General features: G+C 44.4%; 50 protein-coding genes (2 of these 50 only partly in view). 17 read left to right on the top strand and 33 right to left on the bottom strand.

Translation table 11 applies throughout. The features are described from left to right. Together galU and MKY16_RS01775 are read left to right on the top strand one after the other, a co-directional pair. Positions 1-615, top strand: partial view of a UTP--glucose-1-phosphate uridylyltransferase GalU gene (galU, locus tag MKY16_RS01780; protein ID WP_340953866.1) — the 3' portion only. The gene continues 267 nt to the left of window position 1, outside the view; only the last 615 of its 882 coding nucleotides appear in the window; its start codon lies off the left edge, out of view; its stop codon occupies positions 613-615. Between the two features lie 141 nt (positions 616-756). Continuing rightward, a complete protein-coding gene (locus MKY16_RS01775; protein ID WP_340957536.1) occupies positions 757-1,584 on the top strand; it encodes a class I SAM-dependent methyltransferase in 828 nt (275 codons plus the stop codon). 164 nt (positions 1,585-1,748) lie between these two features. On the opposite strand, the gene MKY16_RS01770 is transcribed toward MKY16_RS01775, so the two are convergent. The 13 genes from MKY16_RS01770 to MKY16_RS01710 all read right to left on the bottom strand — a co-directional run bounded on the left by MKY16_RS01770 (position 1,749) and on the right by MKY16_RS01710 (position 18,796). Beyond that, entirely contained in the window at positions 1,749-2,498 is a 750-nt protein-coding gene (locus MKY16_RS01770) for a glycerophosphodiester phosphodiesterase (RefSeq protein WP_209949951.1), read from the bottom strand. An 87-nt stretch (positions 2,499-2,585) separates the two neighbouring features. Beyond that, complete coding sequence (locus MKY16_RS01765; RefSeq protein WP_165149178.1) at positions 2,586-3,647, bottom strand: hypothetical protein; 1,062 nt, start codon at positions 3,645-3,647, stop codon at positions 2,586-2,588. A gap of 24 nt (positions 3,648-3,671) precedes the next feature. Beyond that, positions 3,672-5,567 (bottom strand): HSP90 family protein, encoded by a 1,896-nt coding sequence (locus MKY16_RS01760; RefSeq protein WP_069010094.1) that lies wholly within the window; start codon positions 5,565-5,567, stop codon positions 3,672-3,674. Between the two features lie 420 nt (positions 5,568-5,987). Beyond that, positions 5,988-7,502, bottom strand: a complete 1,515-nt coding sequence (gene arfA / locus MKY16_RS01755) for an arabinosylfuranosidase ArfA (RefSeq protein ID WP_029516837.1) — start codon at positions 7,500-7,502, stop codon at positions 5,988-5,990. Between the two features lie 349 nt (positions 7,503-7,851). After that, positions 7,852-8,739: a muscle M-line assembly protein unc-89 Uncoordinated protein 89 gene (locus MKY16_RS01750; protein WP_340953862.1), complete on the bottom strand. Its 888-nt coding sequence runs from the start codon at positions 8,737-8,739 to the stop codon at positions 7,852-7,854. Positions 8,740-9,085: 346 nt separating this feature from the next. Then, complete coding sequence (locus MKY16_RS01745) at positions 9,086-10,933, bottom strand: ABC transporter ATP-binding protein (RefSeq protein WP_340953861.1); 1,848 nt, start codon at positions 10,931-10,933, stop codon at positions 9,086-9,088. A gap of 58 nt (positions 10,934-10,991) precedes the next feature. Next, positions 10,992-12,143: a hypothetical protein gene (locus MKY16_RS01740; RefSeq protein ID WP_322252979.1), complete on the bottom strand. Its 1,152-nt coding sequence runs from the start codon at positions 12,141-12,143 to the stop codon at positions 10,992-10,994. Beyond that, a complete protein-coding gene (locus MKY16_RS01735; RefSeq protein ID WP_029516841.1) occupies positions 12,140-12,829 on the bottom strand; it encodes a hypothetical protein in 690 nt (229 codons plus the stop codon). The genes MKY16_RS01740 and MKY16_RS01735 overlap by 4 nt, the downstream gene beginning before the upstream one ends. Before the next feature lie 4 nt (positions 12,830-12,833). Next, positions 12,834-13,721, bottom strand: a complete 888-nt coding sequence (locus MKY16_RS01730; RefSeq protein WP_340953858.1) for an ABC transporter ATP-binding protein — start codon at positions 13,719-13,721, stop codon at positions 12,834-12,836. Next, positions 13,702-15,123, bottom strand: coding sequence for a PapB family radical SAM/SPASM ranthipeptide maturase (papB, locus tag MKY16_RS01725; protein WP_340953856.1), 1,422 nt, complete (start codon positions 15,121-15,123; stop codon positions 13,702-13,704). The genes MKY16_RS01730 and papB overlap by 20 nt, the downstream gene beginning before the upstream one ends. Positions 15,124-15,748: 625 nt before the next feature. Further along, positions 15,749-16,609 (bottom strand): carbohydrate ABC transporter permease, encoded by an 861-nt coding sequence (locus tag MKY16_RS01720; RefSeq protein WP_370682672.1) that lies wholly within the window; start codon positions 16,607-16,609, stop codon positions 15,749-15,751. 12 nt (positions 16,610-16,621) lie between these two features. Next, complete coding sequence (locus MKY16_RS01715; RefSeq protein WP_013308374.1) at positions 16,622-17,506, bottom strand: carbohydrate ABC transporter permease; 885 nt, start codon at positions 17,504-17,506, stop codon at positions 16,622-16,624. 36 nt (positions 17,507-17,542) lie between these two features. Continuing rightward, positions 17,543-18,796, bottom strand: coding sequence for a sugar ABC transporter substrate-binding protein (locus tag MKY16_RS01710; RefSeq protein ID WP_029516846.1), 1,254 nt, complete (start codon positions 18,794-18,796; stop codon positions 17,543-17,545). 601 nt (positions 18,797-19,397) lie between these two features. Between MKY16_RS01710 and MKY16_RS01705 the strand changes: the two genes are divergently transcribed. The 3 genes from MKY16_RS01705 (at position 19,398) to MKY16_RS01695 (ending at position 26,192) form a co-directional block, all read left to right on the top strand. Then, positions 19,398-21,560: a glycoside hydrolase family 3 N-terminal domain-containing protein gene (locus tag MKY16_RS01705; RefSeq protein ID WP_340953854.1), complete on the top strand. Its 2,163-nt coding sequence runs from the start codon at positions 19,398-19,400 to the stop codon at positions 21,558-21,560. Between the two features lie 25 nt (positions 21,561-21,585). Continuing rightward, positions 21,586-25,026, top strand: coding sequence for a GH36-type glycosyl hydrolase domain-containing protein (locus MKY16_RS01700; RefSeq protein ID WP_340953851.1), 3,441 nt, complete (start codon positions 21,586-21,588; stop codon positions 25,024-25,026). 161 nt (positions 25,027-25,187) lie between these two features. Continuing rightward, positions 25,188-26,192 carry a LacI family DNA-binding transcriptional regulator gene (locus MKY16_RS01695; protein WP_029516849.1) on the top strand — a complete coding sequence of 335 codons (1,005 nt, stop codon included), beginning with the start codon at positions 25,188-25,190 and terminating at the stop codon, positions 26,190-26,192. Between the two features lie 93 nt (positions 26,193-26,285). Here the strand turns inward: MKY16_RS01695 and MKY16_RS01690 are convergent, their stop codons facing one another. The 6 genes from MKY16_RS01690 to MKY16_RS01665 form a co-directional block, all read right to left on the bottom strand. Next, a complete protein-coding gene (locus tag MKY16_RS01690; RefSeq protein WP_340953849.1) occupies positions 26,286-26,963 on the bottom strand; it encodes a hypothetical protein in 678 nt (225 codons plus the stop codon). A 93-nt stretch (positions 26,964-27,056) separates the two neighbouring features. Further along, a complete protein-coding gene (locus MKY16_RS01685) occupies positions 27,057-28,277 on the bottom strand; it encodes a stalk domain-containing protein (protein ID WP_340953847.1) in 1,221 nt (406 codons plus the stop codon). A 333-nt stretch (positions 28,278-28,610) separates the two neighbouring features. Beyond that, complete coding sequence (locus tag MKY16_RS01680; RefSeq protein WP_061830717.1) at positions 28,611-29,096, bottom strand: CcdC protein domain-containing protein; 486 nt, start codon at positions 29,094-29,096, stop codon at positions 28,611-28,613. A gap of 43 nt (positions 29,097-29,139) precedes the next feature. Then, positions 29,140-29,907, bottom strand: coding sequence for an ABC-2 transporter permease (locus tag MKY16_RS01675; protein ID WP_209949939.1), 768 nt, complete (start codon positions 29,905-29,907; stop codon positions 29,140-29,142). Next, complete coding sequence (locus tag MKY16_RS01670) at positions 29,904-30,617, bottom strand: ABC transporter ATP-binding protein (RefSeq protein ID WP_209949938.1); 714 nt, start codon at positions 30,615-30,617, stop codon at positions 29,904-29,906. The genes MKY16_RS01675 and MKY16_RS01670 overlap by 4 nt, the downstream gene beginning before the upstream one ends. Next, positions 30,614-31,027, bottom strand: coding sequence for a GntR family transcriptional regulator (locus tag MKY16_RS01665; protein ID WP_103048456.1), 414 nt, complete (start codon positions 31,025-31,027; stop codon positions 30,614-30,616). Before MKY16_RS01665 ends, MKY16_RS01670 begins: the two co-directional genes overlap by 4 nt. Before the next feature lie 213 nt (positions 31,028-31,240). Between MKY16_RS01665 and MKY16_RS01660 the strand changes: the two genes are divergently transcribed. Both MKY16_RS01660 and MKY16_RS01655 read left to right on the top strand, forming a co-directional pair. Next, positions 31,241-31,810 carry a hypothetical protein gene (locus MKY16_RS01660; protein WP_340953840.1) on the top strand — a complete coding sequence of 190 codons (570 nt, stop codon included), beginning with the start codon at positions 31,241-31,243 and terminating at the stop codon, positions 31,808-31,810. A 205-nt stretch (positions 31,811-32,015) separates the two neighbouring features. Beyond that, entirely contained in the window at positions 32,016-32,561 is a 546-nt protein-coding gene (locus MKY16_RS01655) for a GNAT family N-acetyltransferase (RefSeq protein WP_340953837.1), read from the top strand. Between the two features lie 50 nt (positions 32,562-32,611). On the opposite strand, the gene MKY16_RS01650 is transcribed toward MKY16_RS01655, so the two are convergent. Then, positions 32,612-32,944, bottom strand: coding sequence for a hypothetical protein (locus MKY16_RS01650; RefSeq protein WP_029516858.1), 333 nt, complete (start codon positions 32,942-32,944; stop codon positions 32,612-32,614). A 187-nt stretch (positions 32,945-33,131) separates the two neighbouring features. On the opposite strand from MKY16_RS01650, the gene MKY16_RS01645 reads away from it, so the two are divergent. Further along, the gene (locus tag MKY16_RS01645) at positions 33,132-33,953 is read left to right on the top strand and encodes an alpha/beta fold hydrolase (RefSeq protein ID WP_340953835.1); all 822 of its coding nucleotides are present in this window, start codon (positions 33,132-33,134) and stop codon (positions 33,951-33,953) included. Positions 33,954-34,058: 105 nt separating this feature from the next. Here the strand turns inward: MKY16_RS01645 and MKY16_RS01640 are convergent, their stop codons facing one another. The 3 genes from MKY16_RS01640 to MKY16_RS01630 all read right to left on the bottom strand — a co-directional run bounded on the left by MKY16_RS01640 (position 34,059) and on the right by MKY16_RS01630 (position 37,428). Next, positions 34,059-34,274 (bottom strand): cold-shock protein, encoded by a 216-nt coding sequence (locus MKY16_RS01640; RefSeq protein WP_013308357.1) that lies wholly within the window; start codon positions 34,272-34,274, stop codon positions 34,059-34,061. Positions 34,275-34,405: 131 nt separating this feature from the next. Further along, complete coding sequence (locus MKY16_RS01635; RefSeq protein ID WP_007428290.1) at positions 34,406-34,606, bottom strand: cold-shock protein; 201 nt, start codon at positions 34,604-34,606, stop codon at positions 34,406-34,408. Positions 34,607-34,992: 386 nt separating this feature from the next. Then, entirely contained in the window at positions 34,993-37,428 is a 2,436-nt protein-coding gene (locus tag MKY16_RS01630) for a LamG-like jellyroll fold domain-containing protein (protein WP_340953832.1), read from the bottom strand. 430 nt (positions 37,429-37,858) lie between these two features. On the opposite strand from MKY16_RS01630, the gene MKY16_RS01625 reads away from it, so the two are divergent. Together MKY16_RS01625 and MKY16_RS01620 are read left to right on the top strand one after the other, a co-directional pair. Then, positions 37,859-38,203: a DUF805 domain-containing protein gene (locus MKY16_RS01625; RefSeq protein ID WP_318628183.1), complete on the top strand. Its 345-nt coding sequence runs from the start codon at positions 37,859-37,861 to the stop codon at positions 38,201-38,203. 319 nt (positions 38,204-38,522) lie between these two features. Further along, positions 38,523-38,921, top strand: coding sequence for a hypothetical protein (locus MKY16_RS01620; protein WP_029516862.1), 399 nt, complete (start codon positions 38,523-38,525; stop codon positions 38,919-38,921). A 128-nt stretch (positions 38,922-39,049) separates the two neighbouring features. On the opposite strand, the gene pyk is transcribed toward MKY16_RS01620, so the two are convergent. Further along, entirely contained in the window at positions 39,050-40,465 is a 1,416-nt protein-coding gene (gene pyk, locus MKY16_RS01615) for a pyruvate kinase (protein WP_029516863.1), read from the bottom strand. A gap of 179 nt (positions 40,466-40,644) precedes the next feature. Between pyk and MKY16_RS01610 the strand changes: the two genes are divergently transcribed. Continuing rightward, the gene (locus MKY16_RS01610) at positions 40,645-41,433 is read left to right on the top strand and encodes a helix-turn-helix domain-containing protein (protein ID WP_028541943.1); all 789 of its coding nucleotides are present in this window, start codon (positions 40,645-40,647) and stop codon (positions 41,431-41,433) included. Positions 41,434-41,530: 97 nt separating this feature from the next. Here the strand turns inward: MKY16_RS01610 and MKY16_RS01605 are convergent, their stop codons facing one another. From MKY16_RS01605 to MKY16_RS01575, 7 genes are all read right to left on the bottom strand, one after another. Continuing rightward, positions 41,531-41,935, bottom strand: a complete 405-nt coding sequence (locus MKY16_RS01605) for a hypothetical protein (RefSeq protein WP_069010127.1) — start codon at positions 41,933-41,935, stop codon at positions 41,531-41,533. Next, positions 41,932-42,567 (bottom strand): hypothetical protein, encoded by a 636-nt coding sequence (locus MKY16_RS01600; protein WP_340953829.1) that lies wholly within the window; start codon positions 42,565-42,567, stop codon positions 41,932-41,934. The genes MKY16_RS01605 and MKY16_RS01600 overlap by 4 nt, the downstream gene beginning before the upstream one ends. Positions 42,568-42,998: 431 nt before the next feature. After that, positions 42,999-44,417 (bottom strand): sucrose-specific PTS transporter subunit IIBC, encoded by a 1,419-nt coding sequence (locus tag MKY16_RS01595; RefSeq protein ID WP_029516869.1) that lies wholly within the window; start codon positions 44,415-44,417, stop codon positions 42,999-43,001. Between the two features lie 67 nt (positions 44,418-44,484). After that, positions 44,485-45,960, bottom strand: a complete 1,476-nt coding sequence (locus tag MKY16_RS01590; protein WP_340953827.1) for a glycoside hydrolase family 32 protein — start codon at positions 45,958-45,960, stop codon at positions 44,485-44,487. Between the two features lie 181 nt (positions 45,961-46,141). Continuing rightward, positions 46,142-47,164: a LacI family DNA-binding transcriptional regulator gene (locus MKY16_RS01585; RefSeq protein ID WP_165149230.1), complete on the bottom strand. Its 1,023-nt coding sequence runs from the start codon at positions 47,162-47,164 to the stop codon at positions 46,142-46,144. Between the two features lie 168 nt (positions 47,165-47,332). Continuing rightward, positions 47,333-48,175, bottom strand: coding sequence for an aldo/keto reductase (locus MKY16_RS01580; RefSeq protein WP_039274230.1), 843 nt, complete (start codon positions 48,173-48,175; stop codon positions 47,333-47,335). 31 nt (positions 48,176-48,206) lie between these two features. Then, positions 48,207-49,403 (bottom strand): MFS transporter, encoded by a 1,197-nt coding sequence (locus MKY16_RS01575; RefSeq protein WP_340953823.1) that lies wholly within the window; start codon positions 49,401-49,403, stop codon positions 48,207-48,209. 188 nt (positions 49,404-49,591) lie between these two features. Between MKY16_RS01575 and MKY16_RS01570 the strand changes: the two genes are divergently transcribed. Continuing rightward, the gene (locus MKY16_RS01570) at positions 49,592-49,957 is read left to right on the top strand and encodes a winged helix-turn-helix transcriptional regulator (RefSeq protein ID WP_013368959.1); all 366 of its coding nucleotides are present in this window, start codon (positions 49,592-49,594) and stop codon (positions 49,955-49,957) included. A 78-nt stretch (positions 49,958-50,035) separates the two neighbouring features. On the opposite strand, the gene adhP is transcribed toward MKY16_RS01570, so the two are convergent. Then, complete coding sequence (adhP, locus tag MKY16_RS01565; RefSeq protein WP_029516874.1) at positions 50,036-51,052, bottom strand: alcohol dehydrogenase AdhP; 1,017 nt, start codon at positions 51,050-51,052, stop codon at positions 50,036-50,038. Between the two features lie 217 nt (positions 51,053-51,269). Here adhP and MKY16_RS01560 point away from each other — a divergent pair, with 217 nt between their 5' ends. Further along, positions 51,270-52,106 (top strand): carbonic anhydrase, encoded by an 837-nt coding sequence (locus MKY16_RS01560; protein WP_340953819.1) that lies wholly within the window; start codon positions 51,270-51,272, stop codon positions 52,104-52,106. Positions 52,107-52,217: 111 nt separating this feature from the next. On the opposite strand, the gene MKY16_RS01555 is transcribed toward MKY16_RS01560, so the two are convergent. Continuing rightward, positions 52,218-53,504 carry a Gfo/Idh/MocA family protein gene (locus tag MKY16_RS01555; protein ID WP_340953816.1) on the bottom strand — a complete coding sequence of 429 codons (1,287 nt, stop codon included), beginning with the start codon at positions 53,502-53,504 and terminating at the stop codon, positions 52,218-52,220. 138 nt (positions 53,505-53,642) lie between these two features. Between MKY16_RS01555 and MKY16_RS01550 the strand changes: the two genes are divergently transcribed. The 4 genes from MKY16_RS01550 to MKY16_RS01535 form a co-directional block, all read left to right on the top strand. After that, positions 53,643-54,479, top strand: coding sequence for a helix-turn-helix transcriptional regulator (locus MKY16_RS01550; protein ID WP_340953814.1), 837 nt, complete (start codon positions 53,643-53,645; stop codon positions 54,477-54,479). 491 nt (positions 54,480-54,970) lie between these two features. After that, the gene (locus tag MKY16_RS01545) at positions 54,971-55,666 is read left to right on the top strand and encodes a response regulator transcription factor (RefSeq protein ID WP_322252986.1); all 696 of its coding nucleotides are present in this window, start codon (positions 54,971-54,973) and stop codon (positions 55,664-55,666) included. A 1-nt stretch (position 55,667) separates the two neighbouring features. Next, a complete protein-coding gene (locus MKY16_RS01540; protein WP_340953812.1) occupies positions 55,668-56,723 on the top strand; it encodes a HAMP domain-containing sensor histidine kinase in 1,056 nt (351 codons plus the stop codon). Between the two features lie 222 nt (positions 56,724-56,945). Then, a protein-coding gene (locus tag MKY16_RS01535; RefSeq protein WP_340953810.1) for an alpha/beta hydrolase crosses the window boundary here: on the top strand, positions 56,946-57,671 show its 5' portion. Its footprint extends 435 nt past the window's final position; the window shows 726 of its 1,161 coding nt (coding positions 1-726); it begins with the start codon at positions 56,946-56,948; its stop codon lies beyond the right edge, outside the window.

Below are 57,671 nucleotides of genomic sequence, written 5' to 3'. Positions count from 1 at the left end.
GTTCAAAGCATCGGGGGTAAAGCAGTCATTCACTATATCCGTCAAAAAGAACCTCTCGGCTTGGGACACGCGGTAAGCTGCGCTCGTCAGTTCATCGGCGATGAACCATTTTCCGTGTTGCTGGGCGATGATATTATGAATTCCTCCACCCCGGCGATCCGTCAAATGATGGATGTCTACGAGGCGACTGGCAAGCAAGTGGTCGGCGTGCGCACGGTGGAAGAACAAGATGTGAGTAAATACGGCATTATTGACTCTACTCACCAGAACGGTCTCATCCACGAAGTCGGCGGGCTTGTTGAAAAACCTTCTCCGGCAGATGCCCCTTCACGGCAGGCAGTCATTGGTCGGTATGTATTGGAGCCTTCCATTTTCTCTATATTGGAAAACCTGTCCACTGGGGCAGGCGGTGAATATCAATTGACAGACGCACTCCATCAGGTAGCATTGCAGAACCAACTGCTCGCATTGGAACTGGAAGGCACACGTTATGATATTGGAGATAAAGCTGGATATCTGGAAGCCGTGCTCCACATGGGTATGCAACGCGAAGATTTGCGTCCAATGCTTGACTCCATGATGCGCGAGTGGGCGCTTGCTTCAATGATAAAATAGGGAATTTCCCCTCCGAAATCCGACGGGTGCTGTGAAATCACGAGAGTAGATGGATGAACATGTAAACCTGTACAATGTAGGAGTACAGCAGCATTTGAATCTGCTCGGCCGCCCGGTCGAAACTAAGGAGGAAGAGGACCTATAATACCTGAGGGAAATCTGCAAAGCAACGTAGATCGTTTTAGCGGTTTTGCCGACAACTACGATCAGCACCGCCCGGAAGCACCGTCACTCGTCGTGGAAATCGTCAGCCGCTATCTGGAGCGAAACGTAGAGCTCGTTGCCGATATTGGCTGCGGTACAGGACTTTCAACTTTCATATGGGAAAACGCCGCTCGGCAAGTCGTCGGTATCGAGCCTAACTCGGACATGAGAGGAAAAGCGCAGCACAAGCTGGAGACAGCAGGAACGACAAAGGCAGGAACCATTTCCTTCAAAAGCGGGTTCTCCAACAACCTGCCCTTTGAGGACGGAACTGTAGACGTCATCACCTGCTCTCAATCCTTTCACTGGATGGACCCCGAGAGCACGCTTCAGGAAGCGGGCAGGGTCTTGGCTCAGGGCGGCGTGTTCGCAGCCTTTGACTGTGACTGGCCTCCGGTGCTGCAATGGCAGATAGAGCAAGCTTATACAGAGCTTATCACCAAAGCGGATACCCTTTTGGAACAGGAAGCCCCAGTAGAGCAGCAAGCTCATAAATGGAGCAAGGATCAGCATTTAGCTAATCTGCACCGCAGCGGGCAATTCCGATATACCCGGGAGATTGTTTTCCACAACCGTGAGCAGTGTGACGCAGCTCATTATACAGGGCTCGCTCTCAGCCAAGGGGGTATTCAAAGTCTCTTCAAACTTGGCAATAGAACGCTTGACGGCGATGTAGCCCGCTTCGTGAACCTGGTAGAGAGTCATTTTCAGGGCAGAACACTAGACATCCTGTTCAGCTATCGTATGCGGCTCGGCATCAAGTAGAAAGGAATCAAGGCCATCGTGGATGATACGCTCTTCGGCTTAGGGCAAAAAAGACTCTCCCTCGCCTCGTAAAAACGAGTGCGTACAGGAGAGTCTTTTTCTTCAATAAATAGCCACGCTCATATCCCTGCAAACCTTAGTTGCAGTTCCACTGTGTCTTCAACCTAGGAAGAGCGGACAGCCAATAAGTGCGCCAACCGATCAGGATAGTCCGTGATAATGCCGTTTACCCCGGCCTCTAGCAGACGCTTCATTTCTTCTGGCTCATTCACCGTCCATGGGTGGTAGACGACGCCTAATGCCAAAGCCTCTGATACAGCTTCTGGTGTAACCACTTGTTTGTAGGCATGAAGTGCGGTAACCCCGAATTGGGTGGCATACTCGGATGGGCGGACCATAATTTCGATATACAGCGCCCCCGTCTTGATTTCAGGAGCAAGCTGCGCACAGAGCGCCAGCGATTCGTGATTAAAGCTGGATATGATTACCCGCTGTTCTAATCCAAAACGCTTCACGGTAGCAATGACCTCTTCCTCCATTCCCGGATAGAGATAAATGCTGTTTTTCAACTCTAAATTAATTATTGTATTCGAGGAGGACTGGGCTAGTTCCAGTAGCTCATCCAGCATTGGGACCCGCTCACCTCGGAATTTCTCACCAAACCAGCCGCCCGCATCCAATTTATTTAATTCTTCCAGCGTAATATCCCTTACATCCAGTGAGCAACCTGTCGTACGCTTCAGCGACTCATCGTGAATCAGCACCAGATGCCCATCTTGGGTACGCTGCACATCCGTTTCTATACCTGTTGCTCCCAGTTCCAAGGCGTGGCGGAATGCCGCCATCGTATTCTCAGGACATACACCTGAAGCTCCGCGGTGTGCGAAATTAATCACCTTTCCGGTTACAGTCACCACATAACCCCTCCTGTCATTTCACAGGAACATTATACCTGCTCATTGTTTGGGCAGTATAAAATATTCGTCACAGCTACACTTCTTCTATGCCGTTCGAACAATTTTCCCGATCCACTCGGAATAAAACGTATTCCCGTTCCGTCGATCAAAATCAGCCGCCGCTGACTCTGCCAGTGGCCTAAAATACGCAATGATTTCCGTCAATGTGCGCTCCTCTTTCCCCCATTCCAAGGAAGCCGGCAACCGGATCAACCGTTTTTCTCCCGAAGTATCCAACTTTTGCAGCAGACTCACCATCGTCGCGTAAAAATACATCTGCTCCAGCCCGCTCTCATAGTCTAGCGCCATATGTAGATGACGCTCTACCACTTCGATCCCTTGAACCGGATCAGCAATCGTCAAATATTCGATATGCTCTGCTATCGTTTTCAGAAAGTCACGGTCATCCCGGACTAGGCGATAGCCTTTACGATGCTGCTCCTTTGCCTGATCAACCTCGCCTTGACGATAAAGCGGCAATAGCACCTGCGAGAGCGTCACATGCGGCACTTCTGCACATCTCATACGCCCCGACAAAATCGGTTTTGCCACGGCAAGCGCCTGCTCATCCTCTCCGGCCAAGTAGTAGAACCGCACCATCTGGCTCTGCTCGCAGGCTTCACAATCACTCATACTGTCCCGTTCGATCAAGCGGAAGGTATCCAGATATCGCCGTGCTTCTTCCAGATTTCCCATGTCCATCGCGATGCGGAACTTATAATAGTAATATGGACGCTCATTATACCCGTATTCGGCATAACGTCGGCGCATATCCTCCGCCAGATCTTCTATTTGAGTCTTCGATATATTGGAAAAGCTGCACACCTTCCCAAGTATCCATTTGTAATTCCACAACAGCTCATCTGCGTCGTATTCCTCTGGATTTTGATCAAATTGGCCCAACTGCCACGAAAAAGCAATCAGCGACTTCAATGGATATCCGTTAAAAATAGCGCAGTCTACAATCTCTCCCCGAATTTCATAAGCGAGTTCCTTCAATCCGGAAGTGTCTGCCAAGCGAACAGCCTCTTCCAGAATCGCCAGCTTTGCCGCCCCTCCGGGCATATCCTGCGCCTGCTCCATCAATTCATATATTGTCTCTTCCATTTGAATCCTCCCTTAATTACGCAATTACGTATTCTGTCCGTTCCCTAATCCCCAATTGATAAAATGCAGTACACTGCGATTCATCAGTCCCAATTCACTGCGGTTCATCGGGTAGTGCCCCATCATAAGCGCATTCACATACATCATTTCTGTAGCAGCCGTAACCATCTGCGTATCGGTAGCTTCAAGAATCCGCGCCACCACCGGGTTGTTCAGATTAAAGTATAAGGTAGAATAGCCCGAATTTTGCTGGACTCCTGCTTTCAGACTATCAAGCACATTGGAAAAAAGTGAGGTTGTCTCCTCAACCGTGTTTTCCATGGAGCGCAAGGTCAGTGCATCCTGAGAAATGGTATACAATACTGGCAAACTCGCAGGCTCAAAACGCTTCAACTCAGCGCGACAACGCATCGGCTGTAAAGCAGCATCCATGACACGTAGCACACCGTAATAATTCTCGCGCTCTTCCTGTGTTAGCCCGGTAAATGAAAGAGATACTTCCTCAGGACTAAGACGCTCTGTTTGCAGGTTAGGGTCAATCCAATGCAGCTTTTCCAAAATGTCTGAATCATAAATATAGCCGCCATTGATCACCAACATGGATTGCGCCGCCGCCACATGCGTAATCTGACGATACTCATCTACTGTCGATGTGTAATGCAACGGACGTCCGCCCGCCTCTCGGATCAGTTCACTCAGTTCACGCCGCCCAAATGTACTTTCGAAGGAAAACCAGCGATGCATAATCCGCAGAAATTCATCATCCTCGACCGCGAGCGCCTTCATGGACAGCTCGTGCAAACGAATCCAGTGTTGCAAACGGTCTGGTTCATATTCCGCCATGCGTAGCAGTTCTTCCCGAATACAGGTCCCCAATTCAGAACGAACCGCATCAAGCTGCTCATTTTCATAAAAATATTCACGTGATGCCGTTGGTTGCAATTCATCTGTCCAAATCAGGCTTTTAATGAAGAATGCCCATTCTGGCAATACATTTTCCGCCTTATCGGACACCAACATATGCTTCAAGTACACCCGGTGCAGCCGCTTGCTGTTCAGATTAACACTACGAGGCAAAATGAATGCAATCCCGCCTGTTCTGCCCGATGCCGTCCGCAACGGTATAAAATCACTGAAGCGCTCGCCCATCAGGCGATAGCCTAAATCTAGCACCTCACTACGGCGGCTCCGTAATTGTTCTGGGTCCTGCATCCAGCTCGTCGATGGAAGATTGACGCGCTTGGTCTCCCCGTCTACAGACAGCATGACCGGATACGGCAGCAACGCACCATAATAGAATAAAGACTCCTCTACATGCGCCGGCTCATAATAAAACTCACTTCCCGGCTTGCAGCGCAAATAAATTTGCGTTCCTACAGGCAGTTCGGTCTCCAATCGACGAATCGTATACGTCCCATCCGGCTTCCCTCTCCATTCCATGGAGACGCCTTCCTTCACCGAGCGGGTCAGCACCACAATTTCATCGCTCACCATAAAGCAGGATAGCAACCCAATCCCAAATCGTCCGATAAACGAAGTCTCAGAAGCCAGCAAATCGGCTCCCTTCTTGGAAGACTGACCGATAATCGATAAAAAACGGTGAATGTCTTCTTCTGACAACCCAATGCCGTTATCCTGAATCATCAATACCTGTTGCTCCCCGGCACCAGATAACTCTACGATGACTTTGCCTTCATAGTTGTTACTCTCAGAAGCTGTAGCTTCAAGGGTCTTGTCTTCTTTCAATACTTTACTTTCAGCAGCAACCTTCCGCAGCTCCTTGCGAGCCGTGATCGCATCTGTTGCATTTTGCAGAACCTCACGTATAAACACTCGTGGACTGCTATATAAATGATTGGCCAAAATATCAATCATACCGCCCAAGTTCACTTGAAAACGATATTGGTCTGTTTGACTCATAGAGATCATTCCTTTCTCGAAATGCTACTGCCATCATCTGGTTTAAATAGACTGTCTTTTAAAGTATAACGTGGATTTAAGTCGGATTGCACACCCTGCATTTCAGGTATCAGTACGTTGATAACGATATAACAGGGCCTTTTTTCACCCGGGAAGTCTGGCACTGGGTCTAATTAACTTCACAAAAATGTACGGAGTACGATCACTTAGTGAATAAGGATCATCTTTGTCTAGTTAAATTTAGTAATAAATATAATATTTATTTAAAATCCACCCTTCTCTCAGAACCCTATATCTATGGAGGGACAAATGGCTCATTTTACGCAAAAAGCTCGCATTGCCGCTCTTGTAATACTCTTACAAGAGAGAATGCGAGCTTATTTAGGTACAGTCGAAGCTGTACTCTTTTACAGAAGAGAATTAATGAGACTTAGCGAGACGGATAACGTTCCACGATGCTTTGCCCAAATGAGCTTTTACAATTCCGTCATCAAGCTTGGCGTTACCGCCGTTGTGAGGCGTAACTTTTTCACCGGCTGGACTGTTGGTCGCTTTAAGATCATCATGCTCCAATACAGTATGCTCGACAATGCGGTAGCCTTCAAAACTGCGTACATCTACTGTCAGCTCCAGCGATTCAGACAAATGACGGTTCACTGCAAAGACAGTCAGCGCGTCTCCCTCTTCATCATAAACTACAGCGCTGTCCAGATAAGGGATGTCTGTGAAGTCCTTGGAGTCGTATTTTTCCGAATCCACGACAGGCATCAGCGATATCCCACGACCATAACGGGAGGCATGCAGATACGGATAGAAGATCGTTTGTTTCCACGCCTTTCCACTATTCTCGGTCATGATTGGCGCAATAACGTTGACCAGTTGGGCGAGACAAGCCATTTTCACACGATCCGCGTGGCGCAGGAACGTGATCAACATGCTGCCTACCAACAATGCATCCTCAAAGTTATAGATATCCTCAAGCTGCGGTGGTGCCACAGACCACGGATCAATTTTTTTGTCCGCATCATTGGAGTGGTACCATACGTTCCATTCGTCAAAGCTGAGCATCATTTTCTTCTTGCTGCGTTTCTTTGCTTTGATATAGTCACAAGTCGAAATGACCGTATGGATAAAATGATCCATATCCATAGAGCGTGCCAGATAATTAGCCGTATCATTGTCATGATTGCCGTAGTATTGATGCAAGGAAATATAGTCGGCTACCTCATAGGTATGATCCAATGTGGTTGCTTCCCATTCCGGGAACGTTGGCATCGTGGAACTGGAGCTGCCACAGGATACAAGCTCAATGTCAGGATCAATCAGCTTCATAGCTTTTGCAGATTCAACAGCCAGACGGCCATATTCTTCTGCTGTCTTGTGACCAATCTGCCATGGGCCATCCATCTCGTTACCAAGACACCAAGTTTTAATCTTATGTGGTTGCTCAACCCCGTGACTACGACGTAGATCACTCCAATAGGAGCCGCCTGTGTGGTTGCAATATTCCACCAGATTACGCGCAGCATCAATTCCGCGTGTACCCAGATTAACCGCCATCATGACTTCGGAACCTACATCCTTGGCCCACTTGAAAAATTCATTCGTACCCACTTCATTCGGCTCGACTGTTCTCCACGCCAGCTCCAACTGTCTAGGTCTGGACGCAACAGGACCGACACCGTCCTCCCAATTGTAACCGGATACAAAATTGCCTCCCGGATAGCGTATAATAGGAACATCAAGCTGTTTTACCAACTCTTTAACATCATTACGGAAACCGCTTTCATCACTAGTTGAATGAGTAGGCTCGTAAATGCCACCATATACGGCACGCCCGAGATGCTCTACAAAAGAGCCATAAATGCGTTTATCGACTTCAGCAATACGAAAAGATTTGTCTACAATCATCTTTGCTTTTACAGCTGCTGCCACCTAAACCATCCTCTCTGAATGCGAAAATAAAATCCGTTGTACCACCAAGACTAAGATGCCGTTTTATTTACGGTTTTAATATAACACACCCTATTTATTATAGTCAATATTATCGTTAAATACTTAATATAATTATTAATGTTTATAATAAACGATAAGCAATTGGTTACGTATTTCTAAATATTTCGTTTTATAAACAAACTTATTGAGTGAATAACCACTTTACTAAATAATAATAGTTGTCCTGCTGTTCATATTTCCATTAGAGTAAACGGAGGTGCTTCTTTGAACGATAGCGTTCGTCTGAAAGCACCCTCCTAATTTCCGTACTATACACATAATATCCCGATCAGACAGCAATGTTCACCTTCACACCTGCAGTCTTAGCTTTGTCTTTAGCTGAGTCCATATAGGCATGGAGCTCTTGTTCAGTCCACCTCCTACCAACCTCTATACTTGCTTCCTTCTCATCCTTTGGTTCATCTCGATCTGTTATCGTAGGTTCCTTATTCACTGCTTCACTAATGCGCTCGTTGATGTTCAAGGCAATCTCCATAATTTTACCATCAAGGCCTTCTGCCTTCTCACGTAAAGTAGCTGATCTTGCAGGATTAGTATTTTCCCAACCTTTAGCTTCGCTTTTCAACGTAATTTGTGCCATTTTATTGATTTTCGAATTCTTTAACTCGTTGTTTGCTGACACAATACTATGCATCGTATATGTGATTAGACTTTGCTTTTGCTCCTCTGCAGTCTTGTGCGTATATTGTTCCTTTTTACCTTCCTGAGCTTCTCTTTGACTTTCCTCATCCATGCTAAAAGCTTTTTTTTGTTCTTCCATTAACTGTTTCTGAATGTTCTCGTCAATTTGTTGAATCTGCATATCTATCTTTTCCATTTCAGCTTTTACAGCCTCCAGACCGAGGCCACGTTTTAGAGCATTACTTATATAGTCCGAACGCCTCTCCATCAAATTTTGCTTTTGCTCTGTCAATTGTTGAATAACCTTATTTTGCGGTTTACCTATACTCTTCCTTTCTGTCTGACTGGAAAGGGGATGCCGTGATTCAAGTGGGTTGTTATCTGCGATGCGGAACGGCGATTGCTGAGATGATGTAAATGATACATTCATCCTAAAACCTCCAATTCTTTTCTGATAAGTGATTCTAGAAATATATCGGTTTATTCTGTATGTTTTTTCATTATTTTCACAAATCTTTATTCTTTCTTGTTCCACTGCTAAGCAGTACCTTATCGTTTCGTATAAGCTGTCATATATAAAGCAACCTCTCCCAATATACGCTGCCTGTGCCCTTCCTTGCTGTCAAATATAATATTTCGGTTACGGCTACAACGACTCGAATCTATAGACTGAAAAGAAAACTTCGTACATTGTCTCATCAATATTGTCTAACTCATATATAAATTTATCCATGAAAGCAAAAAAGCGGAGCCCCTCTTCCTAAGAGAAGCTCCGCTGTTCGTATTGTGACTATGATTTGTATATTCTACATAGTCTACTTCTCTAGGTAAAAAATAATACTGTTCCCAGCCCAAATATATGCTGGAATCCCTATACATAGTTAGCGTGTATCATTAGTAACTAACGCTTTCTGGAATGTATTAATTTCATCAGAAAATAAATCATAGTAAAGCCCTCGACTTTCAATTAGTTCTTGGTGAGTTCCTTCTTCTATAATCTGACCCTTATCCAAAACTAAAATTTTACCTGCATATAGAACAGAGGTATAACGATGAGAAATGTAGAGGCAAAGCCTATGAATAACAAAATTTTGAAATTGGCGAAATACTTGTTTTTCTGACTCTGGATCAAGAAATGAACTAGGCTCATCCAATACGTAAACGTCAGCATCTTTGAAGAGCGCTCTGGATATAGCTATCTTTTGCCACTGCCCTCCTGAAAGCTGTATACCCCCTTCAAAGTTTCTTCCTAGCTGTTGTTCTAATTGATTAGGAAAATGTCGTATTACCTTATCTACTCCTGTATATTGTGCCGATTCCCATATCCTAGTATCAAATTCAAGATGTTCTATGCTGCCAAAACCTATATTTTCTCTTACTGAAAAGTCGAATTGAACAAAATCCTGAAATATAACGCCTACTTTCTTGTAAAGCATTTCTTTATTATAATTTCGAATCGAGATTGAATTGATTAAAATATCTCCTTTAAAGTCATCATATAATCCCGTTAAAAGTTTTATCACAGTTGTTTTCCCTGATCCATTCCTGCCCACTAGAGCAAGAGATTCACCACGCCTCATTTTAAAACTTATATCTTTGAGAGCCCATTCTTTTTGATCTGGGTAGGCAAATGAAACATTTTTAAATTCTATACTTTCTATCGTTGAATCAGCTTGTATACCTGATTCTCTTAGCAACATACTAGAACTGTCTTGTTTATGTTTTATGTTAAAAAAAGCGAATAATTCATCTAAATACAGATTATGATCACATAATGAAATCAATCCTTGAGATACTGTGTTAATATTTTGATTAGCTAATAATACTGCTTGAACTAATGCATAAATACTGCCAACGAGAAATTCTTCTTTCCATGCTATTTGTATAATCATAATCAAAGCAATGGATATAAATAATGTACTTATTACTTGAAAAGACAAATATAACGTAATACGTTTTTTGGCTAAATACTTATCCTCTTTGTAGAAAACATCAAAAATGCCCTTATATTTTGCTGTAAAGTAGTCACTAAGTTGATACAATACGATTTCTTTAAAAGACTTCTCATTAGTCAATAAGTAATTAATATACCTGGATTTACGTTGTAAAGGAGCCCGTTTTTTCTTGGCCACATATTGAATTTGTGTGAACCTTAATAAAGAATAAAAAGATGCTAGTGGGGAAACAACAAGAATGAGTAAGACCCACCATCTGAATGCTATTAAAATGGCGATACTAGAGCATAACGTAACCATGGAACTTAGCAAATTAATGAGTTCTTTATAGATCTGAATAGGTCTATCTATTGAGTCGTTTTGTACTCTTTTGAGTTGATTATGTACTTGCGGACTTTCAAAATCCGCAAGATTAAATGTCGATGTTTGTGATACTATTAATGTTTGTAATTTATTTATCAGTGAAATTTGGAACAATTTATCAGAATATTCAATTAAACTTGAAATAAGCAAACTAGAAAACATCACGATAATTACAGGGAAAACTGCGCTTATTTGAAGCTTATGCCATACCGTGCTAGTCTCTAATTCAGAAACCAAATACTGTATGGAGAGAAGGTTAGCAATCGGGAGTATTCCTTTTAGTAGATAGCCAAAAATAATGATAATAAAGTAGATAGGTTCTGTACTCCATAATAACTTAGTTAACTTCGGCCAATATTGGAATGAATGAAATATAGCTCTTATATTCACATGGTCTGCCTCACGTTCCATGCATTCCATCCCTTTCTTTTATATCTATTATTATCGGTTCTTCACGAAATCTCGCTATTTAGCTTTCACTCTCCTGAAGTGTATAGACATTTCCAGGATTTTTTTCTCTAACCTCCATAATAATGTCATTTTTTAGTCGTTTAAAAGCGTTAACTTGCTCATTGGACAAGTGGGGCGTTTGCGGCAAAATGTAATCAATCCACTTACTCGCCCAATCCATCCCACGATTGAATTCTAAGAGCTTATTTGAATAAATATTAATTTGAAGTTTATTATGATGGTGTACTATTATTTTCGGCTCGAACGATGACATGGAATGCATTCTGGTGATTTGCAAGGTATAGCGAACCGGGTGTGTCTCCTTTTTCTTAGCCACTTGATACAGCGTTTCAAAGAGGGCGGCAAATTGCTTCGCCTGATACGAACTAATGCCCTTATACTCTACTTGTGTTTGTCCCACAGTTATTTTTTGAAACGACGATGTCTGTACATTCTCATTAAATAGCCTCTCATATCCCCATACGCCAATCAGTATACTACAAGCAAGGACCATACTGATCCAAGGGATTATAGACTTTTTGCCACCTCCGCGCCGACTGGATAACAATGTGCCTAATCCGTAAAATAATAAACTACAGCCTAAGAGTCCAAAGAGATTTCGCCAGTTGATCAAATAGGGGTTGAATATATTTACTACAGGAGATATGTAACGAAATTTTTCATTAAAAGACCAGGAAACTAAACCTATGGGAAGGTAAAAAGCAATGAGAAAAGTGAAGGCCAACCCATAATGCCTTACTACCTGCCCCAACAAGAGACCCAACATCGACGAAAAAAAACTAGTAAAAAACACAATGATAACCAAATTCCATAATGATACATCAGCGAATGATTTCCATAAAAGTCCTACCATCATGAGCAAGAGAGGAAACGAAAGAATTAAAGAAACATAAAGCTGATAAGTGATTAGACGGTAATTAGGAAAGACAGAAATATATATATACGGCTCTGTATGATTACGATTATGTATACTCGCAATCTGCAAAGAAAAAAAAGCTACAAATAGCAAGTTAACACTATAAGTTATTGCAATACCTTCATTCATTATTAAATTGAATAAAATAACCACACTAAAGGAAACGAGCAAGGTTACTGCTTGTTCTCTTCGGAGCAAAAGCTGCAGCCAGAAACGAACTATAATTCCATTCATTCTTGTACCCTCGCCATCCATAGATGATTACTGACTTTCATCAATACCCACATAAGCAAAAATAGGGATATTCGCCCGAAAGCAAACGACCGTGTAAAGAAGTTGGAGATAATCCAATCTGGATTAAACCAGATTGAAATGTAGGGCAAGTTGATAGTAATACTGGTTAAAAGGTAGACAAGCATTACAATGTTCACATACAGTTGTTTACGTAAGAGCAAGTTCAATATGACGGTAACTTGAACAGAATATCCCATAGTTGCTACACCCGCTACTGTTAGATGAAGCAGCGTCAAGAATGGAGCCTTACCATGAGTCGTCCATTGAACTACACAAATCATAGCTAAAGCGACAAACTGAAATAAGCAAACCACTCCCCATAATACACAACTCTTACAATAAAAATATTGGGCTCCTTTATGCAATTTAGGCATAATAACAGAAGAGATCATTTTTTGCTTCTCGCCATCATAAAGAACAGAATACATCAACGGCATTAGTAATATGGTAAAGAACATTTGTCCATGATGCAAAAATATCCATAACTCGTTATTCTTATTCCCTGCTCCTAGATATAAAAATAAAGGAATTAAAAAACAAGAAAACGTTAGTGCTATAAAAAACACTATACTTTTCTTCAAAAGTAAAATTTCAAATTGAACTAGGGCTCTGATTACTTGTCCCATTCTGCTAACTCTCCTCTGGATCGGAAATGTACAGATACGCATCCTCAAGATTAGCCGTTTCAGGTGTGACTTCCGTACAACAATCTGGAGGATGGTTACACAATAATCGAGCCTGAATTCTTCCTTCCTTCCGCACAATGGAGGTGATTCGAGCTTGTTGGCTTAATTGTTCTAATTGATGCTTACCAACATCAACCAACCATACTTTACCCTCGACAGTTCGAATCATATCGTCTATTGCCCCTTGATATAGACAACGGCCTTCTTTTAAAACGAGTAGTTTGTCACATGTGCTTGAAACGTCAGGAACAATATGAGTAGATAACAATATAATCCGACCTTCTCCATAATTCTGAAGCAAGTTTCGAAAAGCAATTCGTTCTTTGGGGTCCAGTCCAACCGTAGGCTCATCAACAATTAACAACTTAGGCTGTCCTAACATAGCTTGGGCAATTCCTAAGCGCTGCTTCATTCCCCCAGACAGCTGTTTTATTTTTTTATGAACTTGATCGATAAGCCCCACCTCAATTAATCGCTGTGATGTCTCCTCTTGAATATGACGCTTACCTTGAATACCTTTTAAAGCCGCAAAATAGTTCATAGATTCCAAAATCGTTACATTTGGAAAAAAATCAAAATGCTGCGGCAAGTAACCCAGTAAAGAACGAATAGCATCCGGTTCTTTTTTCAAAGAATATCCGAATATTTCAACTTCCCCTCGGTCGAATCTAAGTAAAGTGGCAAGAATTTTCATTAAAGTGGTCTTACCCGCCCCATTGTCTCCGAGCAGTCCGAATATACCATTATCAATGCGGAAATGAAGCTCGTTCAGTACTTGGTGAGAACCATATGACTTACTTAAAGCTTGAATATCAATTGTCAAATGAGACATCCTCCAATAATTGCTCTCGATGCCGCTTAGCAGAGAACAGGTTTTTCTTGTCTTCTTTAGTTAATCGTAAATACAATTTCATACAATCCATTATTGCACTACGAGTAAAGTTACAGTATCTATCCACTGGCTCATTAATCGAACCACTAAGCACCATATTTTCTTGAGGACAACCTCCACCACATAGATTCTTAGCCCAACATTCTCCACATACAGTTCTCTTCTCTAAACGCATCTCACTAAGCAAGCTACTCTTCTTTCTCACATCCATCCCTTCCCTTACATTTCCTAAAGAGTAATCCTTTTCATTAACAAATCGTTGACAAGGATAAAGATTACCATGCACATCAACGGCAAGCATATGCGAGACCGCCCCACAAAAATAATTTCGCTTAGAAGAAGAATGAATCATCTTCAAGTATTTTAGAATGTTCGATATCTGACGTGCTTCCCCATACTTTTTAGCCTGAAGCAAAGATTCAAAATGAACAACCAATTTGGTGAATTCCTGTGCATACTTCTCAAAGTCTTCCTCACTAAGCATCTCGACTGCAGGATACATCGCAACATGGCGGATACCAATCTCCATTAAATGTGTAAGTGTATGTGTTATATCCAATTGTACTGGTGAAATCGTAGCTCTTGCTGTTATGACACCTTTTTTTCTTAAACTTTCCGTTCTATTTAAAATGATTTCATAGGTACCTTTTCTGTTCTGATAATATCTATTGAAATCGTGCGTCATTTGATCACCATCTAGACTTATCTGAATAGAAACATGATGATCTAATAAGAAGTTTTCAATTTCTTTGGAAATCAAGGTGCCGTTCGTTGTCATACTATATGTAACACGTTTATTTGATTTTTCTTGTTTTAGCTTAGTGTAGGCTACAACTTCTTTAATAACTTCAATGTTCAGAAGTGGCTCCCCTCCAAAAAAACAAATATTCAGTTCTTCTTCTTCGCCAGAATGATTAAACAGATAATCAACTGCTTTTAATGCGGTCTCTGTGTCCATCCGTCCTCGATCATTATATTCTCCGTCTCCTCCATAACAGTAAAAACATCTTAGATTACACTCTTGAACCAGCATAAGGATTATAGATGATAGACTTACTTGCTCATCATTGCAACTTTTACATTCCTTTTGAATAGACAAATCTTTGTTATATATAACCGATGCTTCCTTCAGACTAGCTAATAACCCATCTACCTCCTCTCTACTAGAACGATGCTTAAGTAATTCATATATTTCTTCAATTTCCTTACCTTCGCTATTACATATATCTACTACGACATCATCAATCTGAAAAAGCCCATTTGTTTCTATATTGTATAAGTATAACTTTTCATTTTGTTCTATGATTTTGACGGGATTTTTTTCAAATGGAGCACTAATCACTATTAATCATCCTCTCAAAGTTACAAAATAGGAGGAAGTCCAAGAAGATTAGTTCCCAGACCTCCTAATTGACTATCTGTGTTTGAAAGCCCTATCGTTGCAAGTTTTACTTTAATTAATCGCTATCATTATTAGTACACCAATGACCACTTTCTTTGCTACAAAACCAATCGGTAGCATCACAACCTACACAACGATCACGTGTATCACAAAAAACACACGTCATAGGAGAAACACTGCCTTCAGCTGCTTGGTTAACAGGATCGAACAATTTGATTCACCTCATTTTTTATATTTTTTTATTTCTTTTCCAATATAATCATTTTTTTCGTTACACTCCATACTTTTTTTGAGGTAATTGTGTAAAATTTGTTAACCTACTATTTTGAAATATTTTCAATTAAATATAATAAAAGCATAGTTTTCTTTGCCGAAAAAAGCCGGTCGTTGTTAATGTAATGCATACCCTAATGATTCTGGAGGCCGCAACTTTTAAGAATGAATGTGAGCGGGCCGGGATTTTCTAATTTTTCTATAAAACAAAAACACAAAAAACGGAGGGCTTCTTTGGATTAAACTTTGAAGTCCTCCGTTTTTTGTGTTTATCAATTTACGTATTAAACTATTACTTAATCCCCGAAATCGTATAGTTCTCAATAATATACTTTTGGAAAACAATGAAGATAATCATGATCGGAACGACCATGAAGGTCGAACCTGCCATTTGCAGGGCAAATTGGCTTTCGTTCTGTCCCTTGAGCAGTGACAGTCCGACGGACAAGGTGTACAGCTTCTCATCGTTCGCAATAATGAGTGGCCACAAGAAGCTGTTCCATCCGCCGATGAAGGTCAGGATGGCCTGTACTGCGATAATTGGCGTCGAAATGGGCAGCACAATTTGTAAAAAAGTGCGGAATTCCCCTGCTCCATCCAGACGTGTCGCCTCCAGCAGTTCTTCCGGGATATCGGACATGAACTGCCGGAACAGGAAGATCGCGAACGCGCCTACCAATCCAGGCAGGACAATCCCCAGCATGGAATTGGTCAATCCCATCTGGTTCAGAATCAAATAGACGGGAATCATCGTCACTTGACCTGGAATCATCATCGTTGCTAGTACCAGATAGAACAGAAACCCTTTGCCTTTAAATTGGAATTTGGCAAAGCCATAACCCGCCATGGCATTCAGGAATAATCCGAAGAAAGAAGCTAAAACAATGATCAGCGTATTCGTCAGATAGGTTCCAAAAGCCATGCTATCGAATAGTAATTTAAAATTATCCAGTGTAAAATGCTGCGGCCAGATGGTCGGGGGAATTTGGGTTACCTCGCCCTCAGTCTTAAAGGAGGATAAAATCATCCACGCAAAAGGCAGCACCATCAACAGACCTCCCACGGTCAGGAGAGTCGCCACGAACCATTGAAATGTTTTTTCACCACTGCGCGTATTGGCGCGGGCTTGCTGAACAGCTGTTTTCACGTTCATCACCTCTCTCTATCAGGACTCCGCTTTATTTTGCAAACGGAACTGAATCAGCGTCACCGCAATGATTGCGAAGAACAGAATGAACGATCCCGCCGCGGCATACCCGAATTTACTAAATTGGAAGCCGTTATTGTAAATGAACAGGGATGCCGTCAGTGTGCCATCGAGCGGTTTCCCTTTGGTCATGACAAACGGTTCCTCGAAAAATTGCAGCCAGCCGATCATCGTTGTGATGGACACGAAGAAAATAGCGTAACGAAGCTGCGGAAGCGTAATATAACGAATTTGCTGCCATGTATTGGCACCGTCAAGCTGAGCCGCTTCATAATAAGAACCCGGAATCCCTTTAATAGCCGCAATAAAGATAATCATGTTTAAGCCGATGCCCCGCCAAACTGCTAACACAATTAACGAAACTTTCGCAACTGTTGGATCGGTCAACCATGGGACGGGACCTAAATTCATCAAACCAAGTACATAGTTGAATAATCCAAGCGTCGGATTATACAAGTAGCTCCAAACGACCGCGACCGCAACTACATTCGTTACGGACGGTAGATAGAACACGACGCGGAATACTTTGAAAGCACGTGATTTACCCATGTTAATCAGAATCGCGATGCTAAGCGAAAATATCAGCACCAACGGAACACCTATGATGACGAAGAACAGGGTATTACCAAGGGACTTTATAAAGGAAGGGTCCAATAGTACGTTTGTATAATTTTCGAGACCTATAAAGCGAATACTATCATAATTAACGAGTCCGGACAGATCCATATCCGTGAAGCTGATCACGAGCGCCAGTAGTATCGGCAACAGCGAAAACAGCGTTAACAGGATGATGGAGGGACCGATAAACAAGTATGGCGCAAGCTTCTGCGAGCTTCCTTTCATGCCTTCACTCCCTTTGACAATGGCGGATATGGATCATTATTTTTTCATAATACTTGCAGCCTGCTGATTAAAGTCATCCATTTCCTTTTGTACATCGGCATGACCGCGGTAAATACGCTCGAAGCTCTTGATAAATTGTTGAGAAACCTCTTCCCATGCAGCCAGTTGCGGCAATGCTGCGGAATGATCTAGCTGTTTGCGAATCGTCCGAAGCATCGGATCACTCTTCAGTTTGGCATCTTCCCACGATTTAGTAGTCGCAGGCAAGTTACTGGACAGATCCATCCATTTCAGCTGCGTTTCTGGTTTGCTCATGTAAGCCAGGAATTTGGCTGACTCCTCTGGATGCTTGCTGAATTTCATAATTGAAAGGTTGGCACCACCCAAAACGGACAGGTTGTTTACTTTTCCAGGAAGCTCCGCTATATTCCACTTACCTTCCAGTTCTGGTGCCTTGCTCTTGATTTCTTTAATCATGAAAGGGCCGCTGATAAACATTGGAACGATCCCCTCGCCTTGCAAACCTTGAACGGAGTCAATTCCAATATCCACTGCGTTAGAGCCATTTTGGAAAAAGGTATTTACATACTTCACAGCATCTACAAACGGTGGTTGGTTGAACAGCGGATTGCCCTGCTCGTCAACCAGTTTGGAACCGTTCTGGAGAGCAAACATAAAGCCCATAGACTGCTCCTTTGCACTAAAGGAGATACCATATTTGCCTTTGCCCCGAGCCGCCAGCTTTTGGGCAGCATCGGAAAGCTCTTCCCACGTTTTAGGTGCTTCATTATATCCGACTTGTTTCAGCAGGTCAGAACGGTAGAACAAAACTCTCGTTTCAGTGTACCAAGGCACACCGACCGGTTTTCCTTCAAATTTTGTCGTACCTACAGCACCCTCGAAGAAATTCTTCGATTCCAGCTCAGGATACTTGCTGATATAAGGGGTAATATCCGTCAATGCACCCGCAGACGCAAGTTCTGGAACCCATGATGTACCTAACTGAACCACGTCCGGACCGGATTTTGAAGCAACTGCTGTCAGCAGCTTATCGTGAGCGTTATCCCAAGGCAACGCCTGTACCTCAACATGAATATCCGGATTTTCCTTTTCAAAACCTTTCACAATTTCAGGCAGCAGCTTTCCTTCCGCTCCCATACCCCATAAGGTAATGGTCGTCTTGCCACTCGCATCTTTGCCAGACGAATCATCCTTGGACGAGCAGCCCACCAGCGCGCCCCCCAGTAATAAGGTACTTGCCAAAATGATCCCTAACGTTCTTTTCATCATACGAATTCCTCCCGAGATGACCGGTTTACCGATCATGCAATATGATAACGGATTCAAATACGAGGACTTTGCAAAAATTCAATAAGCAACTTCCAATGAACATTATATAGAACGAAATGGTTTAATTCGTCCATATATTGCACTTTGAAACGACAAGAATCGAATTTTGTAAAATCCTGATGCATGTAAATACCTAGCGATTAAAGCATACCGCTATAACACTTATGTTCAAAGCACAAGGACCATACCCCTCAATAGAAACGTTTCGATAGTCATTATAAAACAAATTGAAACCGTATTCAATAGGAATATTATTTTTTATTTGCTCAGAATACCAACTTTTTTTCATATATATCATCTTTATTACGTTATTTAACCTATGAAAAGACCCTGAATTGGATTTGACTCTGTATTTGAAAGCGTATATAATCCAACTGAGTTCAATAATAGAAACGTTTCGATTAATAATACGACAGAACATTATGCTTCTATACTAGCTATTAGCCTGTTCAGCACTTTTTTGAATCATCTTTATCCAAAAAATCTCATGAATCTGAAAAAGAGAGCTGTCCACCAACAATACAGCTTATGGAGGATTATGATGGAACAACACCTGAATTCCTATTTAGAAAGCATGACGCTTGAAGAAAAAGTTGATCAACTGCTACAGCTTGTAGGTGCCTTCTTTGAAGAAGCGGGAACAGATAGTCAAATTACCGGCCCTATGGCTTCTCTTGGCATCACAGAGAAAAATGTCCATAACGTCGGTTCCGTGCTTGGCATCGCAGGGGCCAAGGAAGCAATTCGTGTTCAGCAGGCTCATTTGAGTAAAAACCGTCTGGGTATTCCGCTTTTAATTATGGCAGATATTGTACATGGCTTCAAAACGATTTTCCCTATACCGCTGGCTATTGGTTGCTCATGGGATATGCAGCTGGCAGAAGAGAGCGCTACCATTGCTGCCCGCGAGGCGGCTGTATCCGGTGTTCACGTCACATTCGCCCCTATGGTCGATCTGGTGCGTGACCCGCGCTGGGGCCGTGTGATGGAATCTACTGGGGAAGACCCTCATCTCAACAGTCAATTTGCCCGTGCGTTTGTGCGCGGATTTCAGGGTAAAGATCTGACGAACGATACCGACCGGGTGGCCGCATGCGTGAAGCATTTTGCCGCATATGGAGCTGGTGAAGGCGGACGGGATTACAACACTGTAGATGTATCCGCATGGCAGCTGCGAGAGTATTATCTTCCCTCCTATAAAGCTGCCTTAGATGAAGGCTGCGAAATGGTGATGACGTCCTTCAATACCGTAGAAGGCGTAGCCGCAACGGGCAATAAGCGCCTGATGCGTGATTTGCTTCGTGATGAATGGGGCTTTGATGGTGTACTCATCTCGGATTGGGCCGCCATCAAGGAGCTTATCCCTCACGGCATCGCCGAGGATGAGCGCGAGGCAGCGAAGAAAGCACTGCTGGCTGGCGTAGATATTGAAATGATGACCTCTTGCTATAACGGGTATCTGCCTGAGCTGGTTCGCAGCGGACAGCTGGATGAAGCACTCATTGATGAAGCAGTAATGCGTATATTGAAGCTCAAGCAAAAGCTGGGCTTGTTCGAAAATCCGCTACGCGGCGCAGACCCTGAGCGTGAACGTGAAGTTGTGTTCTGTGAAGCTCACCGTACGGTTGCCAAAGAATTAGCTATTAAATCTTGCGTGTTGCTCAAAAATGATTCCGTTCTTCCATTGAATCGCAATCAACATATTGCGTTGATCGGGCCTTTTGTAGAGAGTGGTGATATCTTGGGCTCTTGGTCGTGGAGCGGTTCGCAAGAGGAAGCTATTCGCGTTGTTGACGGGTTCCAATCGAAAATATCCTCCTCGCTGCTCACGGTTGCGACAGGTTGCTCTATCGACGATATAACTGAGGAGCAATATGCAGAAGCTCTGCAAGTTGCCAGCAAAGCAGAGGTTATCGTGTTGGCGCTTGGAGAGCGCTCGGATATGAGTGGTGAAGCAGGCAGCCGTTCCAATATTCGCCTGCCACAAGCCCAGTTGGAACTGGTGAAGCGCCTGAAGACGCTGAACAAGCCTATGGTAGCCGTATTATTTAATGGTCGTCCGTTGGATCTGCACGGTGTTATTGAAGAAGCAGACGCTGTACTGGAAGCCTGGTTCCCTGGTGGCGAAGGCGGCGCGGCGATTGCCGACTTGTTGTACGGTGATGCCGAACCTACGGGTCGCCTGACCATGTCATTCCCGCAATCGGTCGGACAGGTGCCCGTGTACTACAATCATTTTAATACAGGACGCCCGCAGTTAGATCCGAATACAAAAGAACGTTATGTGTCTCAATATCTAGACGTACCGAACGAACCTTTATTCCCGTTTGGCTATGGACTGAGTTATACCGATGTCGCTTATGATAGCGTACAGCTTTCCGGCGATACCCTTATACCTGGTCAGGAACTGACCGTGAAAGTGCAGGTAACGAACACAGGAACACGTCCAGTCGAAGAAACCGTCCAGTTCTATGTTCGTGATATCAGCGGTGATACGGTTCGCCCAATGAAAGAACTGAAAGATTTCTGCAAAGTCCTTCTTGCCCCAGGCGAAAGCCGGGAAGTGGAATTTGCATTGACCGAGCCTCAGCTGCGCTATCATCATGCAGATTTGAGCTTCAGCAGTGACAGCGGTGAATTTGCCGTCTTTACAGGACCTAACAGCCGAGATACCAGCGAAAGCCGTTTTCGGTTAGTGAAATAAACAAGAAAGTGAGGCGTTCCCTTTGATGAATACAAGTCTGGATCAAAATATTTTGCTGCGGGCCGGCGACCTGTCTTTTACCTTCTTGAGCAGCGGTGATGTGTATAAGATCGCCCATGGCTCAACGATGATCAACCAGCTGTTGACCAATTCAGTCGATGGTTCCCTGAACAATCTGTACTTGAGATTGTACCGTCCATCCGGTGTAAGTATCACTCCCCTGCTTGGAGTTCGCTCACCGGGAGTAATTCGACAAACAGATCAGCAGATTATTTGGGAAGGTTTCACCGCTGGTGTAGGCTATCAGGTGACCTTCACGCTAAGCCGCCTGGGAGTATGGTTCTGGGATGTAACCCTACAGGGCGATGACGTGGAAGCAGATGTCGTGTACGGTCAGGATATCGGCATTGCCGATACCGCTGCTGTACGCAGTAATGAAGCTTATTTGTCTCAATATATTGACCACACCGTCTACCATAATGAACAAAGAGGCTATACCGTTTGCTCACGTCAAAACCAGCCTCAAAGTCAGACATTCCCATACATTCAACAAGGCTCGTTAACCCGCACTGTTGGTTACTCGACTGACGGTTTTCAGTTCTTTGGACTATCGTACAAGGAAACGAATGAGCCGGAAGCACTCCGTCGCGACTCGCTCGCCAATGAAGTATACCAATACGAATTCGCCTATACCGCATTGCAGTCCGAGCGAGTGGAACTTGCCGGGGAAGCTCGCTTTACTTTTTACGGTCTTTTCCAGCCCAATCATCCAGCCGCAGTGACAAAGCTGGAGTATCAGGAACTGGTGACAAAGGCACGCGACGAAGTAACTGCCGTTCTAGCAGACGCCTCTGAGACCAGCATACCGACACACGCGGCAAGTGATCTTCAGGCAGGGCGTGTGGCTCCAGCTCAAACCATCGGTGAGCCGCTGCGTACGCTGGACTTCACCGATGCCGAAGTGAATCAACTTTTCCCCAAACGGCAGGAAGAAGAACGGGATGGCAATAAACTCCTTTCCTTTTTCACGGACAGCTATGAGCATGTTGTACTCAAATCCAAAGAGCTTCGTGTAGAGCGTCCCCACGGGCACATTTTAATGGGCGGGCATTACTCAGGAGGTAAGGAAGAAACCATTACAACCACCTCCTATATGTACGGAGTGTTCAATTCCCAGCTCGTAATCGGCAATACGAATTTCAACAAAATGATTACCAACGCGCGTAATGCGCTCAATATTCCCAAGACATCCGGTCAGCGCATTTATGTCGGAATCCAAGGGAAATACCGCCTGCTCACGATGCCTTCCCTGTTCGAGATTGGCTTTAATTATGTGCGCTGGTACTACAAAACGGCTGACGATACATTCATTATTACAAACTATACGAATGCCGATAGCCCAGAAGTACGGCTTCACATGCGTGCGGCAAGTGGCAAAACCTATCCGTTCCTCATCACTCAGCAAATGTCTATGCATGTGAACGAATATGAGCTTCCGTTTCATATGGAACGTGAAGGCGACGCCTTACTCTTCCGGGCAGACTCTGCTTCCCTGAGTGCCGAAGCCTATCCCGACCTGCTGTACCTAATGCACATAGAAGGCGCTCCATTACAGCATGTGAGCGACGCTCACGCACTGCTACAGGGTAATGCTTCCCCTGATGCATCTCTGGTTGTGCTAGAGCTGGGTGACAGCAGCGAATGGACCTGCACCGTGCAGGGTTGGCTGAATGGACTTTCAGCCGGGCAAGAATCAGCACACAAAGAGCGTCACGCTTCCTTTAAAGATGAGCGCGAGCACTATCGGGCATATTTTGCCGAGCTTATGAACGGTTTCCATCTATCGCTGGGTCAACATGAAACAAGCGAGCTGTTCCGTGTGAACGCAGTGGCTTGGTGGTACACCCATAATATGCTCGTTCACTATTCTGTACCTCACGGTCTGGAGCAATACGGCGGTGCAGCCTGGGGAACACGCGATGTGTGTCAGGGGCCTGTGGAATATTTCTCAGCTGTGCAAAAGTTCGATGAGGTTCGTTCCATTCTGCTGACTGTCTTCAGCCATCAGTACGAGGACAGCGGAAACTGGCCGCAATGGTTTATGTTTGACAACTATACTCACGTGCAGCAAGAAGAAAGCCATGGGGATATTATCGTCTGGCCGCTCAAGGTACTGGGCGATTATTTGACCGCTACCCGTGATTACAGTATTCTGGAAGAAAATGTACCTTACACCCATCGACATACTTTCGATTATACCAAGCAGACCGCGACTCTCATGGAACATGCCCTGAAGGAAATCGAATACATTCGAGATAATTTCCTGCATGATACGTATTTGTCGGCCTATGGCGACGGCGATTGGGACGATACCCTCCAGCCAGCCAATGCACAGCTGAAGCAATACATGGCGAGCAGCTGGACGGTTGCACTCACCTACCAAGTTATTAGTAACTTTGCTGCAGCTTTGGAGCAGGCCCCCGCGGGTGTAGTATGCGAAGCCGACAAGATTGCACAAGATCTACATCAGATGGCCAATGGCATCCGTAAAGACTTCAACCGCTACATGCTGGAGAGCGGAATTATTCCGGGCTTCGTGTATATGGAAGAGCCCGGTCAACCTAAGCTGATGCTCCATCCGTCTGACACTGAGACGGGAATCCATTACCGCTTGCTGCCGATGACGCGCAGCATGATCAGCCAGCTGCTCACGCCTGAGCAAGCATTGGCTCATGAGCAACTCATCCGTGAGCAGTTCCTCTGCCCGGATGGTGTGCGTCTGATGAACCGTCCTGCACAGTATGATGGCGGTGTGAGCTCGCACTTCAAGCGCGCAGAGCAAGCGGCCAACTTTGGACGTGAAGTCGGGCTGCAATATGTGCATGCCCATATCCGCTTTGCGGAAGCGATGGCCAAGTTGGGACGCAAGGATGACGCTTGGCATAGCTTGAAGCTCATCAATCCGGTCGGCATCCGTGCGTCCGTACCGAATGCCGAATGGCGCCAAAGCAACGCCTATTTCAGTAGCTCGGACGGTAAATTTAATACCCGCTATGAAGCACAGGAACGGTTTGGTGAACTGCGTGAAGGAGCCGTACCCGTCAAAGGCGGTTGGAGAATCTATTCCAGCGGTCCGGGAATCTATATGAATCAGCTGATATCGAATGTCCTTGGTGTTCGTCAGTCAGGCGAAGACCTGATCCTGGACCCTGTGCTGCCGGATCATCTCGACGGATTGGAATTTAAGTTTTCCTTTGCAGGGAAACCGATCACCTTCGTCTACCGTATGTTGCAAGAGCATACTGGCGGTGAGCAGGGCCGTGTAGTATTGAATGGAACACCACTGGAAAGCGAGCCAGCCGGCGATAATCGCTACCGCTCCGGTGCCTTACGCATCAAACGCGAGGTTTTCGAGCAGACGTTAGCAGAGCATGATGGTGTACATCGTCTGGAGATTATTTTATAAAGAGTTTTTGATGCTAATCTGGTATAGGCAACAAAGGGATGGCGATCTTGCGGGATCGCCCTTTGCTGCTTAGGTGTAGGACTACGACATTTGGAATAGATATGTGGTTAATAATGAATATACAATAGCAATGATAAGACGGACGACAAGGAGGTGACGATGTGGTCAGCATTAAAGATATCGCCAAACAGGCGGGCGTTTCCATATCTACCGTTTCATATGCCTTGAATGGTAGCGATAAGGTAACAGAAGAAACTTGCGCACGTATTTTAGCCATTGCCAAAGAGCTTAACTATGTGCCCAATGCCGCCGCACGTAATCTCAAGAAAAGGCAGACCAAAATTATTGGCGTTTTCCTAACTGATTTTCGTGGAGACGTTTATGGAGATTTACTGTACGGCATCAAGGAAATTTTGAACCGCAAGGGCTATGATCTCATCGTATGTAGCGGTAAGCAGTCTCACCGAATGCTGCCGGAACGCATGATTGACGGCGCCATTGTGCTGGATCAGACGTTTGAAAGTCAGGAGCTACTGAACTACGCCGAGCGAGGACATAAAGTTGTCGTGTTGGACCGTGAACTGAATCATCCTAACATTAACCAGGTGCTGCTGGATAACAAAGCAGGCGCCGCTCTCGCCATAGAACATCTATTGGAATTGGGACACCGTAAGCTTTATGTGGTTACCGGACCAGAAGGTTCTTACGATTCATGGCAACGGATGCAGGCGGTCAAGCAGACCATTGAGCGTAGCGGCGTCGCTGAAATGATTGAAATTTACGGCGATTTTGAGAAATCGGGCGGCGAACAGGCGGCGGAAATCATTTTGCAGCAACAAGTTGGCCCGGGTTTAGAACCTGTAGCCGTATTTTGTCTCAATGATGAAATGGCAGTGGGCTTTTACAATCGAATGGCTCAGTCAGAGCTGACGATTGGCAAGGATATTCATATCGTCGGCTTTGATAATATCGAGCTGGCGCAATATATTCAGCCCCGTCTGACAACGATTGACTACTCCAAACGTAAATGGGGCGCTGTAGCTGCCGAACAAGTTCTCAAAATCATTGCCGGGGAAGACGTGGAGCATGAACGTTTATACGTTACGCTTGTCCAAAGAGAATCAGCAGGCGCAGTATTCATCACCCAAGATCAACAGAATCTGTGATGAGCAACGCAGAAGTAACCTGCTCGCCGACCTCCAAAAAAAGAACTTCCACAGTCCCAGTACACGGGTTGGAAGTTCTTTTGGTTATACTTTTTAACCTAACAAGTCCTCAATTGAATTCGACAACGACCGTAAGGGATTACCAACCGTTTGCCCCGTCTCCAGCTCCACTTGTAACGCAGCATCAACCATAGACAACTGTGCTACAGCCAGCCCTCTGCTTGGATCAGCCTCCCTTAGCTCATACAGCGAACGAACCAGCAGTTCCTTATACTCGTCTTCACGTCCCTGCATAATCAATTCAAAAGCGTCCTCCACCACCTTGACCTCTATCCAAGAAGAGATATCCGGTTTGCCTAACAGAGCAGCCGTATGATAAAGACGCCTCATCGTTCCCTCTACAGTAGCCGGATTCGTGAATACCAAGGTCCGTGGCAGCAAATCATCGCATATCTCATGAAAAAAGGGCTCATCCAGCGCAATTACTGGTGTAGACAGGGGCAATTGAGCCTTTTCTGCCAAAACAATATAATTCGTGCACGTTATCAAAATAACGTCTATGTCGCTTTGAGCAATCCATCTCAGTTGCTCTTCTACCTTGCGACTGGCATCGTCCGCAGAAAAATGCGGGTCTGACGAGATCCGGCGCATAAGCCCAGGGTCCACAAAATGTATCAGCTCCACCTCATAAGAAGCCAAAGCTCGTTCCACATAGGCTATGTTCGAGTGATGTGCATGCAGGCAGCCCACACGTTGCTTCAAGCCTTCCATCGTCCAACCTCCTGTTATAAGTTTGCATCATTTTAACAGGAAGAGGACGATTAGGAAAGCATGCCAATCAGGCCTTACTCCAAACGCACTTTTTTAAAACTTGCCGTTTGTATTTTTCCACTCTGTTTTAGCTGGAACCTCCTGAACTACGTCCCAATGTTCCGCTACCTTGCCGTTCTCTACCCGGAACAGATCATAGACAGCGGCTGAAGTTCCCTTAGGCGATGTCAACTCACTCACAACCAGCACGAAGTTGCCTTCTCCGATGACCATGTGAACCTGATCATATCCAAAAGAAGCTCCTTGGCTTCCCGCTGCGGAAAATGCTTGCTTCAATTTGGATACACCGTCACCAAAAAGAGGGTTATGCTGAATGTACTGATCACCATTATAATAACTTTCCAATGCAGCACGATTTTTGCCAACTAGGACATCATCCACAAACTTGCGGATTAGCGCTTTGTTGGTCTCCGTTTGGTTGAGATCCGCGAGTTGTGTTGTTCCATCAATCATGGTGTGTCCGCTTGAATTGACTGGAGCCGAGTCCTGCACGTTGTCCCAATGCTCAACAATTTTACCATTGCTATCGAAGCGGAAAATATCAAAAGCAATGCTTGTTTTCCCTGCAATGGACTTTTTATAATGTACTGCTACAACATTGCCATCCTGAATAACCCGCTGGATTTCAACAAGCACATTGGCTCCCTTTGATTGGCTAATCCCTTGCAAAAAGGCATCTCTCCCGCTAGCAAAGCTCGGATTATGCTGAATGTACTGATCCTTGCTGATCCAAGCCTCAGCTGCTTTCGTATCGCCCGTTTCAAAGCTCTTCAGAATCTCTACAACCTTATCCTTATTGCTCACCCCGATTTGCAAGGTCTGGCTGGCCGGGTCCCAAATCACTTGCTTGCCCCACGCTTCTTTGACGACATCAACCGGTACATAGGTTACCCCTTGCTTGGTCAAGATGGTCGAGGTGGACAGTGGCACCTTAATCCCGTTGATTTGCGCTTCCGGACTGCCAGACACCAGTACAACCGTCGCCTGATCATATCGGATGGTCGTGCTTTGTCGCGCCGTATTGAATGTAATATGCTTGGCATCCAACGGAATTCCCAAACTGGAGGCCAATTGTCTCAGGGGAATTAAGACCTGCTTATTTCTCACGATAGGTGCAATTTTGTAAGCCTCCTTCTTGCCATCTACCCAAACCTGAATACCCGTATCAGATTTCACCTCGGCCGCTAAAGCCGGTACAGCAGAAGACAGAACAAGCAAACCAGCGAGTGCAGCAGTAACCGTATGTTTTTTCATGACTGTAAGCCCCTCTCAACCTGTAAAATAGAATATGAATACAATTCCTTTTTATGTAACTAATAAAGTTACACCTAATCACAAAAAAGCAATTTTTCCCCGCATACCTAACTTTAAACCCCATTTAAATCTTTTGAAACCTCAATAACCCCCCCTTTCAAAATTTATATTTGTACTGCTACAATGCAAGCCACAAGCCTTAGAATAAAGGATATGGGGTGCAATAACAATGTGTGATAACTTGCTAATGCCGAAACTCAAAAAAGCGGCTCCTATCGGCAAGCGAATGAACGCTTTTTGAATAGTAAGCCGCTGTTAACCCCATTGCTATTGTTATACGGATAACGTTCTCCGAAACTTGATAAAGCTGCCGATTCGCCAGATCGAGATATACACCAACGCCATCGTAATCGCCAGCATGCTAATTTCGGTCGTACCCAAACTACTGAGATACTGGGTCAAAACGACGCGAATCAAGATAATAGCGATAATAATATATTTAAAATATTGGTTCGGCTTGGGATAAATAAGACCGTCATCCCGTCTTTCATACGCTGTATGCAGCAAGATAACATAGCCAAACAGAGCCCCTAATAGCCCGGCAACCAGCAGTTCCCAAAAGGCGGGAAGGGCGTACGTTTGACCGGGAATATGCATTAATTGGTACACAGACATCATCATAAGCGGGAATGCGATAAACAAGGGGAGCAGAATCCGGATTCCATTTCCTTTTACCGGTCCCCTTCGTCTCTTGGTCCTTAACCAGATCATCAGCCCCACCAAAACAGCCATCAATACATATATAAATATCGTCGTCATGGTGTAGTAACTCCTTCCTTATAGATCCTGTAGATACGCTAGCCTAAATCGACAGTTTTTTCTCCAGCAGATACGCGCTCAAGCGGATTAATACATATGCAGCAACCCAACTCATCAACACCGCAATCGGGAAATGCCAGGTAAATGGAAACCATTGTCCTGTTTGAGCATGGTCAAACTGCTCATAAAGCCCCTGATCGCCCGACCAATAAAAGACACTCCCGCCACCCATCAAAAGAATCCACAGTATCGGGTTAAGCGGCCTCAAGGTGCTGTATTTGGTACTGGCCGTCAATAGACCCAGCGCAATAACCAACGGCGTGAAGGCGATAATCATCACAAACCAGTTCAATCCGGCTACAATAAAAGACGCTGCATCCGCAAACGTATAAGGCTGTATGGTTGATGAGATGAACAACGCGTACAGAGAACCCACCACAAACAGAAGCAATATTACGACCATGGTTTGTAAAATAGCCGCAATCCATTTGGCGCTAATCAGCCATATGCGCGGATAGGGAAGGGTCAGCCACCATCCGTAGGTGTCATTTTCCCATTCTCTTCTCAAACTTCCCACACCCATGAAAATGATCATGTACGGCAAGCCCAGGGTGACATACCACAGCCTTGTCAATTCGAGCTGGTTGTGAAGTGCGAAGTACAAGGAAATAGCGAACGCCGCAATTAGAAATAATGAGAAATATACGAGTCTCCACGATCTCGGTAGTCGATTGCGGCCCTGCTTTCTCCAGCTTCCTTTATTTCGAAATTCATGGCGTATCAAATCTTTGAACAGCCCTGATGAATTCACGCCTTCCACTCCTTTTTGTACAAATTGCGGAACACCTGATTCAGCGAGCCATGCTCTGCACGCAGATCATCCGAATCACCAGACCATATGATCCGTCCGCGGTCCATCATGACCGTGTAGTCAAACAAGCCTTCCACTTCCTGAATATCATGCGTGCTAATAAGTATAGACTGCTGCCGACCCTCCAAATAATCAATAATCCCGGCTACAATCGCCTCTCTAGAGAGAACATCAATACCCGCAAACGGTTCATCCAGGATCATGAGTGGAACCTCACGTGCCAGACATAAAATCAGTAGCACACGTGCCTCCTGGCCGCGACTCAGCCCAGTCATTTTAAGTTCCAGCTCCACGTCCATATGATCAGCAAGTTTATACGCGTCTTTTATATTGAAACCAGGCAAAAAAGACTTCCCCCATTCCAGCGTCTGCTGAACTGTATGATTGGGGTACCAGCGTGCTCGGTCAGGAAGATAGGATATATCCCGGTTGGTTTCCCAACCAGGCTGTCGGCCCAACACCTGAAGCTCGCCCCCATCTGGCTGAATCAATCCGGTGATTGCTCGAAAGAAGCTGGACTTCCCACAGCCATTGGGTCCAAGCACGCCTACAATACGTCCTGCCGGAATGATGACATCTAATTGATCTAGTGCTTTTTTACTGCCGTATTGCTTCACCAGATGATTCGCAACCACAACAGACTCCGTCATGCCTTATCGCCTCCTTCCTTGTCATTTCCGGCCTGTTTGCTTCGTATATATTGCTGTACATCTTCCCACGATAACCCCAGGCTACTCATCTGTCCGAGAAACTGATCTATATACGTTATAGCCAATTGTTCCCGAAAGCTGGCAATCCGTTCACTGGACGAAGTAACATAAGTGCCTAACCCGCGCCGCTTCTCAGTCAATCCGTCCCGCTCCAGCTCCTGATATGCCCGCATCACGGTATTCGGATTCATGCGTAATTCCTGCGCCAAATCACGAACAGATGGCATTTTGCTTCCCATTTCGATCTCCCCTTTAGCAATGGAGCTTCGTACTTGATTTAATATTTGTTCATATAATGGCTGGCTAAAGTCAATTAAAAATCGGAACGAGCCAACCCGTTGCTCTTCCATGGGTGTTTCCCCCTAATCGGCTGAATCTTCCGTGCCTGAAGTGTATTATATCACTTAATACACGTAATACAAGTTTATTTTAGCTGAAATTTTAGTCATGCCACCCAAATTTCATTCAGTAAATGCTCAGCTTGCGCTCAGATAGCATTCAAGTTGATCCCTTATGATGTATCACGTACCAAACAAACCATAAATGAAAGGTGGAAAATGAAGATGAAGAGCACCAAGAAAGCAATTTTGGCTGGAACGATGGCCTTGGCATTTTTAGGAGGCGGGGCATTGTACTCCACAAGCGCAGCCCATGCTGCTTCAACTACACCTGAGAAGGCTCCCCTTGCAGACAAAGCACAGGCACCTAAGGGTAACCCAGGCGATGCTAACGGCCCTAAAATCGCAGGAGGAAACTATGCTGAGAACAAAGCTCTCCTGAAATTATTAAAATTATCCTCCAGTCAATTGGATACACAGCTGAAAGCAGGTAAATCCCTTGCTACAATCGCCAAAGCACAAGGCGTAAGTGTAAATTCTGTTATTGATGTGATGGTTTCGAATATGAAAGCGAAACTGGCTACGGAAAAACAAAACGGCAAGATTACGGCAACTGAATATAACCAACGCGTCTCTAATCTAAAACAAATGATGACAGATATGGTGAATGGCGTGAAACCATCCAAACCACCAGTAGATGGCGGTAAAGCGGATGCAGGTAAAACTCCTGCTCAAGGAGATGCCAAGGCTCCTGCTAAAACCAATGCAGCTAAAGCCTCTACTAAGCAGAAATAGCTACAGCTCCCGTTTGGGCACATCCACTCATGTATAATAAACCTCCGTCCGGCTTCCCTGTACGGATAGAGACGACAATAAGCCTGTCCCCTGCTGCGATACAACAGAAGAAGACAGGCTTATTTATCATGTAAATAAGATAATATGGTAGACTAACATGATCCAGAATTCATTTTTCACTCTAATCCATAAAAAGGAGAACGTAATGAAAATAAGTCAACAGGAATTTGATATGCAAGGAATGCGCTATACGGTCAGATCTGCCATGATTCAAGATGCGAAGAATTTGTCTGAAATCCGCTTGCTGATTGATGGAGAAACTGAAAATTTAGACAGAGAGAAGGGAGAAGCATTTATAAGTACATCCGGTTTTGAACAGCTCATCGAAACGGATACAGAGAATAACAGAAACCTATTTTTAGTTGCAGTAGTTCATGATAAAATCGTCGGATTTTCAAGATGTGAGGGCCATGTTCTGAGCAGATTCTCTCATAAAGTTGAATTCGGCGTATGTGTACTAAAGGATTTTTGGAGTTACGGGATCGGGACGAATCTTTTAAAAAAATCTATTTCCTGGGCTGACTCCAATGGCATCAAGAAAATGACTCTACAAGTTTTGGAAACGAATGATAAAGCCATTGAGCTTTATAAAAAACATGGTTTTGAAATCGAAGGGTTATTAAAAAACGATAAGGTTCTTTCAGATGGCAAATACTACAACACCATTATCATGGGGAGATTTCATAAATAAAAAAAGACCCTGTTCAACAGGATCTTTCATCTTCGTATCAATCACTTACCCTAGTAGCGATAATCATCATAAGGATTGCGATTACGATACTGATCACGCGGCTGCTGAGCTGCGGTAATCATCAAAAATATGCCTGAGAGCAAATGCATCAACCAGCCCACAATCGGAATCCATCCAATAACCGAGGTCACGATCCCTAAAATAGATCCATAATAAGACTCTCTATTCGTCACCGATAGTACCAACGTAACAATGTGGAAAATCAGCATAAAGAACAATATAGTATACGCGGAATTTACGACGAGTAGCCCGCCCAAAACGGGAATAGCTAAAAATAGCTCCAATCCGCCTGTAATCCATTTTAATGTTTTTGATGGTGTCATTGTTCCACTCTCCCGATGCTGTTTCATTCCATAATTATATCCTATCCCTATACAGGAAGACATACATTTTTTAACATACTATATGCTTATATCGTGACAGTCCCATCCCTTTCTCGAATGAGCTAAGCCCTGGCTACATATATGTGAGAGAGAACGAAATTCCGTGATTTCTAAAGGGGTGAACACGATGGGATATTATATTGAGGTGGAACGCGGCGTGAAGCTGTATGTCGAGGATATTGGAGAAGGCATCCCTGTTCTGATGGTGCACGGCTGGCCGCTGGATCGCCGAATGTACGAATACCAGGCCGCCTTGTTGCCTGCTTACGGGTATCGCTGTATTCAGGTTGACCTTAGGGGGTTCGGCAAGTCTGATCGACCATGGCATGGATACAATTATGATCGATTGGCAGACGATCTGCTGGCTGTGATGCAGGCACTTCAGTTAAACCAGGTACGGCTGATCGGGTTTTCCATGGGGGGAGCTGTGGTTACACGCTACATGAGCAGGCACCGGGGATTTGGCGTCAATCAGTTGATCCTGATCGGAGCAGCTACGCCTCGATTCACCCCAACCAGCGACTTTCCTTATGGTACTCCTGTCACAGAGGTAGATAAACTCATCAAACAAGCCTATACAGATCGTCCACAACTGGTAACTTCTTTTGGCGAAATGTTGTTTGCTAATCCCGTCAGCCAGAGCTTACGCGACTGGTTACGTGACCAGGGCTTTGCGGCAACAGTTCATAGCATGGCTTGTACTTTGTACTCACTACGTGACTCTGATTTGCGCCCTGATTTGCCATGTATACACGTGCCCACCTGGATTCTACACGGCAAGCTGGATCGGGTCTGTCCTTTCCCCCTGGCTGTCCAAACTCAAAAAGGAATTGCCGGATCAAGACTTATTCCTTTCGAACGAAGCGGCCACGGTGTGTTTTACGAAGCGCTACCCGAATTTAACTCTATCTTACTGAGCATACTAGCCCCATCCTCCGCACATAATTGAAAACCTGTTCATCCTTATGTATAATTTATATTTATAAAAAACAAAAAAGACGCCTCAGCGCCGTTAATGGCTATGGGGCATCTTTCACTACAAACATTTATCCGCTTAGGATTGTTTGGTATGGTTGAAGCTCGTATTATTTAAAACAGCCAGCTTTTTCTCGCCCTTCACCATGGCAGAACCGCAAATGGGGCATGTCGGCTCGACAGAAAAAGCGAAGTTATCTCGCATCCAGCCGTTACATGTATCGCTGGCGCAATTCCAGACAGTTGTAATTTCCTCAGGAATCTCATCCATTGGCTTTTTCCGTGAATTGTACATAAACATCCCTCTTTCTTCATGATTTATAAAGCGATAAGATGTAATCAGTTCAAAAACGGTCTTATGAACAGATAAAAACAAATGCCCCAAACGCTATGTTCGGGGCATCTGAAGTAGGCTGTAATTTAAAATTACAGTTTTACAACGTTCTCAGCTTGTGGTCCACGGTTTCCTTCAACTACGTTGAATTCTACGCGTTGGCCTTCGTCCAAAGATTTGAAACCTTCGCCTTGGATTGCGGAGAAATGTACGAATACGTCGCTTCCACCTTCAACCTCGATGAAACCGAAACCTTTTTCTGCGTTAAACCATTTAACTGTACCTGTTTGCATGGAATTACCTCCAAAATGTATTTATATGACCTTTATTTTTTACAAATAAAAATTCACATATTGCACAAGGTTATTTCAACCTAAAACAATAGCCCTCTACAATATGCGAATCTCAGGTCACAATCTCAATATACTCATATTACCATAAGTGTATTGAAAACGCAAGCACTGGTGAATTTAATTTATGCAGAGTGCTTATGTTCTCTATTGCTGCTTCAAAGCTGTGTTCATTCGGCGGGAGCGAGTCATTAACGCCTACTTAAAACATTATATCCGCAGTTGCTACCTATTATACCAGCAATCAAGAAATAAATATACAAAACATTGCGCAGGAGACGAACTTCTTAATAAAAGCCCATCTCCTGCGTTTATTTGCTTATTTTGAACTACAATTCTGCCAGTGCTTTAATTTCCTCTGCTGTCAGCGCTTTGTTATACAATTGAACTTCATCCAGGCTGCCATTGAAGTAAGCATCGGCGGCAAAGCGGCTTTTGCCGAGATAAGCCTCGCTCGTCAGCAACTCATTGGGATTAAAGGTAATACCGTCATTAACAGCTACTTCCTCACCATTTACATACAATTTCCCTGTATTCCCTTCCAGTGTAACCGCTACATGTGTCCACTGGTTTAGCGGTAATGATGATTTGGAAAGCAAGCTTTGATCCGTACCTTCATGGATTGTAAACTGGAGTACATCGCTACCTTGGGAAGGGGTAAGAAACATATGCCGGGCTTGGCCGTTGCCGAAGTCAAAAATCCGTTGCCAAGCTGCACCGCCCTTCCAGTTCACCCAAGCGGAAAAGGTAAAATCCTTCGCATCTGTTACTGTATTTGGTAGTTGCACGTAACCATCCTTACCGTTTAGGACAAGCGCACCGCCAAGCTTCCCGTCTTTATCCCATGCAGCACCACCATAGGTCTTACCATCAAATTGATTGTATGTGCTGTCGACAACCGTAGTTCCTTGATCTTCATTCCACGAATAGCGTGCGAGCTGAGGACCTTGGGCCTGCCCGGGAACAATGGCTGTAAAGCTTTTCTTAGCGGTGGCTTTGTCCTTTTTAATGGTCGCCGTCAATGTAACTTTTACAGGCTGAGAACCGGCTTCTGGACGGTATACATCACCTGTCACAGAAATATTCTCCGGGTGGGTGGACTCCCATGAAATAGTGGTATCTTGTGCTGCTTGAGTAGGTAGCGTCAGATTATAAAGAACATTGCTCGTATCGCCCAGACTAAGGTCCTTCTGCACAGCAGTTACAATCTTGCTGGCCTTCAGGTCAGGCTTTAGCGAACCCCATACCGCAACACCCTTGGAGGACAACGCGGTAAAAGCAAGCGTCTTGGCACCTGTGTCTGGATCACGGTGCCGCAGGAATACACCTTTGTACTTCGTGCCCTCTGCTGTAATTTCCAACTGATTGTCTGCCCCCAACTTCCATGTACCGTTCACTCCACCAGACAGTTTGCCACCGCGATCCAGATTGACGATAACAGCTTGCTTAATATTTGCCGAAATTTCCTTTCCATGATTTACATACGAGTATTGACCGAGGACATCCTTTTCTGACAGCCTTTTCAGTGAATCCTCATCTCCCGAATAACGATAAGGAGCAACCACAGGCCAACCGTCAGCGTTCATGAACATTTCATGTACCCGCACTTCAAACTGTTCGCCTCTCCCAGGGAAACGTGAATGAAAAATGACAAAATGCTTTTTCGTCTTGGGATCATAATAAGCCGAGTTGTGTCCGGGCGACACATAGCCTGCACCCAGTCCTGTACCCGGATCACCAATTTCTCTTGGAATCAGGTAATTACCTATCAGTTTGACACCGTATGGTTCAATGGAAGCGTCATCAAAAAGTGGTTTGTCCGGATTCGCCTTGACCTTGATCATATCGTTGCCTTCAGCATCGTAGAAAGGACCATCCGGTGTTTTGGACCGAGCCACCCGCAGGTTGTATCCGCCATCCGCTGACAATCCACCATACGATAGGAACAAGTAATAGTAGTCCGTTTGCGGACTGTATTGTATGTACGGCCCTTCCATACGAGCATGGTTGCCGCCTGTCAGCTTTTTCCCGTAGCCTTGACCTGGGAGCGGCTTCCCTGTTTTTTCATCCATCTGCATAATGAAGATGCCTCCTGAGTAGGAGCCATATACCATCCACAGCTTGCCGTTCTTATCGTAAAAGGTGTCCGGGTCCACGGCGTTCGGATGCTTGGTTGCGTCATAGATCGCCCCATCCTCACTCGGTTGGTCCCACATACCGGATTTTAGAAAAATCCCTTTATTCTTATACGGCCCTTCAATTTTATCAGCAACTGCTAGGCCCATTGCTGAACGCGGGGAGTCACCTTTACAAGCGTTATAATACATATAGAACTTGCCATCTGCCAGTTGAATGACATCAGCTGCCCACAGCGTGTCCGTCTGTGCCCAATCCAGCGCTTCCTTTAATTCTTCTTTGACGTTGGGAATCAATGCATTACCATTCGCCACTCCTGTAGCAATCGTATCCCAATTCATGAGGTCTTTGGACTTGGCAGCCGCCAGATGGGAGCCAAAAATGTAAAAGGTGTCTTTTACTTTCAGGATGGATGGATCATGTACGGAAGTCTCCTTGAAAGAGACAGCCTTTTTACTTTGAATTGAAAAGTTTTCTAGGTCTTGAGCTTGAAGGGAAGTTTGCCCCACATTTTGAATTCCATCTGTATCTAAATTGAGTGTTTGCTCGGCGCCTACCAAAGAAGCAGGCAACAACAGCGCACCTGCGAGTGAAGCTGCCGTTACTTTACGAACAAATAAATGCTTCATAAATTAATCTCCTCTCGTTTTGAACATCCCTGATAACATAAAACAATTTTGGGAAAGCGGTCAGGATTATGTTTGTATTAACTTCTTCGCCCTCGAATTTAAAGTTACTTATCCCTCCTGTCCAATTTAAAGCGCTTTCAATAGATTTGAAAAATAAAAGCACCTTCTGTTAAGAAGGCCTATTCAAACCCGACGGTTAACCGTACCTCTATATTATTCAATGGATATGGAAAATTCAATATGTAATTTTATATTTTTATAAATTATTCACTGTATTATTAATTATAATAAATGTATTGCTTTAATTCCTAGTTTAAAGTTATAATTTGACAAGTAAAATTCTATATGTTACCTGCCGATATATTTAAAAACAACTGTTTTATGATGATTATAATACAAATATTTACATTTTATGAGGAGGTGAAAATATATGCAATGGTATTTAAACGGATTAAAAAACTATGTAGGATTCCAAGGTAGAGCAAGACGTACCGAATATTGGATGTTTGTTCTATTTAGCGTAATTGCCAGCTTTATAGTCGGTCTGATCGATGGTCTTGTGGGCTTAACTCCGATATTGACGTACATTTACTCTCTGGCAGTCTTGCTGCCATCCTTGGCCGTTCTGGCCCGTAGACTGCATGATACAGGCAGAAGCGGATGGTGGATTCTAATCGCTCTGATTCCTCTTGTAGGGTCAATTATTTTGATTGTATTCGCATGCCAAGACAGTCAGCCTAACGACAATAAATATGGAAAAAACCCTAAATTGTAATGGTTGTAGTTGTCTAAAAACCTCCTTCACTTTTGTGAAGGAGGTTTTTTTCATATCCGGCAGAATTCAAAGGGTAAAATTACTTCCATTATTCACATCCGTGAATTTTTTTAGCTTTACCTGTTTACATTCTCCTCTTTTAGTTTATTTTAAACGAGTATTAAGCTGGCACTAAGATTGGGTGTGTATGATGTATATTAGAATCTGGTAACTACATAAGCCGGATCGGCTAAAGGCATAAACATTACTCCCGTTGGATATCCATATAAGGCTCCACTCTGTCAGAAATTGAATGAAACACAAAGGAGATTTTACACTTATGAATCGAAAACGAATGTTGGTCATCTGTACACTGTTGCTGGCGTTGTCTATTGGGCAATCTTCTACTTGGGGAAGTCGGGCTAATGCTGCTACACTGGCTCCAGAGAGAGCCCCTCAGGTACAGGATAATGAAGCTTCCAAGGATGATGAACTGTTGAAAACATTGGGCGCATCCTCGGATGAGCAATTATATGAAGCGTTGTATAACGGTCAAACCTTGGCAGATATTGCACACACCAATAATCAGGATGCACAGGCTGTCGTTGATTTACAAGTAGCTCAGTTAACGGAGCAGTTGGATCAACGACTGGCTAATAAGAGCATTACGCCTGAGCAATATCAAGCCCATAAAGCAGAATTGACACAAGTCGTTGCTAAAAGTGTGTTCGGGCTGTAAGTCAGTGACGTACGTGGCCAGCTATACGCCGTAGTTCATGACACCCTCAGAGGTGCTTCTTAATTCATGTCAAAAAGGCGCTCCCCCGACGGGATGGCGCCTTTTTGCTGTCTATATTTTGTTGTAAATTACACTTGGTATACTCGGATCAAGTTAGTGGTGCCCGCCTCAGCGACTGGAACACCCGCCGACAGGACTACAGTGTCACCTTTATGGATATATCCTGCATTCAGAGCGTTACGGATGGAGGATTCGAACATTTCATCCGTTGTAGCTACTTTATCCCCTTTGATCGGGAACACACCGGATAACAGGCAAATTTTAGCGAATACCGTATTATTCGGAGTAACCGCAATAATAGGCGCCTTCGGACGATATTTGGATACCATACGTGCCGTGAATCCACTGGCAGTCGAGGTAATAATCGCTTTGGCATCCAGCTCCAGAGACGAACTTACCGCACCCTGACTAATCACTTCGGTAATGTTGGTGCTCTGACGTGCTCTGCGCTTATCGAACTGCTCCTGATAATCCAATTGTGATTCTGCACTGGCAGCTACCGCAGCCATGGTCCGTACAGACTCGACAGGATATTTACCTGCAGCAGATTCACCTGACAGCATAACAACATCGGCTCCTTGCATAACGGCATTAAACACGTCACTAACTTCAGCTCTCGTCGGACGCGGGTTCACCTGCATGGATTCCAGCATGTGGGTAGCTACGATAACGGGCTTGCCGACCAGATTACACTTGTCGATCATTTCTTTTTGCATCACAGGCACATCTTGAATCGGCACCTCGACGCCCAGATCGCCACGGGCTACCATAATGCCATCGGAAGCTTCGATAATATCATCCAAGTTTTCCATGCCTTCAGCATTTTCAATTTTGGAATAAATTTGTACATGCTCCGCATGATGTCCCTTCAAAATCTCACGGATTTCACGGATATCGTCGCCTTTACGCACAAAAGAAGCCGCAATAAGCTCAACGCGCTGCTCCACCCCAAATTGGATGTGTCTCACATCTCGCTCCGTCACGCCTGGAAGGGTTGTATGAATCCCTGGCAGGTTTACACCTTTTCTCGGCTTCAAAATACCGCCGCTTACAATATTACAAATCATTTCCGTACCTTCGATGGAGGTTACAGTCAGATCAACCAAACCGTCGTCAATGAGAATGCGGTCGCCTGGTTTGATGTCCTTCGGCATATCCGGGTAATTCACTGAAATACGATGCTCGTCCCCTAGAATCTCTTCTGTGGTCAGAATGAGCTGGCTACCTGGCTTCAGCAGACAAGATGCCTCTCTCAGCTTGCCAATCCGTATTTCCGGTCCTTTAATATCCATCATGACAGGGATAAAGGTATTCATTTCCTTCGCAGCCTGACGCACATTTTCGATACGTTTAACGTGATCTTCCAGCTCACCGTGAGCCATATTCAAGCGGGCTACAGTCATACCAGCCTGGATCATTTCTTTTAACAAATGAATGGAGTCACAGGCAGGTCCCATAGTACAAATAATTTTCGTTTTAAGCATAGTAATGTCATCCTCCTGAATGTCTTTACTGTATGGTTTTCTATTCCACTTTGCTTCTCTATCTACATTAAACTTATATGGCTCTATTCTACCTGTACCCGTGCACCAAGACTATGAACTATAGTATGATGAATGTACTACAGTATAATGAATGTTGAAGACATCGGGGAGTGAGTTTCGTGATTACATTGGTAGATATACGGCAGGACAACGGAGTGGACTGGTATGAAAAGGCTAGTGCAAATAGCGACAACGATGACTTACTGTTCATTTTGGTCACCTTTGGCAAATGTGTATATTGGGTGAACGATTGCAAATTCATTCTCGGTAAGGGTGAAACACTGCTTTTACCCGGTCATCTGGATTACTATGGCAAGAGCATTCCTACGCTTTTTCATACCAAGTATGTGATACATTGCCGCAAAACATGTACGAACAGCACACTTCCCATACTGAATACCGACAAGCCGTTGTTGATCAAACCTGGATGCTACGATATGCTGCATGAACGGATCAAATCGATGTACTATCAATGGACTGAACACCCAAGCTACTACACCATGATGGCTGACTGTCTGCTGACCGAGGCCATGATATATATGAATCAGGAATGGGACAAAGGCGCCATTTCTTGCGATCGAGAGCGACATGTGGAACATATGAAACAGTATATCCAGAACCACTACCGGGAAAAGGTGACCAAGGAGGAGCTTGGCGACGCCATCCGTAAAACCCCCAATTATGCCGCGACGCTGCTGCGTGAGGTAACACGCCAAACGATCAGTGAGCATGTACATACGCAACGTATTAAAACCGCCATCTACATGCTGACCGAGTCCCGGCTAACGATTCGTGAAATTTCGGAGTATGTGGGATATAGTGATGTTTCCTATTTTCATCGGATCTTCAAACGGTTAACAGGCTGCTCGCCGTCCGAATTTCTGGATGAACGTTCCTCCATCGTTTAGAACTACAGAAATAGGACTATGGGAAGATGATACGAAGCAATTTTGAATTTGAAGCTAGAAAAAAGAACGCTCATTTTTTTGAGCGTTCCTGGGAAAATCAGTTTTCTTCCTCTTTTTTTTCGTAGGTGAAATTTCTTAAAATGACCTGTTTTGTTTTAGAAGTTATTTCTTCTCCCTTATTATCCAAATTTGCAACCTGATCGCTTTGGTACTTGTTTGGAACCTTAACGGGATAAAAATCTCCGTGCTCAGTTAACAGGACATGGGGTTGTTTAGATTCAGCTAGATGAGTTAGTTCTTTCTTTCTCTCTGGTGAGAGCTGGTTAGAATCATCGGTTGCCTTAGTCTCAGTTTTGGTTACACTGGTTTTAGAATCGCCGGTTACCTTAACCTCAGTTTTAATTTCATTAGCAAAAGTTTGGCTTTGAATGACGGTTATAACCCCTCCGATAAGAACAGTTAGACCTAAGACAACAACACTTGTTCTTAATCGCTTGTTCACACGCACACACCTCCCTTCTCAAAAGATGTATTACGTATTTTAGAAAATATTAGTATTATAACGAGTTCATAAAAAACATAATAATCGTGGTTAAGTACCATTACCTGATATTCTCCAAAACCTGGAGCTTTAATTTGAAAATCCCTATTTTCATCTGTATATCTTCCATAAACGGCAAAAACCTCTCCCAAATAATTTTTGTTCACAAGCAGGTAACCTACTTCAGGGCTGGACCAAGAACTACCATCTGCCCATTGTACTACATGGAAATTCAGGATAGCTGCGTTATTAACCGAAAACTTATTAGAGTAAACAGCCCCATCGTCTCGAGAATGGTGACTAAATGACCATGCTCCCAATGACATAGGAGAAATCTTTTGATCGAGTTGAGTCTTTTCTTTTTCAACAGCAATTGATTCTATGGGTTTCGCATTTTTGATAACTTCATTATATTCTTCAGGCGTCAAACCGCTCAATAGTGAATTCGAATTAGCAATTGAAGAATATGGTGGGAATAGAGACGATGAAGAAGATTCTTTAGCCGATGAAGAGGAATCTGCGTAGGAGCTTGTAGGGCTCAATCCGATGGCTACCAGCATGACAACTAGCATAGTTACAAGAAATTTTTTCACGAATAATTGCCTCTCAAATACTAAATTTTAACAACATTTATATAATAACACACAAAATACCCATAGTGTACATATTATTGTAATTTTTACCTCATTGACACAATATTTCGTCTCCTTCCGGAAGTCTGACAGATAAAAATGGACAATCATTCAGCATGAAGGGAGCATTTTCAGTCTATTGGGCGTTTAAAAATGGACTAACGTCCAAAGTCCATTTCATTGAGATGCTCTGAAACCATTGCGTTATGAGCCGACTGTTGGCCAAAGCCAAATTACGTATCCGGATACGTAATGATAAAGTCTATAAAAAACGGTCTCCCCACCTGGAAGCTTCTCTAGCATCCCTTTTCAACAAGGGCCTAGAGCGCTCCAAAGTAGGGCGACCGTTATAGTTCATTTATATGCGAATCTGTGCTTATTCCGAAATCATATTAAGTTGAAGAACCCGCTGTTTTGACCTCTTCCAGCATTTTATCGTTATAGCCAAACATCCAGGTCAGGACAAAGGCTACAACCATAGCAGCCAAGTTCGCCAAAATGTAAAGCGGAAGCTGATGGTTCATGTAGAGCAACGTGCCTGGAATGACTGTAACTGCCATACCTGTAGCCGCCAAATGGAAGAGTGAAGCGATAAAACCGCCAACCGCACCACCGATAAGCCCCATGACAAAAGGCTTCATGTATCTCAGGTTGACCCCGAAAATAGCCGGTTCCGTAATCCCCAGAAAAGCAGACAACGAGGAAGGAAGTGCTAACGCTTTTAGCTTGCTATTCTTCGTTTTCAGTCCAACCGCCAGACAGGCAGCACCTTGAGCAGCCATAGCGCAGGTAATGATGGCGTTAAAGGCGTTCGCGCCGTTCTTTTCAAGCAGTTGAATCTCCAAGAAATTAAAGATATGATGCACACCTGTAACAACGATAATCTGATGCAAGAAACCGATGACAATCCCTGCAATACCGAAAGGCAAATCCAGCACAAACGTTGTTCCGTGCAGCACCCATTCTTCGAGTGAATGGAAAATCGGACCGATGGCAAACAATCCCAAAGTGATCATGATCAACAGTGTTAAAAACGGTGTGAGAATCAAATCTAGCGCTTCAGGCACCCGTTTGCGCAGCGCCCGCTCCAGCTTGGCTCCGATCAAGCCCACGAAGAAAGCTGGCAATACCGAGCCTTGATAGCCCACCACAGGAATGAATCCGAACATCGTCAACGGGTGGGCTGAACCGTCCGCAACACTATAAGCGTTGGGCAAGGCTGGATTTACCAGCATCAGACCGAGAACGATACCCAGCACTGGACTACCACCGAATACTCTAAAGGCTGACCATGCGACTAACGCTGGCAGAAAAGCAAAGGCCGTATCTGTTAATACTTGTGTGTACAATAGAAAATTGGGTGAAATGTCCTGTGGCGTCATGCCAAGTAGAGCGAGAATTTGCGGCTGAGTGAGCAAGCCACGTAGCCCCATGAACAGCCCTGTAGCGACCAGCACAGGAATAATCGGTACAAACACATCACCAAAGGTACGGATGGAGCGCTGGAAGACGTTCCCTTCCTTTTTCGCCTGACTCTTCACCTCTTCTTTAGATGAACCAGTCACGCCAAGCTTTTCAACCTCTTCGAAAATTCGATTTACCGTACCTGTACCAAAAATAATCTGATATTGCCCGGAATTGAAGAAAGCACCCTTGACCTTGTCGATCTCCTCAACTTTTTTCTGATCAATTTTCTCCTTGTCATGCACCATAATCCGCAAGCGCGTCGCGCAATGAGCAAAAGATGCAATATTTTCTTGCCCACCGATTGCCTGGATCACTTCTTTAGCTATTTCTCTGTTCTCCGCCATGATGTTCATCCTCTCGTTGATTCCGTTATGTTTGATGATTAACGATCCACTTGATGTTTTAGCCTACTCATGTAAAATCCCATTTCACCGCCTGGAAGAGAGCCTCTCCCTTGTCGGCAAAAAAGCGTATTTCGTCACTCTCTGGATGCGGAAAAATACGACTGGTGAACACCTCTTCCCCATCATTGACGAAAATCTCAACTGAAGACGCATCTACAAACAAATGAAGTTTGATATGATCTTTATCCCATGAACACTGCCGTATCTCACCATACGAAGTGGCTACAGGCTCACCTGATTGCGAACGATCCAATACTAGTTTGCGACTGATGGCATCATATTTAATTACCGTTTTCTCAGTCTCACTCGCACGGAATTCAATACCAAACATCTTAGCGCTTAAAAGATCTACCTCACAGATCAGCTCATAGGCCGTACCTGTAAATCCTTCATAGGTTTTGCTCTCTGAGAATAACGTGTCAGCTACCCGATCCTCACGATTTCTGCGTAGCGTAGTCAGCTCAGGAATTGGCCGCTGCAAGAGTTTGCCCTCATGAAGCGTAAGCTCCCTTGGTAATGTCAGACAATGAGCCCATCCGTTCGGATCTGTGGGATAGTCGATATCCGGCAGACCCATCCATGCCACCATAATACGCCGCCCCTGCGGGTCAATCATCGTCTGTGGCGCATAGAAGTCAAAGCCTCTGTCGAGCTCGTGGAATGCGCCGTGCTCCAGTATTTTTGTACCGGTATCTAACGGCTTGCCGATTACGTAGCCCGATTGATAAATATTGTGATTTTCATCCCCGGAAGGCTCCAAGCCCTGAGGAGAAAAGATCAAGACACCTGCTTCGTTCAGTTCAAAATAATCCGGACATTCCCACATGTAGCCAAACGACTCCAGCCCTGTGCACAATTCTCCCTCAAACTCCCATGAATGAAGGTCGGTTGATCGGTAGAGGACGGCGCAGCCTGTTAAATTCGTTCTTTGGGCACCAATCACACAGTAAAAGCTATCGCCGTCTTTCCATAGCTTGGGATCACGAAAATGGTCTGTATACCCTTCTGGCACATTGGAAATAACGGGGTGCTCCCATTTAGTAATGCGACCGTTCTCGTCCATAACAGCCATGCATTGATAAGGATGTCTGATCCAATCTTCATCTCGTGCATTTCCCGTATACAGCATATATAATTTGCCCTCATGCTCCAGTGCGCTGCCTGAGTAAGCCCCATGTGAATCAAAATAATCCCCAGGTGCAATGCCAATACCCGCACTATTCCATGTGGCCAAATCTCTGGATTTCAAATGATACCAGTATTTCATCCCATGATCCGTTCCGAGTGGAAACCACTGATAAAATAAGTGGTATTCACCTTGGTAATACGAAAAGCCATTAGGGTCATTGAGCAAACCTGTCGGTGGCTGGATATGAAACGCCTGCCGCCAGTGACATTGCTCCACTTTCTCCTCCAAGCTGGCTATTTCACCGGGCTCTGCCTGCTCGATCACTCGATACTTTTGTTCTCTTGTCATTTTCATAGTTGTACCTCATTTTTATTAAAACTTCGCCTCAGGAACCGGTTCCAAATTAGTGAAAAAAATATTCTTTCGGAACCGGTTCCCATACGATTAAAAAAATGCTCATCCATGGATTTGCAACCGATTCCATTTATGTCCGTATACTATGGAACCGGTTTCGAAGAAATTATAATCCACTTGTTCAGCGTTTGTCAACGCTTTCTCTTTCGATAAGGGAATAATTCATGACCGTCACTTTTTCTACCGATTTATGTTCTACCAGCCGCATAATATTTTGCGCTGCTACACGTCCAGCATCCATATACGGATATTGAACGGTTGTCAGCGCAGGGTGAATGACCTCCGTAATATCGTATCCCCCAAAGCCAGTTACCGACAAATCCGACGGAATGACAATCCCTCTGGAATAAGCCGCATTGATTACGCCCAGCGCAATATTATCCGTAGCACACACCATTAACGTTGGCTTGAAATTGTCCAAAATAGCGGATGCAGCAATTCGTGCATCGGACATTTTAAATCCGGTCTCATAGTATCTGATATCATACCCTGCTGCTTGCATCGCATCGTCCGTACGAGACTCAGTAGGCAATGCATCGCGTACAGCCTGCCTAAAGCCCTCCTTGCGCTGCACACCGACGGCAACATCCTTTTCAGTAACACCAACGTAGGCAATTTCGCGGTGTCCCTGAGACAAAACGTACGTGCCAATATCATATCCTGCACGATAGTCATCATGGATAAGGCTATGAAGCTGCTCGTGCTGCTGGCCCACCAGCAACACTGGAATACCGATGTCACGAATCGCGGTCAGATGGTCGTCTGTAATTTGAGCAGCCAGCAAAATGATACCCGAAATCTTTTGTCGGCCCAGCTCATAAATGGCTTCGATTTCACGCTGTACATCCTGGCTCGTATTGGAGATCAGCATCTGATAATGCTGAGAACGCAGTTCCTCATCAATCCCCATCAGCGTATGGGATGTCGCAAAAGAATCCAGACGCGGCACAACGGTGCCGATAATGTTGGTCCGCTTCGCCTTAAGACTCTGGGCAAAGGCATTGGGCACATAGCCCGTGGCTTTAACCACTTTTTCAATTTTTCGTTTCGTATCCACGCTGACAGACCCGCCGTTCAAAAAACGGGATACCGTGCTCTTGGATACACCAGCCATTTGGGCTATATCTGCAATTGTCTTATTCATGAAGTCCCCCGGAGATTTTTCGTATTCACAAGCTTCCAAAACGTCTCTTTTCACATAACCCTATAATACCATATGGCGGGATTGGATTGCTGTGGCTCCAGACCCATCATGCACAAAACGCCGTCCCTTCAGTGAAGAAGGAAACGGCGTCTCATGATGAACGTAATTTTAAAAATCAAAGTTATCCGGATCTGGACCTACCCGAAGATCGGCATTTAACGCCTGAATTCGATCCATATCCTCGCGCGTCAGTTCGAAGTCAAAAATATCGGCATTTTCGACGATCCGATGCGCCTTGGTAGACTTGGGAATGGTGACAACTCCCTGCTGCACATCCCAGCGTAAAATCACTTGCGCCACCGATTTACCGTACTTGGTCGCTATGTCTTGCAGTACCGGATGATCCAGCAATTGGCCTTGCATTAACGGGGACCAGGCTTCCATTTGAATGTCGTTCTTTTGACAGAATTGCAACAGCTCGGTTTGGGTTAATTGTGGATGGAACTCCACCTGATTGATCATTGGCTTGATTTCAGCATCTTTCATGAGATCTTCCAAATGATGAATCTGGAAGTTGCTGACTCCAATTGCCTTAATCCGTCCTTCTTTATACAAGGATTCCAACGCTCTCCAAGCTTCTTTATACTTTCCCTGAACTGGCCAATGAATCAGATATAGATCCAGGTATTCCAGACCCAGCTTATCCAGACTGGCTTCATAAGCTGCTCGTGTCTCTTCATAGCCTAAATCTGCATTCCACACTTTGGACGTGACGAACAGTTCTTCTCTGGACAGATTATTTTCCTGAAGGGCTTCCTGAATAGCCTGCCCTACACTGCTTTCATTCGCATAGATTGCAGCTGTATCTATACTGCGGTAGCCATGCTTCACAGCAGCCTTTATAGCATCGACCAGCTCCGAACCTTCCTCCACTTTAAATACCCCGATGCCAAACCAAGGCATACGAACTCCGTTGTTTAACAATGTTGTGCTTTGTAAGTTTTGTGTCATTTTGTATCTTCCTCTCTATTTTTTAAAAGCTTTAACCTGCAATGGTGGTTGTATCCCTTTTTTCGAGCATACGACTCCAGCCTGTGAGCAGAACAGCAACGAAAACCATAATGCTCCCGATCCAGGCTGTATGAATGAGACCGAGTGAATCCGTTACAATCCCGCCTACATAAGCTCCGATGGCTATCCCTGCGTTGAAAGCAGCAATATTAACAGCAGAGGCAACATCGACAGCTTTGGGTGCAAACCGTTCGGCTAACATGACTACATATACCTGTAACCCGGGCACGTTCATAAACGCAAGCAATCCCATAAAGAAGATCGTAATCAGTCCTGCCGTTTTAAAAGGTGCCGTGAACAACAGGAGAAAAAGGATCACTGCTTGAATCAGAAACATGTAAAACAAAGCTGAAAGCGGCTTACGGTTTGCTGCTTTTCCGCCAATGACATTCCCGATGGCAATCGCAATTCCATACAGCAAAAGAATAAACGTTACCGTACTTTGCTGAAATCCGGTTATGTCGTGGAGTAATGGAGATAAATAAGTAAACACCACAAATGTGCCTCCATACCCCAAAGCTGTAATGATAAATGCAAGTAGCAAGCGACCATTGGTAACCAGTTTGACCTGCTCGCGGAAAGGAGTCTTGTTCCCTTTGCGCAGTGTAGATGGCAGCAGAATCAGATTGGCCATGAGTGCCACTACACCGACGACCACAATCGCCATAAATGCAGCCCGCCAACCCCATTGCTGCCCAATATAGGTACCCAAAGGTACACCTGTGACTGTGGCTACGGTCAACCCGGAGAACATAATGGAAATCGCACTCGCTCGACGATCATCCGGCACAAGATCGGCCGCGATGGTGGAACCGATGGACATGAACACCCCATGGGCGAACGCCGAGATCACACGTGCAATCAGCAGCAAGGCAATTCCACTAGAGACCGCAGCAAGGCTGTTACCTGCAATAAATATAATCATGATCCACAACAGCAACGTTTTACGGGGAACACTTGATGTTAATGAGGTCAAGACAGGTGCCCCGATGGTAACTCCTAATGCATACAGCGTTACAGTTAGTGCGGACATCGTTACAGATATGTGCAAGTCTTCAGCAATGAGGGGAAGCAGTCCCACGCTGATGAACTCAGTTGTCCCAATCGCAAAGGCGCTTACGGCTAGAGCCAGTAATGGCCATATACTTCCTTTTGATTCTGGCGACATGTTTTTCCCTCCTATCTATAGAAATCTTCAACCAACAGATGTTATTATGAGTTATTCAAGCAATTATGAACAGTACGTACTTTTTAGTGATATAGGTACCAAAAAGTACCCTAAATAAAGTTCTTTTTGATTAAAACAGGCTGTTAAGGTATGTATAACAGAAAGCGATACACATGGAGGGATCGGCATTGGGGAAGAAAAAATACAATATCTCTGTTGAGGCGACGTTAGAGGTGATCGGGGGGAAATGGAAATGCGTGATTTTGTGTCATTTGACACATGGAAAGATGCGGACAAGCGAATTAAAACGGATGATGCCTTCCATAACACAAAAAATGCTGACTCAGCAGCTTCGTGAATTAGAGGAAGACGGCATTGTCAATCGGATTAGCTATAATCAGGTTCCACCCAAAGTGGAGTACGAGCTTAGTGAATATGGATGTAGTCTGAAAAGCATTTTAGATTCTCTTTGTGCCTGGGGAGAAAGACATATCATCAAAGAATATGGGGATAAATCTGCGGTTTTGGAAGATAACATTCTGAATAAGCTGTAAAGCCAAAAAGAGCGCCTGCAATACATCAGCAGGCGCTTCCTCTCTCTAAATTCCAAGGGTTACCAATTCGATTTCATTTTATTTTGTGAAATCAATAACCATACGTCCTTGGATTTTGCCCTGCTCCATTTCCTCGAAGATCTCATTAATGTCTTCGAGCGGACGTTTTTGTACAAGAGGGACGACTTTACCTTCTGCAGCGAACTGGAACGCTTCTTTAAGGTCTTCACGAGTGCCGACCAAGGAGCCAATAACTTGAATGCCGTCCAGAACCAGACGAGGAATGTCCAGATCCATCTTATCGGTTGGAAGACCTACAGCTACAACACGCGCGCCAGCTTTTACAACGTCGATGGCCTGGTTGAAAGGTGTTTTGGCAACAGCAGTAACCACGGTTGCATCCAGACCAGCACCGTTTGTTAATTCCTTGGCACGAGCGACCGGATCTTCTTTCATGCTGTTAACGATATAGTCAGCACCAATTTGTTTGGCCAGTTCTAGTTTTTCATCACTGATGTCAAAGGCTACAACTTTAGCATTGAATACATTTTTGGCATATTGCACCGCCAGGTTACCCAAGCCGCCAATGCCGAAGATACCGATCCATTGGCCTGGTTTGATTTCACTTACTTTAACTGCTTTATATGTTGTAACCCCTGCACAAGTTACACTACTTGCAGCGGCAGGATCAAGACTATCTGGTACCTTGACCGCGTAGTCAGCTGTGACAATACATTGCTCTGCCATTGCACCGTCTACCGTATATCCGGCATTTTTAACTTCACGACACAGCGTTTCCCGCCCAGTTAGGCAATATTCACAATGACCGCAGCTTTCGAACATCCAGGCAATACTTACGCGATCACCAATTTTAAGACTGGTTACTCCTTCACCTAATTCAATGACTTTTCCAATACCTTCATGCCCTAGAACTCTGCCTGTGACATCACCGAAATCTGCATTTTTCACATGTAAATCTGTGTGGCAAACTCCGCAGTATTCAACTTGGACTAACGCTTCTCCATGCTTCAAGGAACGCAAAGGTCTCTCTTCTATACTGACTTTCTTGTCTTTTGTAACAATTGCTGCTTTCATGTAGATCTCTCCTTTAAATAGATATGGAATTATTTTGTAATGTACACTCATTATTATAGTAATTTTTGCCCAAAAAGGACAAATATAAATCTAACTTAAAACTATTTAATCCAAAAACGCTTCTTTCTAAGTCCTTGGACCCTTGTAGGAACTTTGTACAATAATTTACAATGTAAAAAGTTTCACATATTCTATTTTGGAAGAAGGATAAAGAAACATGAAAAAAAACTGGAAAGGTTGCCTGTTCAGCATATTTGCCATTATCTTGGCTGTATCGGTAACAGGATGCAATTCACAGCCCGCCATTTCTAGTACCACTAGCACTTCATCCTCATCAGTTAACAACGCTCATGCAGTTGTTCAGAAAGGCCCACACTGGTCCTATGAAGGAGATCAGGGACCGGAACATTGGGGAGAGCTGGAAAAAGATTTTGTTGCTTGTGGTAACGGCCACGAACAATCTCCTGTCAATATAGAGCATACCCATCTGGAAGCATCGCAAACACAGCAACCGCTGCAAGTTCATTACACTAAAACGAAAGCATCCATTTTGAATAATGGGCACACTGTGCAAATCAATGTTGCCGATGCCAGCAATAACATCATGCTGGACGGTACTAAATTCACTTTAAAGCAGTTTCACTTTCACCACCCGAGCGAACATCAAATTGATGGTAAAAATGCTGAAATGGAGCTTCATTTTGTCCATCAAAGCAACAACGGAAGCACAGCTGTCTTAGGGGTCCTTATCCAAAGTGGCAAAGAAAACAAGGCTTTCAACCGCATTTGGTCCAAACTGCCGAAGGATATTTCCCAAGAAGCGGCTCTGGATGAAGAAATAAATCTCGCTGCGCTGCTGCCAAAAGACCTGCACTCCGTTCGCTACAACGGATCGCTGACTACCCCGCCATGCACAGAACATGTAAATTGGACAGTGCTGGAGCAGCCTATTGAATTGTCCGCAGACCAAATCAACCAGTTTGCTGCCATTTTCCCCGATAACCATCGTCCTGTACAACAACTGGGAACCCGGGAACTGACTGCTGATAAATAATAAAATAAAGTGCCGTAAGATGTAAGGTGCATTCTATATTTGAATACCAAAATAAGACCCCTCTGTTCAATCTAGTTAGAGGGGTCTTTTCGGTATTAAATTTACTACTCATTACAAGCGCACCAGTTCCTCCACCTTCACTGGCTGACCTGTACGCATAGAGCGGTTGGCGGCGATGCCTGTTAAAATGGACCATGCACCATCGATATGTGAGGCCGCACGATGAAACCGATCCTCTGCCGGCTTATCAAAAATATCCCACAGCATAACTGGATCTCCTCCGCCATGACCACCTACGCCTTCTTCTACCTCGACCTCATAAGGTGCTGCAAAGTGGGGATAGATGGTGATAGTCTTCTCTTTTAGCGCACCCTCATCTGCCTTGCTGCCACCGGAATTAACATAGGATTGCTCGGATACCCGAACCTCCATCCGTCCCTTCGTGCCATTAAATACGATGATAAAGCCCTCCCAAGGCATGTAAGCATTCAGCGAATAGTTCATCACCGTCTTGTTCTCATACTTCACCATGACACTCAGCGTATCTTCAATGCTGATATTGTCGCCAAATACGCTTTGATCCCGCACATAACCATCCTCATGCTCAGCGTCCAGATACATGCTTTTTAGATGCTCGTTACGGTCCAGGTGTAGCGCGAAAGGGTCATTTTCCGCTGCCTTGCTGCCGTAAGCCCGTTGATAAAACTCCGTCACGCCACGCTGCTCCGCATTTTCCCGGCCGTAAAATTTCAGATCTCCCATCGCATACACCGTCTCCGGTTTCGAGCCAAGCCAGAAGTTCATCAGATCAAAATGATGCGTCGATTTATGCACTAGCAGACCACCGCTATTGCGCTTGTCCCGGTGCCACCGACGGAAATAATCTGCGCCATGCTGTGTATTCAGCAACCACTCGAAATTGACTGACAGCACCTCTCCGAGCGTTCCGTCCATAATAATCTCGCGGATTTTCGTATTATGCGGCGCATAGCGGTAGTTAAAGGTGACGCGCAGCTTCCGTCCCGTGCGGTCTATGGCATCCAGAATGTCTTGGCATTTGTCCTCATCCACCGTCATCGGCTTCTCAGAAATGACATCACAGCCCAGCTCCATCGCCCGAATAATATACCGATGATGTACCCGGTCAATGGTCGTGACAATGACGATATCCGGCTTCGTTTCCGCGATCATCCGATCAAACTCGTGTGCTTTATAGGTCGCAATCGGCTCATGCTCGTATTTCTCCTGTAACAGCTGATTGGCATAATCCATTCTCGTCTGATTGACGTCACAGAACGCGATCAGCTCCGAGGTATCTTTGAAAACGGTAACAACTTCACCGTAAAAAAATTCGGCTCTTCCTCCGGTACCCACAAGCGCATATTTGATTTTAGCCAATTGGCTCACACCCTTTACATGAATTGCTTTTATTTTATAGTATAAGAAAGAGCGAAATCTTCGCTTTTATTATGATTTTTCCCAAAAAATAAACATATATTATCCTTATGTATTCTTTCATTAAAGGAGACTATCGATATGATCGCTACACCCCGCTTTGCCATTGAGCAAGCGCTACGGACGGTGCCATTCAGCATGTCCGCCGACCATGTCCACCAAGCGCACGAAATCTATTATTTGCTGGCAGGAGAGCGCTACTACTACATTAATCAGCGGGTATACGCGCTCCAGAAGGGCGATCTGATTTGGATTAGCAAACATGATTTTCACCGTACAAGTAACAAGGGTAGCGGTAGCCATGAACGGATTTTGATTAACTTTGATGAAGAATTTGCAGCCTCGCCAATGACTGTCTCTCCCTCCAGCGATCAGAACCAGCCTCTTCTGCCAGAAAAAAGCTTTCTGCTTCGCCCCTCCGCGGAAGAACAATGCGAGCTGGAGCATCTATTCCAGCAAATGCTGGATGAATACTACCAAGAACATGCCTACCGCCAACTATATCTCCAAAGCTTGCTACTCCAGCTCCTTATCCGCATCCGGCGCATACAATCGGCCACTGCCGATACCATTGCACCGGAACGTAGCGAAAAGCAGCAACGCGTGTACTCAGTCATCGCATACCTGCATGCTCATTATGCCGAGAGCCTGTCACTAGATCAGCTGGCTGAGCATTTTTATATTAGCAGCACGTATTTGTGCCGTATTTTCAAGCAGACAACAGGTTTTACCTTAGTAGAATATCTTCAAGATGTGCGGGTCCAGCAGGCTCGTGTGTACTTGAGAGAAACAAACTGGAAAGTGACTTCCATTGCTGAAAAAACGGGTTTTGACAGCATCGCTCACTTTGGTCGTGTATTCAAGCACCTTACCGGACACACCCCGCTACAGTACCGAAAAAAATACAAAAAGGAGTAGCCATACGAAAAATCGGCATCTCCTGTTCCAAAGGTTCTCGGAGTTTTAAAACCCGAAGGGTTGGTGTAATCCAAAATGTGCGTTACATCTCCCTTTACATTACGATAATAGCTGTTACTATAGAGCCATGATCCCTTACTGATTTCAATCAGTAAGGGATTTGGAGCGGAATACCCATTTGATGTATACCATGTTTCATGATCTTCCCATTTGAGTCCTATCAAAGTCATGTGGAGTGCGTAGCTCGGATGGACTTTATCGGAAAAGGCTGAAAACCAAAACTTGTGATGGTTTTCAGCCTTTTCACACCGTCTTTTGATTAGACACACTCCCGGGCATTACGTCAAAAGCTATATGCAGGTCTTCAAGCCGGAATATGTGCATAGCTCGACCGCAGAGACGCTTTGAACGCTACTTTTTTCAATGCGAGAGGATCATGCGGCTCTTGTTTTATAAATTCAGTCCACTTAAAGCGGCTGGGAGGTATAAATATGCTAAAAACGATATTAGTTGTAGACGACGATGAAGAAATCGTAAAACTCATCACAAAGAGTTTAAGATACGAGCAATTTGCAATAATTTCGGCATATTCTGGGAAAGAAGCCTTATCTGCATTGGAAGAAAATCACATTGATTTCATCGTTCTTGATATAGTGATGCCTGATATGGATGGACTTGATGTCTGCAGAAGTATCCGAAACTCTTATAATGTTCCAATTTTGTTTTTAAGTGCGCGTGATAAGGACATTGATAAAATCGTCGGGCTCGAAATAGGAGCAGACGATTACATGACCAAACCTTTCAGTATTCAGGAGCTTGTCTCCAGGATAAAGGCTCACTTCAGAAAAGTGGACAGGCTTTTTAAAGAGTGGGATGAACTTAGTCCCAGTAACGAAAAGGCGGATTCTCCGCTCATTTTGAACGATAAGACGTTTGAAGCATTCCTGAATAGCAGGAAGCTCGACTTATCAACGAAGGAATTTCAGATTCTGTCTATCCTCATGCGCCACCCCAATAATGTATTGACTCGTGAGCAGATATATGAAAACGTCTGGGGAGACGAATACGGAGAAATAAATACCGTAACGGTTCATATAAAAAATATCCGTAAGAAACTTGGTCCTGAATATGACTTTATTAAAACAATATGGGGCATAGGATATAAATACACGGAAAGAGAGCAATAGTATGAAACTGAAAATAAAGCTTCCTCTTTTGTTCCTGCTGATGTTTATAATATTCATGTTTTCGATTGGAATGTACCTGAAGCTTGTCTTTGCAGTATATTCCCCTATACGCAGTTCATTGCTGGACTCGCGATATATAGCATTACTCCTGCCCATATTTGCAATTGCCTGTTTCATATTTATTATTCTAATTATCTATATTCATTTTTGCATAGAGAAACCCATTCAGCTTCTGAATACCAGGCTTGAAGAAGTAAATATTGTACATCCACTGCCTCCGCTAGCTCTGAGAAGTAATGACGAGATCGGAGAACTTTATAAACACTTCAATAAGATGGAGCACCGGCTTCAACTCGCCCACAAAGAGCAGATCGATATGATCGCGGCAATTGCCCACGACTTGAAAACACCCTTGACATCTATTAATGGTTTTACTGAACTGCTGGCTACGCACAAGGATTTACCAGAAACTGAAAAGCAGGAATATTATGATTTGATTCAAAAGAAGTCAGGATATATGGTTGAACTCATCAATGATTTTTCCAGCTTCACCAAAGAAAAACTGGAGTTGGAATCTATGGTAGCTACACCTGTAAAAGCATCAAAATTATTTGAAAACATTGCCCTTGAATATGAGTATGAGTTGGCAGGACTTGACAACGAGCTTACTTGCCGCCATTCATTTACGGAAAATATATTGCTGATGGTCAATGAACCGATGATACGTCGGGTTTTCGGTAACCTCTTTAGCAATGCTGTAAGATATGGAGGGAAAAATAAGCTGAAAGTGTATATGACCGGATACCCGCTAGGACAGTATGCCTTTTTTCAAATCGAGGATAATGGAATTGGAGTGCCGGAAAAGGATATATCTTCTCTGTTCCTCAAATTTTTCACTGTGGATAAATCGCGGCAAATCCAAAAGGGCGGACTGGGGCTGGGGCTTGCAAGCTGTAAATCCATTATTGAACATCATAGGGGCGAAATTTGCGCCTACCCTTCCGAATATGGCGGTTTGGGGATAAGATTCAGCCTTCCCTTGGCCGCACAACACTGATTTTATTTGTGCACATTTTCTTTTTACTACAGGAGATAAAGGCTGCTGCCAGCTGTGAACACCCAGGCAGCAGCCTTTTTTATTTTTTCAGTGTTTTATAATTTTTTATATTCTCTTTATAAACATTTATTTTTCTTTTAACGAAGCTTTATCTTTGTGTTGTAAAAATTACTTGTAGTAAAAAAACTACAATAACTAGAACTGGAAAAGGAGGATGTTACAATGTCAATTGAGTTCAGCCGTTGGCCCAATCACTACATGATGTCATACCAAGTCACCAAAGCTTTAGGTATGGCAAGCCTCGGTGCTACGGATGTCACCGAGATCTACGAGGCCTGCAAAAAAATCGACCCCGATGACAAAGATACGTGGCACAGGGAATGGCTCATAACGGCTCAGGCATTGGAAAAACACGGCAAGGAGGCCGAAACGGCTGGAAACTGGTATACAGCACGAAACTGCTACATTCGTGCCTGCAATTACTACAGAATTGCGGAATATGCGGTGATGGATGATGACACCGAGAAAATCCGTGTATTTAAGAAAGTAAATGAACTCTTCGAAGCTGCCGGAAAGTACTTCGATGTCCAACCGGAGAAGATCCAAGTCGATTACGAAGGTGTCAAGCTGGATGGTTACTTCTTCTCCCCTTCCTGGATAAAAGGTCCGAAGCCGACCCTTTTTGCTCTCAACGGTGGCGACGAGTGGTCAATTGAAAACTATTTCTGGCTAGGTCCCGCTTTTATTTCGTGTGGATATAACTTTCTGGTCTATGACCAGCCTGGCACCGGCCTCTCGCTGTACGAAAAGGGAAAAGGAAGACGAGCGGACAGTGAGGCTTTCCATTCCCGAGCAATCGACTTTCTTCTAACGCGGCCGGAAGTCGATCCCGATAAGATTATCGTGCACGGTGAGAGTTTTGCGGCTTACGACTCTTTGCGATTCGCT

Source organism: Paenibacillus sp. FSL L8-0641 (genome assembly GCF_038006265.1).
Taxonomy (GTDB): domain Bacteria; phylum Bacillota; class Bacilli; order Paenibacillales; family Paenibacillaceae; genus Paenibacillus; species Paenibacillus polymyxa_D.
Note: the sequence above shows the minus strand (reverse complement) of the source record. Positions and strands in the feature narration are given on the sequence as shown.

What these genes read in the sequence shown, in the direction of transcription:
- MKY16_RS01760 (WP_069010094.1), bottom strand. Translation starts at nt 5,567, where the DNA reads ATGAGTCAAACAGACCAATATCGTTTTCAAGTGAACTTGGGCGGTATG.
- MKY16_RS01710 (WP_029516846.1), bottom strand. Translation starts at nt 18,796, where the DNA reads ATGATGAAAAGAACGTTAGGGATCATTTTGGCAAGTACCTTATTACTG.
- MKY16_RS01715 (WP_013308374.1), bottom strand. Translation starts at nt 17,506, where the DNA reads ATGAAAGGAAGCTCGCAGAAGCTTGCGCCATACTTGTTTATCGGTCCC.
- MKY16_RS01625 (WP_318628183.1), top strand. Translation starts at nt 37,859, where the DNA reads ATGCAATGGTATTTAAACGGATTAAAAAACTATGTAGGATTCCAAGGT.
- MKY16_RS01765 (WP_165149178.1), bottom strand. Translation starts at nt 3,647, where the DNA reads ATGGAAGAGACAATATATGAATTGATGGAGCAGGCGCAGGATATGCCC.
- adhP (WP_029516874.1), bottom strand. Translation starts at nt 51,052, where the DNA reads ATGAAAGCAGCAATTGTTACAAAAGACAAGAAAGTCAGTATAGAAGAG.
- MKY16_RS01730 (WP_340953858.1), bottom strand. Translation starts at nt 13,721, where the DNA reads ATGTCTCATTTGACAATTGATATTCAAGCTTTAAGTAAGTCATATGGT.
- MKY16_RS01635 (WP_007428290.1), bottom strand. Translation starts at nt 34,606, where the DNA reads ATGCAAACAGGTACAGTTAAATGGTTTAACGCAGAAAAAGGTTTCGGT.
- MKY16_RS01655 (WP_340953837.1), top strand. Translation starts at nt 32,016, where the DNA reads ATGAAAATAAGTCAACAGGAATTTGATATGCAAGGAATGCGCTATACG.
- MKY16_RS01585 (WP_165149230.1), bottom strand. Translation starts at nt 47,164, where the DNA reads ATGAATAAGACAATTGCAGATATAGCCCAAATGGCTGGTGTATCCAAG.
- MKY16_RS01580 (WP_039274230.1), bottom strand. Translation starts at nt 48,175, where the DNA reads ATGACACAAAACTTACAAAGCACAACATTGTTAAACAACGGAGTTCGT.
- MKY16_RS01705 (WP_340953854.1), top strand. Translation starts at nt 19,398, where the DNA reads ATGGAACAACACCTGAATTCCTATTTAGAAAGCATGACGCTTGAAGAA.
- MKY16_RS01665 (WP_103048456.1), bottom strand. Translation starts at nt 31,027, where the DNA reads ATGGAAGAGCAACGGGTTGGCTCGTTCCGATTTTTAATTGACTTTAGC.
- pyk (WP_029516863.1), bottom strand. Translation starts at nt 40,465, where the DNA reads ATGCTTAAAACGAAAATTATTTGTACTATGGGACCTGCCTGTGACTCC.
- MKY16_RS01545 (WP_322252986.1), top strand. Translation starts at nt 54,971, where the DNA reads ATGCTAAAAACGATATTAGTTGTAGACGACGATGAAGAAATCGTAAAA.
- MKY16_RS01595 (WP_029516869.1), bottom strand. Translation starts at nt 44,417, where the DNA reads ATGGCGGAGAACAGAGAAATAGCTAAAGAAGTGATCCAGGCAATCGGT.
- MKY16_RS01700 (WP_340953851.1), top strand. Translation starts at nt 21,586, where the DNA reads ATGAATACAAGTCTGGATCAAAATATTTTGCTGCGGGCCGGCGACCTG.
- MKY16_RS01620 (WP_029516862.1), top strand. Translation starts at nt 38,523, where the DNA reads ATGAATCGAAAACGAATGTTGGTCATCTGTACACTGTTGCTGGCGTTG.
- MKY16_RS01670 (WP_209949938.1), bottom strand. Translation starts at nt 30,617, where the DNA reads ATGACGGAGTCTGTTGTGGTTGCGAATCATCTGGTGAAGCAATACGGC.
- MKY16_RS01560 (WP_340953819.1), top strand. Translation starts at nt 51,270, where the DNA reads ATGAAAAAAAACTGGAAAGGTTGCCTGTTCAGCATATTTGCCATTATC.
- MKY16_RS01680 (WP_061830717.1), bottom strand. Translation starts at nt 29,096, where the DNA reads ATGACGACGATATTTATATATGTATTGATGGCTGTTTTGGTGGGGCTG.
- MKY16_RS01540 (WP_340953812.1), top strand. Translation starts at nt 55,668, where the DNA reads ATGAAACTGAAAATAAAGCTTCCTCTTTTGTTCCTGCTGATGTTTATA.
- MKY16_RS01740 (WP_322252979.1), bottom strand. Translation starts at nt 12,143, where the DNA reads ATGAATGGAATTATAGTTCGTTTCTGGCTGCAGCTTTTGCTCCGAAGA.
- MKY16_RS01590 (WP_340953827.1), bottom strand. Translation starts at nt 45,960, where the DNA reads ATGAAAATGACAAGAGAACAAAAGTATCGAGTGATCGAGCAGGCAGAG.
- MKY16_RS01745 (WP_340953861.1), bottom strand. Translation starts at nt 10,933, where the DNA reads ATGGAACGTGAGGCAGACCATGTGAATATAAGAGCTATATTTCATTCA.
- MKY16_RS01575 (WP_340953823.1), bottom strand. Translation starts at nt 49,403, where the DNA reads ATGTCGCCAGAATCAAAAGGAAGTATATGGCCATTACTGGCTCTAGCC.
- MKY16_RS01660 (WP_340953840.1), top strand. Translation starts at nt 31,241, where the DNA reads ATGAAGAGCACCAAGAAAGCAATTTTGGCTGGAACGATGGCCTTGGCA.
- MKY16_RS01735 (WP_029516841.1), bottom strand. Translation starts at nt 12,829, where the DNA reads ATGGGACAAGTAATCAGAGCCCTAGTTCAATTTGAAATTTTACTTTTG.
- MKY16_RS01690 (WP_340953849.1), bottom strand. Translation starts at nt 26,963, where the DNA reads ATGGAAGGCTTGAAGCAACGTGTGGGCTGCCTGCATGCACATCACTCG.
- MKY16_RS01630 (WP_340953832.1), bottom strand. Translation starts at nt 37,428, where the DNA reads ATGAAGCATTTATTTGTTCGTAAAGTAACGGCAGCTTCACTCGCAGGT.
- MKY16_RS01645 (WP_340953835.1), top strand. Translation starts at nt 33,132, where the DNA reads ATGGGATATTATATTGAGGTGGAACGCGGCGTGAAGCTGTATGTCGAG.
- MKY16_RS01650 (WP_029516858.1), bottom strand. Translation starts at nt 32,944, where the DNA reads ATGACACCATCAAAAACATTAAAATGGATTACAGGCGGATTGGAGCTA.
- MKY16_RS01685 (WP_340953847.1), bottom strand. Translation starts at nt 28,277, where the DNA reads ATGAAAAAACATACGGTTACTGCTGCACTCGCTGGTTTGCTTGTTCTG.
- MKY16_RS01720 (WP_370682672.1), bottom strand. Translation starts at nt 16,609, where the DNA reads ATGAACGTGAAAACAGCTGTTCAGCAAGCCCGCGCCAATACGCGCAGT.
- MKY16_RS01640 (WP_013308357.1), bottom strand. Translation starts at nt 34,274, where the DNA reads ATGTACAATTCACGGAAAAAGCCAATGGATGAGATTCCTGAGGAAATT.
- MKY16_RS01550 (WP_340953814.1), top strand. Translation starts at nt 53,643, where the DNA reads ATGATCGCTACACCCCGCTTTGCCATTGAGCAAGCGCTACGGACGGTG.